Below are 55542 nucleotides of genomic sequence, written 5' to 3' on the forward strand. Positions count from 1 at the left end.
GTTGCCGCGAGGAGTCGTCTCGCCACAGCACGGTGAGGACGCGCCGTACGAGTCGGCGCAGCACATAGCCGCGGCCGGTGTTGGCGGGGCGTACCCCGTCGCCGATCACCACCATGGCCGAGCGGAGGTGGTCGCAGACGAGCCGCAGTGTCGGCTCGTCCAGTGGCCACAGGCCCGGTACGAGGCGACGCCAGGGGTCGAAGATGTCGCACTCGAACACCGACGTCCGCCCCTGCAGCAGCGAGGCCAGCCGCTCAAGACCGAGCCCGGTGTCGATGTTGCGCTGGGGCAGCGGTACGAGCGTCCCGTCGGCGAGACGCCGGTGGCGCATCATCACGTGGTTCCAGATCTCCACCCAGCGGTCGTCACCTGTCGGGGTGGACTCGGGCGGGGTGTCGCCGGTCCACAGAAAGATCTCCGAGTCGGGTCCGCAGGGCCCGGTGGGCCCGTTGGACCACCAGTTGTCCTCGACGGTCAGCTCCACCGGAACCCCGCGGTCCTGCCACAGTTCGAGGGAGGCGGTGTCGGGCCCGACCTGGTCGTCGCCGCCGAAAACGGTGGCGTGCAGCAGCCGCGGGTCGATGCCGAACCCGCCGGTGAGCAGGTCGTAACCCCAGGTGAGGCTCTGCTGCCCCTCATAGTCGCCGAGTGACCAGGTGCCGAGCATCTCGAAGACGGTCAGATGCGTGGAGTCCCCGACCTCGTCCAGGTCCGTGGTGCGCAGACAGCGCTGCACATTGACGAGACGTCTGCCGAGCGGGTGGGGCCGCCCCTCCAAGTAGGGAGTGAGCGGATGCATGCCGGAGGTGGTGAACAGCACGGGGTCGCCGGGCGGGGGCAGCAGCGTCGACCCGGTGATCCGGTGGTGGCCGCGCTCCTCGTAGTACTCGACGAATGTGCGGACGACGTCTTCAGTACTCAACTCGGTGTGCGTGGTGTGGGTGGTGTTCATGGGGTGGCTCCTTCGCGATCACAGCGGGGAGGCACCGGACGACAGGTCCGCACAGGGGAGCCGGGCGGGAAGGCCACAGAGACCACGAAACACCGGCGGACCGTGTCCGGTCGCCGGTGGAAAAAGGGGAGGTGCGTCAGGCGGCGGCAACCGGCGAGCTGGGCGCTCGCGCGGTCGCGGTGCTGTACAGGCCGGTGACGTTCATAGAGCCGACGATAACGCGCGCAGATCTTGACCGCACGCGATTTACCGCTCTAGCTCTGCAAGGCGGAGCGCATGTAGCGGCAGTGGGCGAGGGAGCGGCGACGCATCCAGACGATCCAGCCGCAGAACCCGATCACGCCGCCCGCGAACACCAGCGGAAAGACGAATGAACCGGTGGCCGCTCCGACGACGAACATGCTGACCGCGATCAAGGCCATGACGCCCAGCAAATAGGGCAGCCACGTGCGTCCGCGTTCCATCTGCCCCAGGTTCTCGGCCACGAGCCGCCGCATCGTCGCCCGCTCCTCGGGCTCCCTCGGCACCTCGCGATGCCGGAGCTTGCGGTTGAGCTCGGCGAGCCTGCGCGCATCGGTGCCCACGGCGCGGCTGGCCCTGCGACGTTGCACCGCCACGAACACCGTGGCGATCGCCGCGTACAGCGTGCCCTGCACCAGCCACACGGCCGGATGCTCGTCCCGGCGGAACCCCGCGGTGACTCCCACGCCCAGCAGGAAGATCAGGATCGTCTGTGCGGCCAGACTGCGGTCGAGCCAGAGCTTGAAGGCGCGCATCGGGACGTACCTCCTTCGGATCAGACGTATTCGACTGATTCATGCAATCGACTGATTCATCGAAATCGACGGAAATCGCTGTCGCTTCGGATTTCGAGTACCCGGCCAAGACCGTTTCATGGACGCCTTGTTGCTGCCGCGCGGGGGACCAGCCTCAGATGCAGGAGCGTACGTTCGTACCTTCCGGAGTGTACGATCGTACGCATGCCGACGGACCACTTTGCTGACGACCCGCGCACCAATCTGGAGCGCATGCTCGCGGGCGACCTCTACATCGCCGACGACCCGGAGATCGCACGCAGGCAACAGCGCGCCATGCGGCTCGCCGCCCGCTACCAGTCGGTGTTCCTGGAGGAATCGGGCGAAGCCCAGGAGGTGCTCGCCGGACTGCTCGGCTCGGTGGGCGAGGGCGTAGAGGTGCGCCCGCCGCTGTACGTCGACTACGGCAGCAACATCACCATCGGGGCCCGCACGTTCGTCAACTACCACCTGACCGCGCTGGACGTCGCCCGCATCACCATCGGCGAGGACTGCCAGTTCGGCCCCAACGTCCAACTCCTCACCCCCACCCACCCGGTGGAGCCGCAGCTCCGCCGCGACAAGCTGGAGGCCGCGCTCCCGATCACCATCGGGGACAACGTCTGGCTCGGCGGCGGTGTCATCGTCTGTCCCGGCGTGACGATCGGGAACAACAGCGTCGTCGGTGCCGGTGCGGTGGTCACGAAGGACGTACCCGCCGACGTGGTCGCCGTGGGAAACCCCGCCCGGCCGGTCCGCAGCCTTTAGGGCCCCGTCACCATGGCCACCGGACACGCGGACCCTCAGCGGCGCGAGCGCATCCTCGCCGCCACCCTCGACCACATCGCCGACGAAGGTGTCGCCGGCGTCTCCCACCGCAAGGTCGCCGCACGTGCCACCGTGCCGCTCGGCTCCATGACGTACCACTTCACCGGCATCGATCACCTGCTCCGTGAGGCCTTCACGCTCTTCGCCGACCACATCGTGGCGGTCTTCGAGGAGCACTTGGAGCACGCCGACGACCCGGACCAGGCCCGGGAGGCGGTCACCGACCTCATCCACGCCCTGTCGGAAGGGCCCCGGCGCGACCTGATCCTCTCGCAGGAGCTCTACACCCTCGCCGCTCGTCGCCCGGAGTACCGGGAGCTGACCCACGCGTGGATGGGCCGCAGTCGGCGCCTCCTGGAGCGGCACTTCGATCCGGACACTGCCCGTCAGCTCGACGCGCTCATCGAGGGGCTCACCCTGCACCGGGCGCTGGACGGCGCACCGCAGGGGCGCGAGCTGACGCGCCAGGCGGTCGGGCGCATCACCGCCGCCACCGCCACGGCTTGACGGCGGCCATCGAGCGGCTGAGCGCCGGGAAATGCTTGCCGAAACAGCAAGTGTGCTTGCCGTTCTGCTCACGTCGGCGCACGGTGTCGGCATGACTGAGATGAGCGAGCGAGACGTAGCAGCGGTACAAGCAGCAGAAGCTGAAGCAGGCGTAGAGGTGGACGTGCTGGTGGTCGGGGGAGGGGCGGCCGGTCTGTCGGCGGCGCTGACTCTGGCCCGCGCCAGGCGTTCCGTGCTGGTGGTGGACTCCGGCGAGCCGCGCAACGCTCCCGCCGACGGCGTGCACGGATTCCTCTCCCGCGAGGGCCTCGCACCGGGCGAACTCCTGCGGTTCGGCCGGGACGAGGTCGTCGGCTACGGCGGGCGAATCGCTTCGGACCTGGTGACGGGTGCCCGGCGGGTCGGCGAGCGCTTCGTCGTGGAGACCGCGGGCGGGCGGAGCCACGTGGCACGGCGTCTGCTGGTGACCACGGGGCTCGTCGATGAACTCCCCGATGTCCCCGGCGTACGCGAGCGGTGGGGCCGCGACGTCCTGCACTGTCCCTACTGCCATGGCTGGGAGGTGCGCGACGAACCGATCGGCGTCCTGGCGACCGGCCCGAAGGCGACGCACCAGGCGCTGTTGTTCCGCCAGTGGTCGGCGGACGTGACCCTGTTTCTGCACGACGCGGGCGAGTTGACCGACGAGCAGTGGGAACAGCTGGCCGCCCGGGGTATCGCCGTGGTCGACGGCGAGGTGGTCGGACTAGACGTCGAGGACGACCGGCTCTCCGGCGTACGGCTGGCCTCGGGCCGGCGTGTCCCGGTGCGGGCTCTCGCCGTGGCACCCCGGTTCGAGGCGCGCGGTGCGGCGCTCGCGGGACTTGGCCTCAAGAGCGTCAACCACCCCATGGGTGTCGGGAGTTACGTCGAGTCGGACGCGACCGGTTTCACCGGCGTGGCGGGAGTATGGGTCGCGGGCAATGTCACCGACCTCACGGCCGGAGTCATGGTGTCCGCAGCCTCCGGCATGACGGCCGCGACAGCGATCAACTCCGACCTCGTGACCGCCGACACCGCGGCGGCGGTGGCCGATCGGCGTGCTCTGGAGGTCTTCGGACCGGCGTCCGAGGCCGCCAACTGCCGACGGGTCATGGGGGAGCGGCGGCACGGGCTCGAGTCCCTTCCGACCCTCGGCGGGGCGCGCGGTGGTGAGATCCGGGAGGGCTGAGAGGCCGCGAGAGGAGGGGCCGAGACCACCCTTGCGATGTCCCTGATCAGCGAACCGCAGCGACGCCGTTTCCACGCGATCGTGGTGGCGGGCGTGGGAGTGGCCTGCCTCAGCGGCGGCGGGGCTCGTCCGACGCGATGATGAGAGCAGGACCACCGAGGAGGAGAACGTCATGCCGAAGGTGCGCGTACACAACATCACCGTTTCGCTGGACGGCTTCGCTGCCGGACCCCACCAGCGCCTCGACGAACCCTTCGGGGACAACATCGAGGGGCTGCACGACTGGATGATCGCCGCGATGCGCGACCGCGCCGAGGGCAGGACGGGGATCGACGTCGACTGCATCGAGCGCAGCGAGGAGAACATCGGCGCCACCATCATGGGCCGCAACATGTTCGGGCCGCACCGCGGACCGTGGCAGGACGAGTCCTGGAAGGGCTGGTGGGGCGAGAATCCGCCCTACCACCACGACGTGTTCGTGCACACCCACCACGTACGGCCCTCGATCCCCATGGAGGGCGGAACCACCTTCCACTTCACCGACGAACCCGTCGAGACGGTCCTCGCGCGCGCCTTCGAGGCGGCCGGAGGCCGGGATGTACGTATCGGAGGAGGTTCGGCCACCGTGCAGCAGTATCTGCGCGCGCGGCTGATCGACGAACTGCACCTGGTCGTCGTCCCGCTCCTCGTCGGCAGGGGCGAGCGGCTGCTCGACAACGTGGCCGAGGGGATCGACGGCTATCAGGTGACCGAGCTGGTGAGTTCCGAGGCGGCGACCCACGCCTATCTCACCCGCCGCTGACCCGCCCGCAACGCAGGGGGAGGCGCGGGCAGTTGTGGCGCTGTGACCGGTTCTGCCGGTTTCTGTTACGCCCCTTCCGGGTGATCGCAATGTCGGGTGCATACGTTTATGTTCGTCATTGCGCGACTCGTCACGCGGCGAGGCACGCGCACCGACCAACACCCAAGGGGATCACTGCCGTCATGCGAAACAACCGTCGTAGCCTGCTGCGCACCACCGCCGTCTCCGCCCTCGTCGGATCGGTCCTGTTGATTCCCGCCACCACCGCGCTCGCCGCCGGGTCGGGCCCCGAGCCTCGGCCCGCGCAGGCCGCGGCCGAGCCCGTGGCGGCCACGCTCACGGCGAAGGCGTCCGTCTCCCAGGTCCGGGCGTGGCAGGAGCTCCGCCTCACGGGCAAGGCCACCGGGCTGAAGGCCGGCAGCAAGGTGACCCTGCAGCAGAAGCAGGGCGACACCTGGAAGGCCCTGCCCGCCACCACGGTCACCAGCACGTCCGGGAGCTACGGCCTGCGCGTCAAGCTCGGCATCAAGGGCAAGAACGAACTGCGCGTGGCCAGCGGCACCACCGTCTCGCCGATCGTCATGGTGACCGTGAGCTGACGTCCACGGATCCACCGGCTTGCCTGGCCTGCCTGACCGGTTTGCCCGGCCTGACCCCGCTGTGGGTCAGGCCTCAGGGGCGCGCGGGACGCCCTCGGCCTCGGCGTGCGCGTCGACCTGCCGCTCCACCTCGCGCGCCTCGTCGGTCAGCATCCGCAGTCTGGCCTCGGCCTGATCCGCGCGGGCCTGGAGCCGTGCGGTGTCGTCCTCGATGACCCGGCAGGCCAGGTCCATCGCGGCGTCGACGTCCTCGGGAGAACCGCGCTCGGCCAGCTCCTCCAGTGCGTTCTTGACCGCGGGGATGCCGCCGCGGGTGTGGATGTCGTTCCAGAACTCATAGTCCATCCGGGCAGTTTGCCGGATCGCGGGCCACGGAGCGAACGGCGCGGGTGACCGGGGCTCCGGGCCCGGCGAGCTGGGCCCGCAGGCTCCGCATGACCTCTCGGCAGGCGGACGCCGCCCTGTTCGTGGCCTCGGAGCAGATGCGGCAGTGCTCGTGCTGCGGCGCGTGCCGGACGCACAGCTCGTGGCTCTGCTCACAGGCGATCGCACACGCCTCCAACTGGGCCGTCAGCAGCGCGGGATCGGCGTCTGTGCCGCGCGTCAGGACCCGCCGCGTCGCGGAGGCCACGTCGGCGCAGTTCAGATCGCGGTTGATCGCTGTCCGCAGCTCATCGGCCTCCTTCTCGGCGAGCATGCCGACCGCGCAGGCGGTCACGGCCAGTTCGCACGAGGAGAGGGCGTCGGCAGTGGTGGCGAGGGTCTGGTTGTCGAGGTGGTCGGCCCGTGAGGCAAGGCTGTCGAACAACTCGCGTGTCTGGAGCATCGCATCTCCAACGGAGTCCTGTGGGGCCCCGGTCCGGGGGTTCCCGGACCTGAGCGCACCCGGTCTCTCGACGCTAGCCCCACCCACTACACCCGGTGAAGGGCGCGGGTCTCAGCAACCGCGGCGCAGGGCGGATCGCATCGTGAACCGCCGGATCGGCGCGCTCCACGTAACTCGCGTGCGTTCGTCGGGAACTTTTCCGCCTCTCCGGCCGACTCCTGCACCGGCCCGATACGGCCGATCCGCACCACCCTTGATCCAGGAGAGCAGCCGATGTCCGCCGAACCCACACTCCTCGCCACGGACGACGGGCAGGCGACCCAGGGAGCGCCGCCCTCCGCAGGACGGTCCGGATGGGCGTCGCTGCGTCCGCTGGTGCTGCGACTGCACTTCTATGCCGGGGTGCTCATCGCACCCTTCCTGCTCGTCGCAGCCACCACGGGGCTTCTGTACGCCTGCTCGTACCAGGCGGAGAAGATCGTGTACTCCCACGAACTGCGCGTTCCGGTCGGTGAGAACAAGACCGAGCTGCCGATCTCGCAGCAGGTGGCCGCCGCACGCGAGGCGCACCCCAAGGGCACCGTCAGCGCGGTGCGGCCCTCGCCGGAGGACGGCGCGACGACCCGCGTGCTGCTGTCCGGAGCGCCGGGTGTGGACGCCGACCACACCCTCGCCGTGTTCGTGAACCCCTACAACGGCGAAGTGCGGGGCGCCCTGGAGCAGTACGGTTCCACCGGCGCGCTGCCGCTGCGCACCTGGATCGACGAACTCCACCGCGATCTGCACCTGGGCGAGACCGGCCGGCTCTACAGCGAGCTCGCCGCCAGTTGGCTGTGGGTGATCGCGGGCGGCGGCCTCGTGCTGTGGTTCGGACGCCGCCGCTCCCAGCGCAAGCTGCGCGGGGCGACGGGCCGTCGGCGCACGCTCTCACTGCACGGCACGGTGGGTGTGTGGGCCGCTCTGGGGCTGATCTTCCTGTCGGCCACGGGTCTGACCTGGTCGGCGTACGCGGGCCAGAGCGTCAGCGACCTGCGCGAGGCCATCGGGCAGACGACACCGGCGCTGACGGCGTCCGCGGCGGGCGGCGGGGAGCACGCGGGCCACGGCGGATCGGGATCGGGCGGTGCCGCCGGCGGCGACGGCGTCGGCCTCGACGCCGTCCTGAAGGCGGCCCGTGCCGAGGGCCTCTCCGACCCGGTGGAGGTCGTGCCGCCCGCCGACGCGTCGTCCGCGTACGTCGTCCGGCAGATCCAGCGCAGCTGGCCCGAGAAGCAGGACTCCGTCGCCGTCGATCCGGCGAGCGGCGAGGTCACCGAAGTGCTGCGGTTCGCCGACTACCCCGTGCTCGCGAAGCTGACCCGCTGGGGCATCGACGCGCACACCGGCACCCTGTTCGGGCTGGTCAACCAGATAGCGCTCGTCGCTCTCGCTCTCTGCCTGATCCTGATGATCGTGTGGGGGTACCGCATGTGGTGGCAGCGCGGACGCGGCGGTTCCTTCGGGCGTCCGCTGTCGCGCGGCGCCTGGCAGCACGTTCCGGCGTACGTCCTGGTCCCGTTGATGGCGGCCGTCGCCGTGCTCGGCTACTTCGTGCCGCTGCTCGGCATCCCGCTGGCGGCCTTCCTCGCCGTTGACATCGTGCTGGGGGAGATCGCTCACCGGCGAGGCGAACGCAACTACGCCTGAGACCCGATCAGTTGTGCGTCTCCGCGCCGCTGAGGTGATGGTCGGCGAGGTTCAGGACCTCGTCGACCACGCGGCGCAGATGCCCGTCGGGTGGGCCGTAGATCATCCGTCGGCCTTCCTTGCGTACGGAGACGAGACCGGCGAGGCGGAGTTTGGCCAGGTGCTGGCTGACCGCGGGCCGAGCCGCGCCGCACGCCGCGGTCAGCGTCATGACGTCGGCCTCGCCCTGGCCGAGGGTGTGCAGCAGGGCGAGGCGGGTGCGGTCGGCGAGGAGGCCGAGGACTTCGGCGGCGTGGGCGAAGTGCTCGGCGCCGGGGCCTCGCGGGTGCGCTGCCTGCGGGTCTTGCGCGTCTTGCGCATCGTGCGCAGGTGATAGGTGCATGCGTGCGCTCATACGCACATAATGGGCGCGGGCGCCCGGTGGTGTCCACTCTCCGTCCCGAGTCGGAAGGCGGTACCGGTGACTGAACCCCACGGACACTCACACCCTTCGCAGCGCTTTGCCCGGTGGCGGCACAAGCTGGGGCACGTGGTGAAGCCGCACTCGCACGAGGCCGCGGACAAGGTCGACCCGGCGCTGGAGTCGTCGGCGCGCGGCATGCGGGCGCTGTGGATCTCGCTGGCCGTCCTGGGCCTGACGGCCGCGGCGCAGGCGGTGGTTGTGCTGCTCACCGGCTCGGTCGCGCTGTTGGGCGACACGGTGCACAACGCGGCGGACGCGCTGACCGCGATCCCTCTCGGTATCGCCTTCGTCCTGGGCCGGCGGGCCGCCACCCGCCGCTTCACCTACGGCTACGGCCGCGCCGAGGAACTCGCGGGCATCGTCATCCTCCTGACGATCGCCGCGTCGGCGGCATTCGCGGCCTGGGCCGCGGTCGACCGCCTGCTCAATCCCCGTACGCTGGACCACCTTTGGGTGGTGGCCGCCGCTGCCGTCCTCGGCTTCATCGGCAACGAGTGGGTGGCCCGCTACCGCATCCGCGTGGGCCGCGAGATCGGTTCGGCCGCTCTGGTCGCCGACGGTCTGCACGCCCGGACGGACGGATTCACTTCACTGGCCGTCCTGTTGAGCGCGGGCGGCGCCGCACTGGGCTGGCGGCTCGCCGACCCGATCGTGGGCCTGCTCATCACCGCGGCGATCCTGCTGGTCCTGCGGGACGCGGCGCGCGAGGTCTTCCGCCGGGTGATGGACGCTGTCGACCCGACCCTGGTCGACACGGCGGAGGAGACGCTCCTGACGGTTCCCGGCGTACGAGGCGTCGGCGAGCTTCGCCTTCGCTGGATCGGTCACCGGCTGCGGGCGGAGGTGGCGGTGGTGGTGGACGGGGAGTTGCCGGTGCGGGAGGCGCACGAGGTCGCGGTGGCCGCGGAGCACGCCTTGCTGCACGCGATCCCCAACCTGACCGCAGCCCTGGTCCACGCGGACCCGACGCCCACCCCTGAAACCCCGGACCCGCACAAGGCGCTTGCGCACCACGGGATGTGAGGGCGGGGGGGCGTGCGAGAGTCCCGGCAGTCCCGGCACTGACCCCAGTGCCCGTGGTGGTTGTCGTGAACGGCGGCTGGGGGGCTGCGGTGGATCGGCCTCGGCGCGCGGGGTATTCGGGGTTCGGGATGGAGCCTCATTGCGCCTCAACGGGACGCCTACGCGATGAGATTTGCCGAGCAGGCCCGGCGGCCGCGCGCGCTGGCCGTCTTCGTCGTAGGCGCGCGGTGGTTGGCGCGGGGGAGGGGCCTGCGGTGGGACGGCCCTCGTCGGAGCCCGGACTGCGCGGGGTGTTCGGGGTTCGCGGTTGAGCCCCAGTCGTGAGCGCGGCATTGATCAAGCAGTGCGGTCCGTTCACCGAGGGCATGCGGTGGCGGTGGCGGGCCCTCCCAGCCGACCGCCCCTCCACCCCGCTGCCCGGCCGGCCGCACAACCGCGCCGTGCACGGGGGCCGTTTCCTCGGAAGCGAGCGGCGGGCTGCGTAGAGCCCCGCAGTCGGTCGCCCCTCGCCGATGCGTGGGGTGGCCCGGTGTCCGTGGCTGCGGCGCAAGGGTTCCGCGTTGCCGCCCTCAACCCCGGTACTGATCCCGCAGCGGCTACTATCTGCGGCCATGGCGTCAGGGCTGCGGGGCACGGTGCGTGGGGAGCGGCGGGTCGTCGTGCGGTGCGCCGGGTTCGGGGTCGGTCTGGCCACCCTGCTGGCCGTCCTCTGCGTGTGCTTCGGCTCCGCGGCACATCATGACGAGACGGGTGAGGCGGGCGGGTTGGGTGCCCGCGGCATGGTGTCCGTCTCCGCCGCGCTCACGGCTGGAGCCGGTGACCTTGCCCCCGTCGATCAGGACTCCCTCGGCCACAGCTGCCCGCCCGGCGACCGGTGCGACTCCGCCACGCACGCCGCCGCGATCACGCTCCCGGCTCCCGAGCCGGCGGTTCCGACGACGCTGGGGAAGGCGGGTCTGCCCGCGGTCCCAGTGACCGCACATCCCGTCCCGCGGTCGCCTGTTCCGCGTCGCGCCCCCGATCTCCACGTCCTTCAGGTGCAGAGGACCTAGGCCCGCCCCGCGCGCTCGCCCCGGCGCCGCGCGCTCGTGCCGATCACCTCACACACCATCACCACCGCCGCGCCCCGGGCACGGTGGGGACAAGGACACCCCCGGACATGGGCACCTCCAAGACAGGCAAGAAGACCGCGACCGCCACCGCACGAAAGGCCCGCATACAGGAGCTCCGCCGCGCCGAGCAGGCGCGCGAACGCCGCAACCGCATCATCGCCATCACCGCGGGCGTGGCCGTACTGGCAGGGCTCGCCGGGTTCGGTTCGTACGTCCTGCTCGACGCGTCGGAGAAGAAGGGCAAGGAAGAAGCGGTCGCGCAGGCCCCCGTCAAGGGGGAGAAGACGTGGGACGCGAAGAAGCTCGGGCGCAATCACGTCACGAAGAAGGTCGACTACCCGATGACCCCGGCGGCCGGCGGCGACCACAGCCAGGCGTGGGCCAACTGCCAGGGCGATGTGTACGACAAGCCGCTGGGCGAGGAGAACGCCGTCCACTCGCTGGAGCACGGCGCCGTCTGGATCACGTACAACGACAAGGCGGCGAGCGGCGATATCAAGACGCTGAGCCAGAAGGTCAGCACGACGCCGTACACGCTGATGAGCCCGGTCAAGGAGCAGAAGGGGGCCCTCACGCTCACCGCCTGGGGCCGCCAGCTCACCGTGGACGAGGCATCGGACCCGCGGGTCGAGCAGTTCCTGGGCAAGTACGTACAGGGGGAGCAGACGCCCGAGCCGGGCGCGGCCTGCACGGGTGGGGTCGGACCGGCCTGAGAGAGAGCGGAACTCGAACGGGAGCGGCGGGCGAGTGGGGAATCCATATCCTCCCCGCCGCTCCCGGCGGGTGCTATCGAGGAGCTGTACGCCTAGTCTCTGTGGTGTGCTGAGCATCGTCGATGATCTGTCCGGGTTCGGACCGCTGCGGATGTGCGCCCACGCGCCCTCGGCCGATGCCCTCGGCGTCCCCGACACCGCCGACACCTCCGACACCTCCGACACCCCGGACGACCCGGACGCCCTGACCGGTCTGCGCGTGCTCCTCGTCGCGGACGTTCTGTGCCGCATCGTCGAACTGCGCGGCCGGACCGTCCTCATCGGGTGGACCTGCCCGCCGGTGGCGTCGGCCGACGCCACCGGTATCCGTCCGGCCGACGCCCACGGCACCGTCGAGGAGATCACCGAAGCCCTGGGCGGCCCGCCGGCCGTTCACTTCACGAGCCGCACGTACGAAGCCGCGGGCGGTCTGTCGCTCCACGTCGGCGAAGCCACCACCGCAGGTGGCGCGGACCTGGACGGTCTCGCCCTGCGGCTGCTCCTCCTCGGCCACCCGCACCACGAACCCGTCCATGTCTCCGCGGAAGCCCTCGACGCCGCCGGTGAGAAGCTCGCCAACTGGCGGAAGGCCGTGGCGACGTGGGCCGACGAGCCGTCCAAGGCGATGCCCACCGCCTTCGTGGAACGGGCCCGCACCGCACTGGAGGACGGTCTCGACACCCCGGCCGTCTTGCGGCTGCTCGGCGATCTGGAGGCGGCCGTGGACGTACCGGGCGGTGCCAAGTTCGAGACGTTCGCCCACCTGGACCGCGTACTCGGTCTGGAGCTCGTCCGCGACGTGGGCCGCTCGCACTCCACCGAGGTGTATCGGTGAGCCGCCCCGAACGCGATCGCGGGCTCGGTCACGGGCGGGTGTGCCCGGTCCCTGACGCGGCGCCCTGACGCAGCATCTGCCCCAACGCGGCCACCACGGACGGCTCGACGCGGTAGTACACCCACGTCCCGCGCCGCTCGGAGGCCAACAAGCCCGCCTCCTTGAGCTTCTTGAGGTGGTGGCTGACGGTGGGCTGGGAGACGCCGACATCGGAGATGTCGCACACGCAGGCCTCGCCACCCTCGTGTGAAGCGATCAGTGAGAACAGCCGCAGCCGGACCGGGTCGCCCAGTGCCTTGAACATCGCGGCCGTACGAACCGCTTCCTCCGCGGAGAGCGGGCGCTCGGCGAGCGGCGGGCAGCACGGGGCCACGTCGGCGGCCACGTCGGTGGTCACGATCGGGAGCGTCCCTGAATTCGACATACGTCTATGTTGACACATGTCGAATCAAGTGGGAAGCTTGGCGGCAAGACATTGATGGTTGTCGAAACAGCAACGGAAGAAGTCAGGGATTCGCCATGACTGTGCCTGCTGATGCCGCTGAGCCGCCCGCTGCCGCCATGCCCGCCGTGGTGATCGGGGCCGGTCCGATCGGTCTTGCCGCCGCCGCGCATCTCGTCGAGCGCGGTATCGAGCCCCTGGTCCTCGAGGCCGGACCGCGAGCGGGCAGCGCCGTCCGGCAGTGGAGTCACGTACGCCTCTTCTCCGCCTGGGCCGAAGTCGTCGACCCCGTGGCCGAGAAGCTCCTGGCCCCCACCGGCTGGGCGAAGCCTGCCGGTGGGACCTACCCCACCGGCGGCGACTGGGTGTCCCGCTATCTGGAGCCGCTCGCCGGCGTGCTGGGGGAGCGGGTCCGCTTCGGCACGCGGGTCACCGGCGTCTCCCGCCTCGGGCGGGACCGCGTCGTGGACGCCGACCGCGAGCGGCAGCCCTTCACCGTGCACGTCGCCCGCGCTGACGGAACCGAGGAGCGGCTCACCGCCCGCGCCGTCATCGACGCGTCCGGCACCTGGTCCACGCCCGGCCCCATCGGCGGCGACGGACTCCCCGCCCCCGGTGAGCGGGCGGCGGCCGAGCGGATCTCCTACCGGGTGCCCGACCTCAAGGACCCGTCCGTACGCGCCCGTTACGCGGGCAGGCGCACCGCCGTCATCGGCTCCGGCGCCTCCGCGTTCACGGCGCTCGTCCACCTGGCGGACCTCGCGAAGGAGGCCCACGGCACGCACGCGGCGTGGATCCTGCGGCGCGGGATCGGTGGCTCCACCTTCGGCGGTGGTGAGGCCGATCAGCTGCCCGCCCGCGGGGCGCTCGGTCTCGCGGCCAAGGCGGCCGTCGACGGGGGGTACGCCGACGCCGTCACCGGTTTCCGTACCGCCGCGATCGAGAAGACCGGTGACCGACTGGTCCTGGTGGCCGAGGACGGTCGCCGCCTGGACCCGGTCGACGAGGTCATCGTCCTGACCGGCTTCCGCCCGGACCTCTCCTTCCTCGCCGAACTGCGCCTCGGACTCGACGAGCGCCTCCAGGCCCCGGTCGGCCTCGCGCCACTGATCGACCCGAACGTCCACTCCTGCGGCACCGTCTATCCGCACGGGGTGGGCGAGCTCTCCCACCCCGAGCAGGGTGTCTACCTCGTCGGCATGAAGTCCTACGGCCGCGCACCGACGTTCCTCGCCATGACCGGCTACGAGCAGGTGCGTTCCATCGCCGCCTCCCTGGCCGGAGACCAAGCAGCCGCGGAGCGCGTGGAGTTGACGCTCCCGGAGACCGGTGTCTGCGGCGGTGCGGGCCTCTTCGACGAGCCCGACGCCTCGAAGTCCGATGAGGGCGGCGGCTGTTGTGGAACCGGCGGCCACGTCCTCAAGGCATGAAGGCTTGCGGGATCATGGCTGGGTGATCCCCCAAGCCCTACGCACCGTCGAGCGCCTCGTGGCCCTCGACGCCACGTCCGGCGCCACCGCCGCGCTGCCCGCCGTGCGCGAGGCCCTGCGGCACACCCCCGAACTGTCCGCCGGTCCCGGGCGCATCGGCATCCGGACCAACGACGAACTCGCGGCCCTCGCCGAACTGTGCGAGGTCATCGGGTGGATCCTCTTCGACGCGGGCTTCAACGGCGCGGCCCACCGGATGAACGCACGGGCGCTGGCCCTGGCGGAGCTCTGTGGCGACCGCTGGACGGCCCGCTTCGTCCTGCTGAACGACAGCATGCTCCAGGCGCACACGGGAGCGCCGCGCACCGCCCTGGAGACCGCGGCTCGCGTCAACGGGGCGCGCGCGCTTCCCGCCAGGGTCAGCAGCCTCGTCCTGATCCGCCAGGCGCACGCGATCGCCATGCTCGGTGGTCGGCGTGAGGCCGTGGACCTGATGGACCGCGCCCGGAGCCGGTTCCTGGACGGCGTCTCGCGTCACGATCCGCCGTGGGCCTGGTGGATCGACGGGACCGAGCTGCTCGGCCACCGGGGCTGGGTCCTGGCCCGGCTGCGCCGATGGGACCAGGCCATTCCCCTCCTGCACGAGGCGGCCACCGCGCCCGGCCCCTCCTACCGGAACCTCTTCACCGCGCAGCTCCTCTCGGCCCTCGCACGAGCCGGGGCCTGGAGGGACGCGGAGGACCTCATCGCCCGGCTCGCGCCCGCAGCCGCCCGCATCGGGTCCGTACGCACGACCCGGACACTCAGCCGGACGGCATCCCGACTTCTCGGGAGGCCCGCCACCCCCTCGCCCCTACGGGAGGCGGCGGCATTCCTGCTGGAGTCCCTGCCGGCGCTCCGACCCACCTCCCCCGTCCGCCACGTAGGGTTCCGCGCGTGAGACGACACATAGATTTCGAGCGCCTGCACAACTTCCGTGACCTGGGCGGCTATCGGACCTCTGATGGACGTACGGTGCGCTGGGGCCGCCTCTACCGCTCCGACTCGCTCGCCAAGCTGCGGGACGCCGACTGGGACCGCTTCCTGTCCCTGGGGATCCGCACGGTGATCGATCTGCGCTATCCGTGGGAGATCGAAGCCAAGGGGCGGGTGCCCGAAGCGGAAGGGCTGGCATACGCCAACCTCAGCGTGGAGCACCGCCCCTACGACCAGGCCGAGATCGACCCCGGCCTCGACCCCTGGCGCTTCCTCGCCGACCGGTACGCGGAAGTCGCCCTCGACGGCGCGGCGGAGCTCCACCAGGCCCTTGAGGTCATCGCTTCCGGCAGCGCCCCGCAGGTCTTCCACTGCGCATCGGGCAAGGACCGCACCGGCCTGCTCGCGGCGCTCGTCCTCTCGCTGCTCGGCGTGGACGAGGACGACATCGCCGCGGACTTCGCCCTCACCGAACTCGCCACGGACCGGCTGATAGCCGACTGGAGGACGGCCCACCCGGACCGCGCCCTGAACTGGCCCGGCTACGGGCGAGCACCCGAAGAGATCATGCGCCTGTTCCTGGCCGACCTGACCGCCACCTACGGCTCGGTACGTGACTACGCGGTCAAGCAACTGGGCGTCGACGACGCTCTGATCGACCGACTGCGCACGCAGCTGCTCGACTGAGCCCGGATCGACGGGCGCCGACCGAGCGGGCCACTCAGGCCCGCGGCGCCTTGCCCGACGAGCGGCCGCCGTCCGCGACCGGCACGTCCAGAGGCCGCGCGAGTCCGACCACTCCCTCGTCCAGGCGTTGCAGATGGCGCAGGACGCGATAGGTGACGGTGCCCGAGCGCGGGGCGCCGGACCCCTCGGCCTCCAGCATCGAGGCGATGCTGGCGCCCGACTCGACCTCGCCCGAAGCCTTGTCGTCGTCGACGTACCCGGCGATGACCTCGATGTTGTGGGCGATGCGCAGGCCGGCCCGCTCAAGGCGCGGGTCGGCCGCGACGTTCTTGCTGAACGGCACGAGCTCGGCCGTCGCCGCCAGGGAACGGGCGTGGTAGGCGCAGGTCTCCAGGAGCGCCACCAGATAGCGGGCGGTCCTGCGGCGGCCACGCAGCGGGGTGATCGGATGGGTCAACGGCTGGATGGAGGCGCGCAGATCGTCGAGCGCGGTGTCCAAGTCCCTCGCCTTGTCCAGGAGATCGGCCGCCGGGCCGCCGCTGAGCTGCTCGACCGAGGCGGAGATGACATCGGCGAGCCGGGTCAGGACCGTGTTCAGGAGCTCGTCGGTGCGGTGGTCGGTGCGCACCGGAAGGACGAGCACCGCCGCGATGATGCCGCAGGCGGCCCCGAGCGCCGTCTCCTCGATGCGCAGCCAGAGCACGGCGAGGCTGTAGGTGTTCAGGAGCGTGTAGAGCAGGCCCAGCATCGCCGTGACGAAGAAGGACATGAGCGCGTACGACAGGGGAGCGGTGAAGAACATCGCGAAGATGAAGAGCAGGACCAGCGCGAACGCGACCCACGTGTGGTTGCCGACCAGACCCGCGAGCGCCACCCCGGCGACCACCCCGAGCACCGTGCCCAGGAGCCGTCGATAGCCCTTGACCAGGATCTCGCCCGTGGACGCGGTGTTGAGGAAGACGACCCAGCAGGTGAGCACCGCCCAGTACCAGCGCTGCGTGGAGAGGAACTCGCCGCCGATGATGGCCAGGGTCGAGCCCACCGAGACCTGGAACGCGGCCCTGGTGGTGGGACGCCGGAGGCCGGTGCGGTCGTCCTCATCGGGTGAGGCGGTCTCCTCGGCACCGGCGATCGCGATGTCCTCGGCGTCGAACTCCTCGCGGGAGCGGGTGGTCGCCGGCGAGTCGTCGGACTCGTCCTGGGGACCGTCGAGGGCGATCCGCAGACCGAGGACGGCTCGGGCGGCCTCACCGATGCCGCGGAACACGTCCTGCACGGCCATCGAGGCCCGCGGCAGGTTGTCCTCGTCGCGGTAGCCGAGCAGCCGGTTGCGTACGTGGGCGAGGCCCGTGCCCCGGTCGTCGGCGACCGGGCGGCCGACCAGCAGGTGCAGGGCCTTCAGGTCCCGGCGCAGGGTGACCGTCGCATCGTCCTCGGCACGGATGCGCGTCCCGGTCGCCGGTACGGGCGCGTACGGCAGATGCAGGGTGAGGGTGTCCGCGCGCTCGGCGCTGCGCGCGTTCAGGAGGAGTACGCCGAGACGTTCGGCCGCGATCTCCGCGTCCGCCACGCGGCGTTGGACCAGCGTCGCCGTGGCCGCGTCGGGGGTGCCCTCCTCGAGGCGGCCCTGGATCATCAGGGCCGTCTCGTGCAGCCGGGAGGTGCCCCGCCGCAGCTCGCCGAGGACCTTCTCCAACTGCTCGGGCGTGGCGTCGAGAAGCTCGATCTGCGTGGCCACCAGCTGCGCGAACCGCGCTCTGAAGGCGACGCGCAACCGCCCCAGATCGCGCCCCGGAGTCTCCGGCACGACGGCGAACCGTACGACGGCGCTGCACGCGAAGGCGACGGCCAGGGCCACATACAGGCGGGGCAGGGCGGAGGTGGTGGCGCCCACGAACAGGGAGACGAAGTAGACCTGAAAGCCGATCAGGCCGAGGGCCGTGCCCCGGTCGCCGAACCGGCGGCTGTAGACGGCGCCGAAGATCAGCGCGATGAAGAAGATGTCGCCCGCGACGACCTGGTCGTGCAGCAGCGCGCCCAGGGAGATCGCCGTGAGGGCGACGGGCAGGCCGAGCGCGAGCGTGACCGCCTGGCCGCGCACCTCCTTCTCCTTGATGGCGAAGGTGGAGACCATCGCGGCCATGGCACCCGCGACCATGTGCGTGACATCGGTGCCGAGCAGCGCGAGCACGACGAGCGTCAGCGCGATCGCACCGACCGTCCGCAGCCCCGCCATCAGTCGCAGGAGCCCGGGGTCCGATGCCACGAAGCGGTCCCATGTGCCGGTCCTGGTCCGCCGTCTCACTGCCCTCACACCCTCATCGCCGCTGTTCAGGGCGGATTCTGTCACGGACAGATACGACCGGGCTCAAGGGTTCACAGCGTGATACGCCCTGCGTCAGCTCGGCGCTCCCGCGCGCAGTCCGTCCATGACCAGGTCCAGGAGCCGTCCGGAGCGCGTCTGCCAGTCGCCGTGCGGGTCGATCTGCCACAGGCCGGCGATGGCGAGCAGGAAGTCGTCGGGGGTGACGCCGGGGCGGATGGTGCCCGCTTCCTCGTTCGCCTTCAGGAGGAGCGTGACGGCCGAGGTCACGGGCCCATGGCCCACTCCGGCCAGCGTGCCCAGCGCGCTGGTGGCCTTGCGCATCGCGTCGGCAAGCCCGGCCTTGGCCATGGCGTACTGCGCGAGGCGGTCCATCCACTCCCGCAGGGCCTGGTCGGGCGGGCGTGTCTCCAGGAGCTGGCAGGCGGTGTCGGCGACCTGCTGGACCTCGTAGCGGTAGACCTCCAGGACGAGGGCCTCGCGGCTGGGGAAGTTGCGGTAGAACGTTCCCTGCCCGACGCACGCCTTCTTGGCGATCGTGCTGAGCGGGGCGTCCGCCGAGTGCGTCAACTCGGCCAGGGCCACTTCCAGGATGCGCTCGCGATTCCGTTGCGCGTCCGAGCGCAGCTGTGGGTCCTTCTTCTGGTGCACTCGTCCTCCTCCCCAGAATCACGGCTGGGCCACTCTTGCTAAGCGGACAACTGTCCGTTAAGTTTTGAAGCTAACGGACAACTGTCCGCTTAGGGTCACCATACCGGCAGACCCCCCTTACGCACAGCGCCACCACCTCCCGGAGCCTCCGTCGGGACCGCCCCGCGCGACGCTCCCGCTTTTACGTGACACGAGCGACACACGCTGCCAGAAGCTGAGAGAAGCGAAAGAAGGCTGATCGTGGCCCCATCGACGTCCAGCGCCATCACGCTGAACATCAACGGCGAAAAGCACTCGCTGCCCGTCGACCACCGCACCACCCTGCTCGACGCCCTGCGCGAGCGCCTCGATCTGACCGGCACCAAGAAGGGCTGTGACCAAGGGCAGTGCGGCGCCTGCACGGTGCTGATGGACGGACGCCGTGCCGTCTCCTGCCTGCAACTCGCCGTCGCCGCCGAGGGGCGGGAGATCACCACCATCGAGGGCGTCGCGGACGGGGACCGGCTGCACCCGGTGCAGCAGGCATTCCTCGACCTCGACGGATACCAGTGCGGCTACTGCACGCCCGGACAGGTCTGTTCGGCCATCGCGGTCATCGAGGAACACGCGGCGGGCTGGCCGAGCGCCGCGACCACCGACGTACGGCCCGAGGCGGGAGTTCCCGAGCTGAGCGCCGACGAGATCCGGGAGCGCATGAGCGGCAACCTGTGCCGCTGCGGCGCCTATGTGTCGATCGTCCAGGCGGTCGCGCAGGCCGCGGCTGCCGAGACCAAGGGTGCGGAGGCCGTGGCATGAGGGAATTCGGCTATCAGCGGGCGTCCGACGTCACCGGCGCCCTCGCGCTCCTCGGCGCCGACCCCGACGCACGCGTCCTGGGTGGCGGCACCAACCTCGTCGACCTGATGAAGACCGGCGTGGAGCGGCCCGGACTGCTCGTCGACGTACGCGAGTTGCCCCTCGACCGGATCGAGACCACGGACGACGGTGGCCTGCGGATCGGCGCGACCGTCACCAACAGCGACCTCGCCGCCGACCCCGAAGTGCGGCGCCGCTACCCGGCGTTGGCCGAGGCCGTCCTGGCCGGAGCCTCGGGCCAGCTGCGCAACATGGCCACCGTCGGCGGAAACCTGCTCCAGCGCACCCGCTGCGGCTACTTCGCCGACCTGTCCAAACCCTGCAACAAACGCGCCCCCGGCACCGGTTGCCCCGCCATCGAGGGCGAGCACCACAACCACGCCATCCTCGGCGCCACCGAGCACTGCGTGGCCGTCCACCCCTCCGACATGGGCGTGGCGCTCGCCGCCTTCGACGCCGTCATCTCGTACGAGACGGCTGAGGGCACCGGTGAACTGCCGCTCGGCGACTTCTACTTGTCCGTGGGCAGCACCCCGCATCTGGAGACCGCGCTGCCGTCCGGCGCGCTCATCACCGGCATCACCCTGCCCCCGGCGCCGGTCGCCGCCCACTCCCGCTACCGCAAGGTGCGCGAGCGCGCGTCGTACGCCTTCGCCATCGGCTCGATCGCCGCGGCGCTCGACGTCCACGACGGTGTCGTACGCGAAGTGCGCCTGGCCTTCGGCGCCGTGGCGTCCCGTCCGTGGCGTGCCCGGGAGGCCGAGCGGGTCCTGACCGGCGGCCCCGCGACCGCCGAGGCGTTCGCCGCCGCCGCGGACGCCGAACTGGCCGCCGCGAAGACACTGCCCGACAACGGCTACAAGGTGACGCTCATGCGCAACCTCGTCGTCGCCCTGCTGACCGAGCTCACCGAGGAGGCCGCGCGATGACCGCGACAACCACGTCCACTGCGGCGGCGAGCGCCGTCGGCGCCACGTTCACCCGTGTGGAGGGCCGCGACAAGGTCACCGGCACGGCCCGGTACGCGGGTGACATCCCCTTCGCCGAACTCGCCCACGGCTGGCTCGTGTTGTCCACGATCGCGCGCGGCCGCGTCCTCTCGGTCGAGGCGGACCCCGTGCGCCAGATGCCCGGCGTCCTGGCCGTCCTGCACCACGGGAACGCGCCGCGCGTCGACGGCGACTACGTCAGCATGCTCGGCGTGCCCGACCCGATCGTCGAGGTCTTCCAGCACGACAAGGTGCCGTTCGTCGGCTGGCCGGTGGCGATGGTCGTCGCCGAGACCTCCGAGCAGGCACGCGAGGCCGCCGAGGCCCTGGTGGTGCGGTACGAGGAAGAGCCGCACGACGTCGCGTTCTCCGCCGCGCACCCCGGCATCTACACCCCCGAGGGCGATGGCCATCTGGTGGAGAAGGGTGACCTGGAGGCCGAACTCGCCGCGTCCGCACACGTCGTGGACGCGGAGTACACCACGCCCGAAGAGCACCACGGGTCGATGGAACCGCACGCGGCGATGGCGCGCTGGGACAACGGCCGCCTTGAGGTCGTCGACTCCAACCAGGGCAGCACCTGGGTCGCGGACGAGCTGTCGAAGCTGTTCTCGCTCGACCCGTCCTCGGTCCGGGTCCGGTCCGAACACGTCGGCGGCGCCTTCGGATCCAAGGGCGTACGCGTGCACCAGGTCCTCGCCGTGATGGCGGCGACGCTGCTCGACCGCCCGGTCCGGGTCGTCCTCAGCCGTCGCCAGCTGTTCACGCTCACCGGCTACCGCAGCCCCACCGCCCAGCGCGTGCGGCTCGGCGCCGACGCAGACGGGCGGCTGCGCGCCGTCGACCACCAGGGGCACAGCCTCACGTCGACGGTCCATGAATTCGTCGAGGCAAGCGCCGGGTTCGGGCGCCCCATGTACGCCGCCGACGCCCACCGCAGCGTCAACCGCGTGGTGCGTCTCGACGTCCCGACGCCGACCTATGTGCGTGCGCCGGGCGAGGCTCCGGGCTCTTTCGCCCTGGAGTCCGCGCTCGACGAACTCGCCGAGCGGTGCGTCATGGACCCGATCGCACTGCGCGCCCGCAACGAACCGGACGTCGGCCCCGTCTCCGGGCTGCCGTTCGCTAGCCGCAATCTGCTCTCCGCCTTCGAGGAAGGGGCCCGCAGGTTCGGCTGGGCGGACCGTGATCCGCGCCCCGGCCTGCGCCGCGAGGGCCGCTGGCTGCTTGGCACCGGCACGGCGGCGGCCACGTTCCCGGTGATCGTCATGCCGTCCACGGCGGCCGTGACCGCGGAGGCCGACGGCACCTTCACGGTGCGGGTCACCGCGGCGGACGTCGGGACGGGTGCGCGGACCGCACTGACGCTGATCGCCGCTGAAGCCCTCGAAGTGCCCCAGGACCGCGTCCGGGTGCGCATCGGTGACAGCGACTTCGGCCCGGCGGCGATCTCCGGCGGTTCGATGGGCACCCGCTCCTGGGGCTGGGCCGTCCGGATGGCCGTGGCCGACCTGCGGGAGCAACTGGCCCTGGGCGGTGACATTCCGCCGCAGGGGATCACCGTGCGGTCCGACACCAGCTCGGCGGTCGGAGCCCTCTCGCAGAAGGAACGGCACTCCTACGGCGCGCAGTTCGCCGAGGTCGCCGTCGACGTGACCACCGGTGAGGTACGGGTGCGGCGCATGCTCGGCGTCTTCGCGGCGGGCCGCATCATCAACCCGCTGACCGCGCGCAGTCAGTTCGTCGGCGGCATGACCTGGGGCCTGTCCATGGCGCTGCACGAGGAGGCCCACCGCGACCAGGCGACGGGCGGACACGTCGGCGCTGACTTCGCGGGTTACCACTTCGCCGCCAACGCCGACGTACCGGTCATCGAGGCGGACTGGGTCGAGGACACGGACGCGGACGACCCGGTCGGCATCAAGGGCATCGGCGAGATCGGCATCGTGGGGGCCGCAGCGGCCGTCGCCAACGCCGTCTGGCACGCGACCGGCGTACGCCACCGCCATCTGCCCATCCGCCCCGACCGTGTCCTGGACGGGGGAGGAGCCCCGGGTGCTTGACATCGCCGAAGCACTGGACCGGTGGGTCGAGGAGGGCCGCGACTTCGCCGTCGCCACCGTCGTGACGGTGGGCGGCAGCGCGCCGCGCCCGCCCGGAGCGGCCCTCGCCGTCGACAGCGGGGGCACGGTCATCGGTTCGGTCTCCGGTGGCTGTGTGGAGGGCGCGGTGTACGAGCTGTGCGTCCAGGCCCTCCAGGACGGCAGAGTCGTGCGCGAGCGGTTCGGCTACAGCGACGAGGACGCCTTCGCGGTCGGCCTGACCTGCGGGGGAGTCATCGAGGTCCTGGTGACGCCGGTCAGCGCCGACGCGCCGGGCAGGCACGTCTTCGCGGCGGCCCTCTCGGCCGCCGCCCGCGGGGAGTCCGCGGCGATCGCCCGCGTGGCCCGGGGGCCCGCCGAACTCCTCGGCAGGGTCGTGCTCGTCCACTCCGACGGCTCGTACGAAGGAAGCATCGAGGGGCACCCCGACCTGGACCGTACGGTGGTGGGGGAGACCCGCGCGATGCTGGACGCGGGCCGCACCGGAGAGTTCGACGTCTCCGAGAGCGGCTCGCGCTGCGGGGAGCCCCTGACCCTGTTCGTAGAGTCGAGCGTGCCCCCGCCCCGCATGATCGTCTTCGGCGCGATCGACTTCGCCGCGGCCCTGGTGCGCACGGGCAAGTTTCTCGGCTACCACGTGACCGTGTGCGACGCCCGTCCGGTGTTCGCCACGCGGGTCCGCTTCCCCGAGGCCGACGACATCGTGATCGACTGGCCGCACCGCTACCTCCGGGACACCGCGACCGACAGCCGCACGGTCCTGGCCGTCCTCACCCATGACGCCAAGTTCGACATCCCCCTCCTCGAGGTGGCCCTGCGGCTGCCGGTCGCGTTCGTCGGCGCGATGGGTTCACGCCGCACCCACGAGGACCGCAACCGGCGCCTGCGCGAAGTCGGCGTCACCGACGAGGAGTTGGCCCGCCTGCACTCCCCGATAGGGCTCGACCTCGGGGCCCGCACACCGGAGGAGACCGCCCTGTCCATCGCGGCGGAGATCGTCGCGGCGCGCAGGGGCGGTACGGGCGCCCCGCTGACCGACTCCGGCACGCCGATCCACCACGAGGCGGGCGGTGCGGGGGCGAGCGGCTCCCACGCGGCGGCGTGATCCGACGCGGCGGCGTCCCTCAGGGAGTCGGGATGCCGCCCGGCCGGGCGGGGCGCCCGAAGCGGACCGGGACACCCGGCGAATACAGCACACTCACCGGGTCCCCGACCGGCCGCGGCAGCCCCGCGGCCGCGATCAGGTCCTCGTCGCACTCGATCAGATCGGCCCGGTGCAGCGGCCAGCGCGGATGCACGTTCGGCAGGAACATCTGCCGCCCGAAGAACGTGTTGTGCATGCCCCACCGAGCGGTGAGGAAGTGCTCGAGATCAGTGGGCTCCTCGACCGGCTCGCCCACCCGGACGGCGATACGGCTGTGGGCGCCCCGCGGCCCCGGCCAGCGCCTGGCGCTCGTGTACGTCACGGTGTCACCGCTGCGCCGGATGCTCATCCGCGACCACTGGTACGGCAGCCGGAAGGCACCGCGCGCGACCGCCACCGGAATCAGGCGCGAGGCGTCGAGGGAGCGGAAGACGACGCCGCGGCGGCCATGGGCGTCCACCGAGTAGAGGCGGACGTTGGTCTCGGGAAACGTACCCAGATAGGGGATGCCGGGGAGCCTGAACCAGCCGACCCGGTGCATGCGGAACGCGACCAGACCCACGTAGGTCGCCCCGTCGTGGAGATCGGGGACCGTACCGGCAGGAAGGAGCGGCGCGACATCCGCGGGGTCCACGGCCCAGTGCACGAAGGCAAGGTCCAGCCACGACTGCGTGAGCAGCGGGTTCTCGGCGGAGGCGGGCGGATCGGCGGTAATCGGTTCCGGCACTGCGGGGGTGAGGACCACGCGATCAGCATCGCAGGGCCCCGGCCGTGCTTGCCACGGGGTCGGGTGTGGGGGCGGGCGCGCACGACTGGGCCCCCGGCTGATGTGTCAGCCGGGGGCCCAGTCATGCGCGGTTCTGGGTCGGGTCAGGAACGCGACCGGCGCTCCTGCTCCGCGGCGTTCTTCTCCTTGATGCGTACCGACTCCTTGCGGACCTCGGCCTGGGTGGCGCGCTCCTTCTGCAGCCACTCCGGGTTGTCGGTCTTGATCGCCTCGATCTGCTCCGTGGTGAGGGCCTCGGTGAGCCCGCCGCGCGCGAGACCGGCGATGGACACGCCGAGCTTCGACGCGACGACCGGCCGGGGGTGCGGGCCGGTGCGCCGCAGCTCCTGGAGCCACTCGGGCGGCTCGGTCTGCAGGGCGTTCAGCTCGGTGCGCGAGACGACACCCTCCTGGAACTCGGCGGGGGTGGCCTCGAGGTACACACCCAGCTTCTTCGCCGCGGTCGCGGGCTTCATGGTCTGGGCGGTCTGGTGCGACGTCATGGTCCCCAGGGTATCGAGCGTGTGAGCTACCGCCGACCACGACCGGTAACCTGGCGGGGTGACGGACTCGCAGGTAACCCCTTCTTTCAGGCTCGCGTACGTACCGGGGGTGACACCCACCAAGTGGGTGCGGATCTGGAACGAGCGGCTCCCTGACGTGCCCCTGACTCTCGTGGGGGTGGCCCCCGGCGAGGTTTTCGAGCTCCTGCGGAGCGGCGGCGCCGACGCCGGCTTCGTACGGCTGCCGGTCGACCGTACGGACCTCAGCGCGATCCCCCTCTACACCGAGACGACAGTCGTGGTGATCCCCAAGGACCACGTCATCGCGGCGGTCGACGAAGTGACCGCGGAGGACCTGGCCGACGAGATCGTCCTGCACCCCCTCGACGACACCCTCCCGTGGGAGAAGCTGCCGGGAAAGCCGGCGAACGAGCGCCCCGAGACGACGGCCGACGCCATCGAACTGGTGGCCGCGGGCATCGGCGTCCTCGCCGTCCCCCAGTCGCTCGCCCGCCTGCACCACCGCAAGGACCTCACCTACCGGCCGCTCACCGAAGCCCCCGAATCGCGGGTCGCGCTGTCCTGGCCGGAGGACGCGACCACGGACCTGGTGGAGGACTTCATCGGGATCGTGCGGGGACGCACCGTCAACAGCTCACGCGGCCGCTCCCAGACCCCGGCCGCCGGTGCGGCGCCGGACCAGTCGAAGCGCAAGACACTCGACAAGAACACCGCCCGACGCAAGCCGACGGCGGGCAAGCCCGCCGGTAAGTCGGGCAAGAGCACCCGCGGCGGTGCGGGCGGCGCAGCAAAGGGCGGCGCATCCAAGGGCGGCGCATCCAAGGGCGGCGCAGCGAAGAGTGCCGGCAAGCGCGGCAAGCCCCGCCGCCGGCCGTAGTCAGGCCTTCGGCGTCCAGGGCTAGGGCGGCATCAAGAGGCGTTCTGCTGGCCCCACCAGGCGGCCACCCCGCCGAGGACGAGCAGCAGGCAGATCGCCGCGTTGGTCCGCTTGTAGGCCACGAGGACCGCGGCGAACTCACGGATCGTCGCGGTGGGCCAGAAGTACGCGGCGGTCGGCGAGCCCACCACCTGGCCCTTGATCCCGGTCCGCCGAGCGGTGAGTGCGGCACGGAAGGCGTGGTAGTTGTTCGTGACGATGACGCACCGGTAGTCCGGCTTCGACTTCTCCATGATCGCCTTGCTGAACCGGAGATTCTCGTCGGTCGTCGTCGAGCGGTCCTCCCGCTCGATCAGGCCCGCGGGAAACCCATGGGCGATCAGATCGTCGGCCATCGCGTGGGACTCCGGCACGTCCTCGTCCGGCCCCTGGCCGCCCGAGGTGATGACCACCGGCGCATCGCCACGCTCGGCGAGGCGCGCGTGCACCGACTGCGCCCGCCTGAGCCGACTGGCCAGCAGAGGCGGCACGGTGGACCCGTTGACGAGCCCCGAGCCGAGGACGACCACGAAGTCGGCCTTGCGGTGCACGCGCAGCCGCCCGTAGAGGAACGCGTAACAGACGAAACACAGGAACAGGAACGCGAGATAGGCGGCGAGCCCGCCGGCCGCCGTTCCCACCCCGACCCACACCGGCGTCCGTACGACCACCGCCATGACCACCAGCGCCACGACGGCCAAAATGGCCAAAGCTGCCACCAGTGAAAGCAAGTTGGTCGGGCTTCGGCCTTCCTTGCGCACCATCTGCAGGCCGTTGGAGAACAGGAAGCCTGTCAGTACGAGGATGCTCAGAGCGCCGAGCACCAGCAGCGCCCACGCCACGGCCTGACCCGATGCCGAGCCGGACCTGACCAGTTGGAACAGCCAGGCCGCGAGACCGAGGAGCGCGGCGAGCCCCAGGATCACGGCATTGCTGAACTTCCTGCGCTCGCGCGCCACGCGCACGCAGAAGACGAGGAAGAGGAGTACCGCCGGGGCGTAGACCAACATCCGCACAGCGTAGGCGCCGCCGCTCCCTGCTTCGCACCGGATCCGAAGACGTCCGCTGCGGTGATCTCCGGGGCCAGGCCGTGCCCTTCTGCGCGACAGGGAGTTGACCCCGGTATGAAGAAGCGAAGCGTACTGGCCGTTGCCTCTCTCGCCGCCGGGGCTGTCATCGCCGCCATCAGCCCGCCCCAGGGGGCGGACACCGCGGACGCGAGGGAGCCCGCCCACGCCGTGGGCGCGCTGGACGAGATCGGCGACGCCGCTCCGTCGATCGAGGGCGCCCCGCAGACACCCGGCGCCGGTCTCGGCGTGGTCGCCCCCGACATCTCCAGCACCCAGCACCTCTGAGGACGACTTCTGAGGCACGACCTCTGAGATACGACCTCTGAGGCACAACCTGATAGCGGGGCCGGGACGTACGCGTCCCGGCCCCGCCGCACGTCCACCTGCCCGGCCACCGAGCGGCCCGTCTCTGCTATGTCGGAGAGCGCTCTCCGGCCTGCCCTGCCCGCACCTTGCCGCGAGTTCTGCGTAGGCCACCAACACCCGCGAACGCGCATCGAGTTGCCAGCCAGGTGCACCACACTCCCTCGCGTCCAAGAATGCGCTACCTCTTGACACGTTCGCGTCACGGTGGGAACACTCCGGGAGAGCGCTCTCCCACAGTCATTACGGTCGGGTGCTCGCCCCGGCCTCCGGGAGTGCACGGCCACGGCTCCCGGTCAGGCCGGCCCCCCATCCCTCTCCACGTGGCAGGAGGTCTCCATGGCACGGAGATCGAGAACGATCTCGGGAGCGCTGATCGCGGGCGCCCTGTTACTGAGCTCCCTCGGTATCGGTGGCATAGCGGTGAGCGCCGATCACGCGTCCGAGTCCCGGACGTCGAAGGCCGCGACATCGCACTCGGGCCACACCATGGCCGCATCCACTCGCGCGGCGGCGGAGGACGCCGACGCGGACGGGTACATCCCCGCGAAGTCGCCCGTCACCGGCGTCGAACCGTCGGCCGAGCAGCCCCCGCACCGCTACTTCCACGAGTTCCAGGCGCACTGCTCGGTGTCGCACACCGCCCCCGACGACCCCATCGTCTATCCCGGGCAGCCCGGCAAGTCGCACGACCACACGTTCATGGGCAACACCACGACGAACGCGAGCAGCACCACGGGATCCCTGGACTCCGGGTCCACCAAGTGCCTTGCCCCCGGCGACAGGTCGGCGTACTGGATGCCCACGCTGTACAACGGCGACCAGGAGATACGGCCCGTAGGGGATCAGACGATCTACTACAAGGCCGGGGTCACCGACTACACGAGCGTGCGGCCGTTCCCCAAGGGCCTCAGGTTCGTCGTCGGCAGCCCGATGCAGAGCGCGCAGGAGTTCCGCGACCACCCCGGCTTCGTCGAAGGGTGGGAGTGCGGGGAAAGCTACTTCAACGTCGACTTCCCCAAGGACTGCCCCACGACGCGTGACACACAGCTCAACATCCGTTTCCAGGCGCCCAGTTGCTGGGACGGCAAGACGCTGGACTCCCCGGACCACCAGAGCCATATGTCCTACCCGGTGGTCAAGGACGGCACCAACGACAATGTGTGCCCCACCAGTCACCCCGTCGCCCTGCCGATGGTCGAGTTCAAGATGGCGTTCCCCGTCAACGGGGACATGTCGAAGGTCCGTCTTGCGAGCGGGACCGGCCACTCCTTCCACTACGACTTCTTCAACGCGTGGGACGACGCGACGCTGAAGGCGCTGGTGGATCACTGCATCGTCGGCGGCCTGCAGTGCGACCCGCGCGGCTATGACCAGACGCACCCCGAAGCGGGCGCGGCGCTCGACGAGAACTACGAACTGCCATGACCCCGGCCTGCGAAGGGCGGGACCCCCTTCCGCCCTTCGCAGGCAATCCCCCTTCCCCCGCACTTCCCCCCTCGCCCAGGAGACCCCCATGCGCAGACCGCGCACAGCCCCCTCCCTTCGCAGCATCGTTGCCCCAGCGACCGCGGGCCTGCTCGTGACCGCCGCCCTGGTGCTCCCCGCCCAGCAGGCGCACGCGGCAGGCAGCGTCGTGAAGGTGACCGGTTCACAGGGCAACTGGCAGCTCACCGTCGACGGCTCGCCCTACCAGGTCAAGGGCCTGACCTGGGGACCTTCCGTCGCGGACGCCGACAAGTACCTGCCCGACCTGCGGTCCATGGGCGTCAACACCATCCGGACCTGGGGCACTGACGCCTCCAGCAAGCCCCTGTTCGACTCCGCGGCCGCCCACGGCATCAAGGTCGTCGCGGGCTTCTGGCTCCAGCCCGGCGGCGGCCCGGGGAGCGGGGGCTGTGTCAACTACCTGACGGACACGGCGTACAAGGACAAGATGCTCGAGGAGTTCCCGAAGTGGGTGGACACCTACAAGGACAACCCCGGTGTCCTGATGTGGAACGTGGGCAACGAGTCGGTGCTCGGCCTGCAGAACTGTTACGCCGGGGACGAGTTGGAGAAGCAGCGCAACGCATACACCACCTTCGTCAACGACGTCGCCAAGAAGATCCATGCGGTGGACCCCAACCACCCCGTCACCTCCACCGACGCCTGGACCGGAGCCTGGCCGTACTACAAGAAGAACGCGCCTGACCTCGACCTGTACGCCGTCAACGCCTACGACGCCACGTGCGACGTCAAGTCCGACTGGGAGCAAGGCGGTTACGACAAGCCCTACATCGTCACCGAGACCGGGCCAGCCGGCGAGTGGGAGGTCCCCGACGACGCCAACGGGGTCCCCGAGGAGCCCACCGACCAGGCCAAGGCCGCCGGTTACACCAAAGCCTGGGACTGCGTCACCGGTCACCGAGGTGTCGCGCTCGGCGCCACGATGTTCCACTACGGCACCGAGTACGACTTCGGTGGCGTGTGGTTCAACCTGCTTCCCGCCGGCCAGAAGAGGCTGTCGTACTACGCGGTGAAGAAGGCCTACAAGGGCAGCACCGCTGGTGACAACACCCCGCCGGTCATCTCCGAACTGGCCGTCGACGGCGACGCGGGCAAGGTCCCCGCGGGCAGCCCGCTCACGCTCACGACCAAGGTCAGCGACCCCGACGGCGACGCGCTGTCCTACGAGGTGCTCGCCAACAGCATGTACATAGACAAGAACAAGGACCTCACCCCGCTGGCCGTCACGGACCAGGGATCGGGCCGCCTGAAGGTCACGGCCCCGGACAAGCCCGGTGTCTGGAAGATCTACGTCAAGGTCAGCGACGGCAAGGGCAACGTCGGCATCGAGACGCGGTCCGTGCGTGTGGTGGTGCCCCCGGTCGACGGCACGAACGTCGCCCAGGGCAAGCCCGCGACCGCCTCGTCCTTCCAGCCCGGCAGCGGCGACTGCCCGTGCACCGCGGCCAACGCGGTGGACGGCAAGCAGAACACCCGGTGGGCCAGTGACTGGAGCGACCCGCAGTGGCTCCAGGTGGACCTGGGCTCCACCACTTCCTTCAAGCACGTCCAGCTCAACTGGGAGACGTCGTACGCGAAGACGTACACGATCCAGACCTCGGACGACGGACAGAACTGGAGGACCGTGCACGAGGTGCGTGGCGGCAACGGCGGTGTCGACGACTTCGATGTGAACGGTTCGGGCCGCTATGTGCGGGTCAACGGCACGGAGCGAGGCACCGGATACGGCTACTCGCTCTACGAGTTCGGCGTCTACAGCTGATCCACCGGAGCGGGGCCGGGATCATTCGGGAGGAGTAGAGGATGACGCGCGACGAACTGCTCTGTCTTGTGGGCACGCTGGACCTGGAGCGGAAGGTGGAGCTCCTGACCGGAGCCACCGTGTGGCGCACCCGGGCCGAACCGGCCGTGGGGCTACGGGAGATGGTCTTCTCGGACGGCCCTGCCGGTGTGCGGGGGGAGGAGTGGGACGAGCGCCGCCCCTCGCTGCTCCTGCCCTCCGCCTCCGCACTTGGCTCCCTTTGGGACGAGCAACTGGCGGGGGAGCTGGGCGAGCTGCTGGCCTTCGAGGCGCTGCGCAAGGGCGTGCACGCGGTCCTCGCGCCCACCTTGAACCTCCACCGCACCCCGCTGGGAGGGCGCCACTTCGAGTGCCTGACCGAAGACCCCGAACTGGCCGCGCGCACCGGAGCCGCCCTGATCCGCGGCATCCAGGCGCACGGGGTCGCCGCGACCGCCAAGCACTATGTGGCGAACGACTCGGAGACCGAACGGCTCACCCTGGATGTACGGGTGGACGAGCGGACGTTGCGCGAGGTGTATCTGGCCCCGTTCGAAGCCGCCGTCGGCGCGGGCGTATGGCTCGTCATGAGCGCGTACAACCGCGTCAACGGCACGACGATGACGGCCAACGACCTGTTGGCCCAACCGCTGAAAGGAGAGTGGGGATTCGACGGGGCCGTCGTCTCCGACTGGGGCGCCGTGCGCCTGACGGCCCAGAGCGCGGCGGCGGCCCAGGACCTCGCGATGCCGGGCCCGGAGAGCCCGTGGGGCGCGGCTCTGGTGGCGGCGGTCCGCGGCGGCCACGTCCCTGAGGAGGCCATCGACGACAAGGTGGTACGCCTGCTCACCCTGGCCGACCGCGTCGGCGCGCTCGGCAGCGGCCGAAGGCGTCCCCCGCGCGCGTGGCCCAGCGGTACCGCACGCCGACTGCTGCAACGGGCGGTCGCTGCCGGCACCGTGATGCTGCGCAACGAGAACGTCCTGCCCCTGGACGCCTCCGCGCTGCGCAGCGTGGCAGTCATCGGACGGCACGCGTCGGCGCCCCGGCTCCAGGGAGAAGGCAGCGCCGGAGTCTTCCCGGCGGACGTCGTGACACCGCTGGAGGGGATCCGGGCCCGGCTGCGAGGGCGGGCCCGGGTGCTGCACGTTCCCGGGCCCGACCTGGGCGGGCGGCCGAGGCCACTCGACCTCGCACGCTGCGCGAACCCCCGCACCGGGGAGCCCGGCGTGCTGCTGCGGGTGCTGACGGCGGACGGGCGTGAGCTGTCCGTCGAACACCGCCTTACCGGACGGCAGTTGGAGCCCCCTCTCGCGCCGGAGGCCCACACCATCGAGATCAGCGCGCTGGTACGCACGGCAGGCGAAGGGAAGTGGACGTTCGGCGTAGGTGGCTACGGCCGGATGAATCTCACGGTGGACGAACAGACCTTGGTGGAAGGAGAGTTCGCGCGCGACACCGAGGACCCCGCGGTCATTCATCTCGACCCACCACGACAGCACGCCTCGGTATGGCTGCCCGCCGACCACGCCGCACACGTCGTGGCCCGCCGCGAACTGGCGCCCGATACCGGCCGCGCCGTCGTCGTGACGGCCGCCGCGCCCGAACCGGACCCCGACCGGGCCCTGGCCGAAGCCGTCCGGGCCGCGCGGGACGCGGACGTGGCCGTGGTCGTCGTCGGCACCACCGAGGGCAGCGAATCCGAGGGGCACGACCGCACCTCGCTCACCCTTCCGGGCCGCCAGGACGAACTGGTCGCGGCGGTCGCCGCCGCGAATCCGCGCACCGTGGTCGTCGTCAACTCGGGCGGACCCGTGGAGCTGCCCTGGCGCGAACAGGCAGGCGCCCTGCTCCTGTCATGGTTCCCCGGTCAGGAGGCGGGGACCGGACTCGCCGATGTCCTCTTCGGGCAGGCGGAGCCGGGTGGCCGCCTGCCCACCACGTGGGGAGCCGCGCTCACGGACGCCCCGGTCAGCGAGACCCGCCCGCGGGACGGCACGCTCGCCTACGCGGAAGGGATGCACATCGGCTACCGGGCCTGGCTGCGGGCGGGCCGCGAACCCGCCTACTGGTTCGGGCACGGCCTGGGCTACACGACGTGGGGTTACGAACGCCTCCGGGTCGCGAGCACGGTCGGCGAGGGAGAGGCCCTGCTCGTGCAGGTGCGGCTGCGCAACACGGGCCCGCGTCCCGGGCGAGAGGTGGTGCAGGTCTACCTCGCGCGGCCCGACTCCGCCGTGGAGCGGCCGGTCCGGTGGCTCGCGGGTTTCGCCGCGGTCCGGGCGGAGCCGGGTGAGACGGTGACCGCGTCGGTGGAGGTGCCGGCCAGGGCGCTGCGCCACTGGGATGTGGGGGAGCGCCGATGGCGGACCGAAGCGGGCGCCTGGCAGATCCTCGCCGGGCGCAGCGCCGGAGACCTGCCCCTGACGGCGACGACGACCGTACGCAGGCCGAATCACCGCCCCTGACCTCCGGGCCGGCACGGGAGAGCGCTCTATGACGCCTGGTCGCGGGGCGTTAGGGTTCCCGAATGGACAGACAGATGCCGACGCTCGAGGACGTGGCGCGCGAAGCGGGGGTCTCCCGTGCCACCGTCTCCCGGGTGGTCAACGGCGTGCGCAACGTCGCCCCCGCCATCCAGGACGTGGTGCGAGCGGCCATCGAGCGCACGGGCTACGCGCCCAACCGCGCCGCGCGCTCCTTGGTGACCCAGCGCGCGGGCACCATCGCCCTGGTCGTGTCGGGCGCAGGGGACCAGACCGACACGGCCCAGAACGCGTTCGCCGCGCGGGTGTTCGCGGACCCCTTCTTCGGCCGTGCCGTCAGCGGAGTGGTGGGGTTCCTGCGCCCGCGTGCCATGCATCCGGTGCTGATGTTCGCGGAGACGGAGGACTCCCGGCAGCAGGTTCTGACCTATCTGCGCCAGGGCAACGCGGACGGGGCCCTGGTCGTGTCGACCCACGCCCAGGACCCGCTGCCGGAGCTGCTCGCCGAAGCCGGGTCGCCCGCCGTGTTCTTCGCACGCCCCTCTCTCCGCGCCCGCGTCACGTACGTGGACTTCGCGCACCGGGACGGCGCGAGGCTGGCCGCCGAGCATCTCCTGTCCCGCGGCTGCCGACGGGTGGCGACCATTTCGGGGCCGCTGGACATCCCTGCGGGGCGCGAACGGCTCGCAGGTTTCCAGGACGGCATGGAGCGTGGCGGACAGCCCTACATCCCCGTGGCCGAGGGCGGGTTCACCCTGGAGAGCGGAGCGAGGGCGATGCGCGGGCTGCTGGCCGAGCACCCGGACATCGACGGGGTGTTCGCGGCCAACGACCTGATGGCGCAAGGCGCGTGCCAGGTCCTGAGGGAAGCGGGCAAGCAGGCTCCGCAGGACGTGGCGGTCGTCGGCTTCGACGACTCGAGCGTGGCGGTCACCTGCGTGCCTCCGCTGACGACCGTGCGGCAGCCCGTGGAAGAGATGGGCGCGGAGATGGCGCGGCTGCTGCAGGAACAGATCGAGGGCGTACGGACGGACCCCACATCGGTGATCTTCGAGCCGGAACTCGTGGTGCGGGAGTCGGCCTAGCGCGCGACGGCGACGGACCGCGGACGACCGCGTTGTCGCAGGCCGTGGGGGTGTTCGGGGCCACCGGATGCGGATCACGCCCCGTGGTGTGAGCCTGGGTGTGGGGGCGACACAGAGAGGCGGCTGCCCATGTCAGTCATGGACAAGCTCAAGCAGATGCTCAAGGGGCACGAGGACAAGGCCGGGCAGGGCATCGACAAGGCGGGTGACTTCGTCGACGACAAGACCCAGGGCAAGTACTCGAGTCAGGTCGACACCGGCCAGGACAAGCTCAGGGACCAGTTCGGCAGGGACCAGGACCGTCCCCCGCAGCAGTAACAGGCCGACGTTTGTCAGTGCCCGCCGCTAGCCTGGATTCTTCTATCCGCGCTGTGTGGCTGCGGCGCTGCCGCCCCGCCCCCGTGATGCAGGGGCGGGGGCACTCGGCTGTCAGGACTGAGCTCGCGGATCTGACGAGCGGGCGGAGCGCCGACCGGCGGCCGAACCACCATCGAAGCTCCAGGCGCCGACATCGCCGTAGTGAATGGGCCCTGGTCCGCGGCCGACGTTGCTGGCGACCAGGTGCAGACGTTCGGCCTGCCAGGGCCGACCGGTGAACCCGGCGAGTCCGGCAGCTGCTTCCACCGCGCACGACGGGGTGTCCCTGCGGGCGCGGGCCAGTGTCAGGTGGGGGCGAAACGGCCGACCGGCATGGGGGAATCCGCACGCGTCGGCCACGGCACGCACCTCGGTGGCGAGCAGATGCAGCTCTTCGAGGTCGCCGTCGATCCCGCTCCACAGCACACGCTCGTCGAAGTGCCCGCCACCGCTCAGCGCCAGATTCAAGGGCTCGCGGTCGGCCGCGAGGCGCGCGAGCGGCGTACGCAGCACCGGAATCACCGAGGCCGGGACCTCGCCGAGAAACGCCAGAGTGATGTGCCAGTCCTCGATGCGGTTCCACCGCATGCGTGGATGCGCCTGGTAGGCAGGGTCGAGCGCCCGCTCCAGTTCCTGCTTCGCTTCGTCGGGCGGGGCCAGAGCGATGAAGACACGAACGGTCGCGGGCGGGTTCTGTTCGTTCACAGAAGCCTTCGTACCGCATCCCCGTCGCCCGACAACCGGCGACCCTCAGCGCAGGGCGGTGTCGGCGCGACCACACCCGGCTCACCGAGTTCCGCGTATTTCTCGTCATGGACGGTGCCCCCCTTCCCCGGCTCTGCTACGCAGGAAGAGGCTTCGCGAGGTCTCTGACATCAGGGCGCGCCACGTCATCTGGTGCACCGTTCCGCACGTCACCATCGCGCCGATGGCCCGCGGTGTGTCAGGCAAGACGAAGCCAGGCTCGCGGTACTTCCCGTATTACACCCGCCCGTGGATCACGGACCGCGACTTCGACGCGGGCAGGGACCCCAGCATCACCGCCGAGCAGGCACGACAGGTCGACGAGGCGATCGACGCGTACAACGACGCAATCACCGAGACGGTCCGGGCCGCCCGCGTGAAGGGGAAGGACTGGTATCTGCTGGAGACCTGTGGCCTGATGGACCGCCTCGCGTCGCGCCGGTACGCCGAGGACCCGCTGGCCCGGCCGAAGTGGTGGCAGCCGTACCCGCTGCCGTCGGCGCTGCGGGCGCTGACGCCACCCCCGAACTCCCACTTCCTCGCCGGTGAGGGCGAACGGCGCACGGACGGTGGCCTGTTCTCGCTCGACGGCGTTCATCCGACGACGGTCGGGTACGGCATTCTCGCCCAGGAGGTCATCAACGTGATGCGGCTGGCGGGCGTCCGCTTCTTCCGCCCGGACGGGAGCACTCCCTGCCAGGACCCGGTGCTCGTCGACTTCGACCGGCTGATCCGCCACGACACACTCGTCAACCGTCCGCCGGGGAATCTGGGCTCGGCCCTGGGCGTCATGGGCTGGGCCGACGAGGCCTTGGATCTGTTCCGGCGGGTGTTCTCCGTCTTCTGATGGTGCGTCAGTTCTCGTGAAGACGCCGGCCTTCGGCTATCTCGGCGAGACGACCGCGGCTTTGGGGGCAGGGGGGAGCGGGGTGGGCTCGGGCGGGGCGGTGAGGAGGTAGGCGCGACGCCATCGGAGGAACGGCCGTTCGATGCCGTTGAACGTGACCACGGCCGCCGCCAAGGTGAGGGGCAGAACCGCCGCCACCGCGGTGAGGAAGGCATCCACCACCGGCCGTCCCGTCAGCTCGAACCACCAGCGGCGGGAGATGATCGCGGTGACGACCATGTAGTGGAGCAGATAGACGGAGAAGCTCATCTCGCCGACCTTGGCGATGCCTCTCGACACGATCCCCGTCGAGGAGACCGTGGCCACATAGGTCAGCACCACCAGGGCCCACAGGGCCCCTTCGACGTCGACCCAGAGCAGGCGTGTGGCGTGCCGTTCGTGGAAGGCATGGGTCTGGTTGAAGGCCCAGATGGCGCCCACGGCCAGGGCTGTCGCGACGCCGACCTTCAGCAGTCCCCGGAACCGTTCCCGGTGGTGCACGAAGAACCAGGCGGCCACCATGCCGAGCAGGAACTGATCGATCCTGCCCGCGAGGCTGTAGTAGAGCATCGAGTTCACGCTGATGCTGCCGGCGGCCGACGCCCACACCAGGGCCCGGAGCACGGCGACGGCGGCCAGGAGCTTGCACAGAGCCACCGGGCCGCGCTTGGTGAGGAGCCTGCTGAACAGCGGGAACAGCAGATAGAACTGCAACTCGACCGCGATGGCCCACCACATGCTCGACACGGCTCCCAGGTTCAGGGACCCGGGCAGATTGCCGAGACCGACCAGGGACTGGAGAACCGGCAGCAGGCCCGCGCCCTGCTTGTGTGCACCGATGCCCAGGATGATCAACGCGATGTAGAGCGGGAAGATCCGCAGCACGCGGTTGCCCAGGAACCGGCCGTAGTGGACGTCCTTGCCCAGCGTGCCGATGGTGAAGATGAATCCGGAGAGCACCATGAAGAGGGCCACCCCGGAATGGCCCTCGAAGACCAGGGTGGCCAGGGGGTTCTCCGAGTACAGCCAGCCGTGCGGGTCACTGTTCGGGATCTCCCTGAGGAACGGGGAGATCATGTGCGTCCCGTGGCAGAGGAGCACCAGCACGGCAGCGTAGGCACGCAAGTGGTCCACGGATACGAGGTACTGCCGGTTGCTGCTGCGCATGAAGGGACGACAGCACTGCGCGAGCGGCCGATGTGGTTCATGCGGACGAGCCCCTCCATATTGCCGGATAATTTCACTCATCCGAGGGGGTCCTACGGCTCGCAACCTTCGGTGGGTCCTGTCGTTGGCATGACGAGTGGCCCCATTTCCGCAATTCTCCATTGTGCTGGGGCCTTGGCGACTCCGTACGGAGTGCGGCTACGGGAGCTACGGCACCTTGCACATCTCATTTCTCATCCACAATTCCTTCGGTTTCGGCGGCACGATCCGCACCACCATCAATCTCGCCAACGCGCTTGTCGAGCAGCATGATGTGGAGATCGTCTCGGTCTATCGGCACAGGGATTCGCCCGTGTTCCCGCTGCATCCGCAGATCCGCATTCGGCACCTGGTCGATCTGAGGCAGGGGACCCCGGGTTACGAGGGGGACCTGCCCGAGGCCCGTAGGCCCGCTGCTGCCTTCCCCCGCAGTGAGACGCAGTACCCGCACTACAGCGCGCTGACCGACCAGCGGATCGCTCATCACCTGTCCACGCTGACGAGCGACGTCGTCGTGGGTACTCGACCGGGGCTGAACGCCCATATCTGTCTGCAGGCCAAGCGGGGTCCGCTGCGCGTAGGTCAAGAGCACCTGACGTTCCACAACCACCCGCGACCGCTGCGGCGGGCATTGCGTCGGCTCTACCCACGCCTGGACATGCTGACGACCACCACCGCGGCTGACGCGGATGTCTATCGCCGGCAGATGACACTTCCGGGAGTGCGCATCGAAGCATTCCCCAATCCTGTTCCGGCGCCACTGAGCCCTCCGCCGGATATCAGGGACAAAGCAGTCGTCGCTGCCGGGAGACTCGTACCCACCAAACGGTACGACCTCCTTATCCGAGCATTCGACAGAGTCCGCGCCGACCGCCCTGACTGGGTCCTGCGTATCTTCGGCCCAGGAATCGGCGGAGGCCACGCAACGCAACTCCAGCGACTCATCGAGGAATTGGGCCTGGAAAAGCACGCTTCCCTCATGGGTGCTGTTTCACCCCTGGAAGTCGAGTGGCTCAAGGCGGGCCTCGCCGCGAGCGCTTCGGACCACGAGTCCTTCGGCATGACGATCGTTGAAGCGATGCGGTGCGGAGTGCCCGTTGTCTCCACCGACTGCCCCCTGGGGCCGAGAGAGATCATCTCCGACGGAGTCGACGGGCGTCTCGTGCCCATGGGTGATGAAGAGGTCCTTGCCCAGAACCTCCTGGAGCTCATCAACAGTGATGAGCTCCGTCAGCGGATGGCCGATGCGGCTCGCATCTCCTCGGCGCGGTACGAACCGGCTCTCATCGCGGACCGCTTCGCCGACGCCTGCGCCCAACTCGCGAGCAGGCGTGGCCCGGGCGGGGCCATGAAAGCCGTCGCGCACCAGAGCAGAGGCTCACTGATCGGGGTGGCCTACGGCGTCAAGGACGCGGTGAAGCGGAGGTTCAACTGACGCACGGAGTCGGGGGCTTGCCTCGGCCTGTGATCACCCACAGCGCGAGCCCGAGGCAGCTGAACGTGGCCCCCAATGCGCATACGGCACCCCAGCCGGCCACCGCGTAGAGGGAGGTCGCCGCGATGGCGCCGGTGGCGCTGCCGATGGAGTAGAACACCATGTACCCGCCGGTCAGCCCACCCGCCACGGTCGCGGCAAGGGCGTGGACGATACCGACGACTCCCAGCGCCCTGATCGCGCTGTGGGACAGGGAGTACGGGGCTTCGCTGAGCGGCAGCGCGATGCTGCTCCACAGGGCGCTGAACGCGGCGAAGACCAGCAGACCGAACAGGGCCTGGAGCCGCAGCAGTCGTTCCCGTGCGAAGAGAGTGACGGTGGAGCGCAGGAGCAGGCCGTAGCGCAGGGGGGGGGCGGAGTCGGCAGCCCGCATGGTCGTGGGCCGGACGCCGGTGGCATCATCTGCGGGATGCCCCCTTCCCTTCAGGTAGGCCCGTACACCGTCATCGCGCTCGCCGACGGCGCAGGCCCCTTCTTCTCCCCCAGGGCGGAGGCGTTCCCCGGTGCCACCACCGAGCAGTGGTCGGCTGCCGACCGGTTCGATCCCGGCGCGCTCGACGTCGAAGGGCGCTGGTGGCTCCAGTTCCGCGCGTTCGCGATCCGCAGCGACCGGGGCGTGACCCTGGTCGACGCGGGGATCGGTCCCGCCGAAGGACCGGCGGCCTCGTGGGCGCCCGTGCCCGGCGCGCTGCCGGCCTCGCTGGCATCCGCGGGCATCGAACCATCCGACGTGGACACCGTGGTGCTCACGCACCTCCACACCGACCACGTGGGCTGGGCCGTCGTCGGCGGCGAGCAGGCGCGGCCGTTCTTCCCGAACGCCGAATACCTGTTGCAGCAGGCCGAGTTCGAGGCGATCGAGGACGTCAACCCGCAGCTGCGGTCCACGGTGACCGACCCGCTCCGGAAGACCGATCAGCTGCGGCTGCTCGACGGTGACACCCCGTTGCGCGGCGGCGAGCGCGTGCTCGCCACGCCCGGGCACACGCCAGGACATCAGAGCGTGCTCATCGCGTCCGGGCGCGAACAGGTCGCCGTCACCGGCGACCTGCTCGTGCACGCGATCCAGCTGCTCCACCCCGAACTCGCCTACGCCCACGAGATGGACCCGGAGCAGGCAAGGGCGTCAAGGGAACGGGTGCTCCACGACTGGGCCGCCGGCACCCTCCACCTCGCGACCCCACACCTGACCGAGCCGTTCCTCACCCGCTGACCCGCCCGGCGCCGCCGCCGGCGCATTTCAGCGCATGACCCGTGCATTTCAGAGCATGATGAGCAGACGTGTCTTCGGCTTGAGTTTCCTGTTCACCGAACGACTCTGTACATAGACCTCCAGCTTGGGATTGTTGCCCGCCTTCACCGAGACGGTCCCTTGAATGCCCGACCCGAACAGAAGGCTGCGCGCCGCGTCGCCCGTATAGGCGCGGTCGGTGTCCTTCTCGACCACTATGACTTCCTTGTTCGGCTGCACCTGGGCGCGGGCGCCCAATTGGTAGTAACAGGAACCGCGTTCGTATGCCACACCCGGATGCGAATCGACGAAGGGGCGGATCTCGACCTCCTTGTCGACCTTCAGGAGTCGATACCTGTCGGCCGGAATCGGTTCGAGATTCGCCCGCACTTCGTCGATCGATATGTCCTGACCGACGGCGAACAGATTCTTCGTGCCGCGCACGCCCTTCTCACGGGCCCGGAGGAAGCTGGTGGCGGCGGCGCGCACGGTGCCGATGGCCTCCTCGACACCCTCCTGCGAGTCCGCGTCCCAGATGGCTATGTTCCCTGCCGGGAAGCCGTAGTTCTGCGCGGTGCGCTTGGCCAGGGAGTTCGGCACGAGGATGGCGGAGGTCCAGTGGCCGGGGAGCCCGCCCATCTTCGCCGCGATCTTGTCGAGCCAGGGGCCGAGGATCGTCATGTCGCCGTCGTGCCGCCTGTCGCCGCCGGAGGCGTTCTCCTCGCCGTCCGTCACCACGATCTGCAGGAAGCTGTGCTCGCCGTATTCCTCCCAGATGTGTCCCAGGTCGTCCAGGGATTTCAGCGAAGCTTCGATGAGGGCCGTGGCTCCGTTGTTGACTTGGTAGAGCCCTCGCATGGAGGGGAGATGCTTCACGTCCATGTCCCAGACGAGGTTCTCCACCCTGTGGTCGAAGGAATAGAGGCTGATCCGAGTTTCGTGACCGAGGCTGTCCGACTCGGCCTTCAAACCCGCCACGAACTCGTCCACGACGCGGATGAGTTGATTCTGATGCGGACGCATGGAACCCGAACAGTCCACTACCAGCGCGACGTGATTCACCTTGTGCTGAATCCTGTTGGCGGACATGCTTCTGCTCCTTCTCCAAGGCTGCTGCCCGAGCTGTTCCCCGAGTGATATCCACTCTATGGGGAGGCACTGACAACGGCCTTGACGCACCATCACCGCCCGCCGGACCCTTGCTCTCGACCGCTTGATCGCTGACCGGACCCACCCGACCCTCGCCCCCCTCGAACGGAGCCGACATGGAGTACCCGGATCTCTCAGCACTGCCCCTGGAGCTACAGGAGACCGTGACCGCGTACGGGTCGCTCAACGTCTTCCGGATGCTGATGCACTCACCGTCCTTGGCGCCGGGCGTGCTGACGCTCGGCGACGCCGTCCTGCAGCGGAACTCGTTGCCGGACACGTTGCGCGAACTCGCCATCGTGCGGGTCGGTCATGTCCACGGAGCGGGCTACGAGGTGTACCACCACGAGAGGGCCGCTCGCGCCGTAGGGCTGGGGGAGAAGGCGCTCACTGCCGCCGAGACCGGCTCGGCCGGGGAGCTCTCCGGCCCCGAAGCCGCCGTTCTGACGGCAACGGACCGGCTGCTCGCCCGGCACACCCTCGACGAGGCCACGCGTGAGGAGCTGCTGGCGTTCCTGACCGTGAACCAGCTCGCGGACCTCGTCATCACCGTGGGCTTCTACCAGCTCATCTGCGACTTCCTCAACACCTTCGAGGTGACGGTCGAGAGCGAGTGACGGTCACGGCGTCACAGGTGGCGTGGCGGATTGTTGCGGATGGCCGAGCGGCGGGCCCACAGCGCGCAGCCGAGCAGTACGAGGCCGGCGAGGCAGTACACCCACGCGTTGGTGCTGCCCCTGGCCGTGCCGACGCCCCAGGCCAGCGACCAGATGGCGAGCAGGACGCACAGGGCGGTCCACGCCAGCGTCCACATCTGGTTGCGCGCCGCGAGGCGTTGCGGAGTGCCTCGTTCCATCTTGCCGAGGCCGGGCGAGTCGTGATGCTCGTCATGAGTCGTCATACGTCACCGAATGCCCCCGACCCGTTGAGCGAACCACCCCCCGTGCCGCACGCCGAAAGGCCGCGCGTCAGTCTTTGCGCTTGCGGGCTTTGCTGGAGTCGCCGCGGCCGCCGCCGCGTGGATGCCACAACCGCAGCCACACGTCGCGTGCGTGCCGCCCCGCCTCCGAGCGGCTGCGCGCCACCATCTCGCGGGCCTCGTCGTGCGTCTCGACCATGGGGCCGGAGCCACGCAGTGGCCGGCCTGCCGTCTCGTGCAGGAAGAACGTCGAGACCAGGCCGATCGCTCCGGCCACCATCAAGTAGAAGGCCGGCACCAGGGTGTTGCCGGTCTTCTCGACCAGGAAGGAAGCGAGCAAGGGGGTGGTGCCGCCGAAGAGGGAGACAGAGATGTTGTAGGCGATCGACAGCGCGCCGTACCGCAGACGCGTGGGGAACAGCGCAGGCAGGGTCGCCGCCGCCGTCCCGGCGAAGCAGACCAGCAGCAGGCCGAGGATGGCACAGCCGAACGCGGGCAGGAGGATGCCGCCCTCCCTGATCAACAGAAACGCCGGGATGGCGAGAGCGATCAGCGCGATGCTGCCGCCCATGAACATCGGGCGTCTGCCCCACCGGTCGGAACTGCGGCCCACTGTGGTGATGGCGAGAGCGACGAGCAGCATGGTGCCGAGCACCAGCAACTGGGCCGTCGTGTCGCTCTCGCCCAAGGTCACCGTCATGAACGTGGGGAGATAGGACGTCACCATGTAGTTCGTGACGTTGTAGAGCAGCACCAGACCCATACAGATCAGCACCGCCTGCCAGTGGCGGGTGAAGATCTCCTTGAGCCGTCCCTTGCCGGACTGACGAGCCTGCTCGACGGGATCGTCCTCGCCGCTCTCGAGCCCCGTCTCCCGCTCCGCCGCGGCAGAGGCGGCCTCCTGCTGGAACGCGGGCGTCTCCTCCAGCTTCAGCCGCATGTACAGGCCGATGAGCCCGAGCGGGCCGGCGATGAAGAAGGGGATGCGCCAGCCCCAGCTCTCCAGGCCGTCCGTCCCGAGGGTGAGCGTCAGGACCGTCACCAGTCCCGAGCCCAGCGAGTAGCCCACGAAGGTGCCGAAGTCGAGCCAGCTGCCCAAAAATCCGCGCCGCTGATCGGGGGCGTACTCGGCGATGTACGTGGTGGCACCGGCGTACTCGCCGCCCGTGGAGAAACCCTGCACCAGGCGGCAGACGAGGAGCAGCAGCGGGGCGGCGAACCCGATGGATGCGTACGAGGGCAGGAGGCCGACGGCGAACGTGCTCGCCGCCATCATGATCATGGTGGCGGCGAGCACCTTCTGCCGTCCGATGCGGTCACCGAGCGGCCCGAACACGAGCCCGCCCAGCGGTCGGACGAGAAAGGCGGCGGCGAAGGTGGCAAAGGTGGCGACGACCTGGGCGCCGGGCGAGCTGGAAGGAAAGAAGACCTTTCCGATGGTGCCCGCCAAATAGGCGTAGACGCCGAAGTCGAACCACTCCATGGTGTTCCCGAGTGCGGCGGCCGTCACCGCGCGCCGCACCTTGGGGCGATCCGAGACCATCACGTCCTCGGCGCTGAGCGTCTTCTTGCGGCGGCGCAGCAGGGTGCGCGCCATCCGGTCGGTCTCCGACCGCGACGCGCGCGTCGATTCCGCCTCCTGCCTCCGGGGGCGCCGGGGCGTTCTGTGCGGAAGGCCTTTCACCATGGAGCTTTTCTCCTCTTGCCTGAGAAAAAGCTGTGTCGCCGCAAAATTAGGCTGATCAGGAGAGACCGGCAAACGCAGAGAAGACCGGCGAACGCGGAGAATTAGCAGAATCAGGCACAGGTGGCAGCCCGGGTCCGGCCCCGAAGAGCCTCGCCCATGTTCTCCTCGCGCCAGCGGCGGAGCAGCTCATGGAAGGCCACCGCGCCGTGCGGGTAGGCCGTGGGGCCGTTCGGGCGGCCGCGTCCCTCACCGTTGTAATAGCCGGGGGTGCACTCGGCGTGGAACCACGCGTGGTCGGGGGCGCCCTGCGCGCACACGTCGATCCACGCGTCCTCAGCTGCGGGGGAGGGCTCCACGAGGGCGCCTTCCTCCTCCGCGGCGGCGACAAGGGCCGCGGCGTGCACGGCCTGCTCGTCCAGGATGTGCGTGAAGTTCACGCTGCTGGCGTTCTGCAGTGATCCCATCCGGATCAGGTTCGGGAATCCGTTGCTGGTGAAACCGTGCAAAGTGCGCGGTCCTCGCTGCCTCAGCGTGTCCAGGAGCTGGATTCCGTCGCGGCCGGTCACGGGCAGCTTTCCGGAGGTGACCCCGGAAAGGCCGACGGAGAATCCGGTGGCGAACACCAGGCAGTCGACCTCGTACTCCACTCCGCCCACGACGACACCGCGCTCGGTCATGCGCTCTATCCCATGGGTGTCGGCCGTGTCCACGAGGGTGACGTTGTCCCGGTTGAAGGCGGGCAGGTACTTGTCGGAGAACGTGGGGCGCTTGCACGCGTACCGGTACCAGGGCGTGAGGGTCGCGGCGGTCGCGGCATCGGTGACTTCGGCGGCCACGCGGGCACGGATCTGGTTCATCGTGGCGTGGTCGGCGACCTCGTAGGCGGCCTCGAAGTCCGGCTCGCCATGGCGTCGGAAGCTCGGCAGGAGCTTTTCGAGCAGCCCGGCCGACTCCGTCCAGCGATCGGCGACCAAATCCTGTTCGGCGTCTTCTCCGGAGCAGATGCGCAGGAAATTCTCGCGGCGCTCGGCAGCCCAGCCCGCCCGGTCCGCGCCGACCTGTCGCGGTGTCATGCGCCGCTGACCGCGCACGTCCACGGCCGAGGGGGTGCGCTGGAAGACGTACAGGTGGCCGGCGTCCTCGGCCAGCATCGGGATGGCCTGCACGCCGGTGGCTCCGGTGCCGACGACACCGACGCGCTTGCCCGCCAGGCCCGTCATGCCTCCTTCGGGACTGCCGCCGGTGTACGCGTAGTCCCAGCGCGAGGTGTGGAAGGTGTGGCCCCGGTAGTCCTCGATGCCGGGGATGCCGGGGAGTTTCGGTTCCGAGAGCGTGCCGGTCGCGGTGATGACGTAGGTGGCCCGGAACTCGTCACCCCGATCCGTGGCGACCACCCACTGCTCCGCCATCTCATCCCAGGTCAGTGAGGTGACGGCCGTGGAGAACAGGGCGTGCTCGTACAGCCCGAACTGCTCGGCCACGCGCACCGCGTGCCGGCGGATCTCCTCGCCCGGGGCGTACTTCCACTCGGGTACGTAGCCGGTCTCGTCCAGGAGCGGCAAATAGACGTGCGACTCGACGTCACAGTGGATGCCGGGGTAGCGGTTCCAGTACCACGTACCGCCGAAGTCGCCGCCCTGCTCGACGACACGCACCTTCGCCACACCCTGCCGGCGCAGGCGCGCGCCTGCCAGGATCCCGCCGAACCCGCCGCCCACGACGGCGACGTCCACCGTGTCGCGCAGCGGCTCGCGCTGCGCCACCTCGCCGGTGTACGGGTCGGCGGCGAAGTAGCCGAACTCCGCCTCCGCGGGCCGGTATTGGCTTGCGCCCTCGGGGCGTACGCGACGCTCGCGCTCGAAGCGGTAGCGCTCGCGGAGGGCGACGATCTCCTGCGGGGTGGGGTGAGTGGCGCAATGCGGCAGGGGCATGGTGCGGGTCCTCTCGTGAAGCTCGTGGGGGGCCTTGTGGGGGGAGGTGCGTCGGGCGCCGCGCGGGCGTGATCGGTGCCCTCGCCGGGGCGCCCCGAGCGGTCACAGGTACCGTAACCCAAGAACCGGACAGTGTTGTCCGGTTGGGGTCGGTCCACCCTTGTCCACCCACGGCCCGTCCCAGCGCCACGACTTGACCCCCGCGACGCGACGACGACGCGACGACTCGACGACGGCACGACCAGGCCACGACCACGACCGGACTACGACTCGAAAGGCCCGCGATGTCGAACATCACCCCCGCCTCCCCGCTGCGGGACTGGCTGGCGCAACCCACCGCCGGACGGGTCCTGCGTGGTTTCCTCACCTCCCAGGGCCAGAGCGAGGATGCTCTCGCCCTCGCCCTCGGCCTGCCGCTGGAGCAACTGGTGCAGTTGTCCGGCGGGAAGTTCCCTCCGGAGCTGGTGGACGCGTTGGTCGCCGCAGCCGCGACCGGGCAGATCCCCGACGGCGTGCCGACGGCGGCGACGGCGCCGACGCCCGGGACCGCCACCGCGTCCGGTACCGCCCCTGCCGTCGGCGCCGGGAAGTCCGAACCCGGCGTCGAGATAGCCACCCCCGATCCGTGGACCGAGCAGGTCACGCCCGGCCGCTTCGGCGGGCAGAGCGTCGTCGTCACCGGAGCCGCGTACGGCATCGGCAGGGCCGTCGCCTCCCGCATCGTGCGCGAGGGCGGCCGCGTCGTCGCCGTCGACATCTCCGCCGATGGCCTCGCGGAGCTGGCCTCCGGCCTCGGCGAGGCGCTCGTACCCGTCACCGCGGACATCACCGAACCGGAGTCCGCCGACGCGATCCTGGCCGCGGCGGCCGGCCGCGTGGACGCCCTGGCGAACGTCGCCGGTGTGATGGACGACGACGCCGCAGTGCACGAGGTCGACGACACGACCTGGGAACGCGTCCTGCGCATCAACGTCGAAGGACCGATGCGCCTGATGCGCGCCGTCGTGCCCGGGATGCTCGCCGCGGGCGGCGGCCGGATCGTCAACATCGTCTCCGAGGCGGCCCTGCGCGGCTCGGCGGCCGGTGCCGCCTACACGACGTCGAAACACGCGCTGGTCGGCCTGACGGTGTCGTCGGCCTACCAGTACGCGGGAACAGGCGTACAGGTCAACGCCGTTGCCCCCGGCGCGGTCGCCACCGGGATCACGATGCCTGCAGCCGCGCCGTACGGCTCGTCCCGTACGGCGAAGATGCGCGTGGCGATCCCACGGCTCGCGGTGGCCGAGGAACTGGCGGCCTCGATCACGTTCCTGCTCAGCAGGGACGCGGTGAACATCAACGGCGCCATCCTGCCCTCCGACGGCGGCTGGTCGGCCGCCTGACCCACCCACCGCCGCCCCGGGCCATCCCTCTCCCGCCCGGCCCGACGCATCCCGTCCCATCGCCACACGTCCGGACGGCAGCCCGGACGACAGGAAGGTGACACCCCCACCACATGACCGCCTCCCGAACATCCCACCGCCACCCCCGCGCCGTCCTGGCGGCTCTGGTCGCAAGTGGCCTGCTGGCCCTGGCCGGATGCGGCACGCAAACCTCGGCCACGCAAACCTCCGCCACCCAGACCACAGCCTCCCCGGCCTCGCGCCCCGCACCCTCGAGCGAGGGCAGGACCATCCGCGCCACTGAGGTCGCGCACGTGACCAACCCGCACGAGGCCACCGGAAGGACCCTGCTGGAGGGGCCGGTCCTGGACGAGGACGGCGACCTGTACGTCGTGGACGTCACCGCGCCGCCCGGCGAACCCAAGGTCCTCTCCGTCGACCTGACCACCGGAAAGCACCGAGGCGTCTACACCGACAAGACCGGTGCCTACACCTCGGCGCAGATCAGCCCGTACGACGGACGCCTCTACCTCACCGACTACACCGGATCCGTCGTCAGCATCGAGCCGGACGGCTCGGACCCGCGCACGTTCTTCTCCGGCGAGGTCGACGGCTCCACGATGAACCTCGACGACATCGCCTTCGACGACGAGGGCAACCTCTACGTCAGCGACCTGCACGGCATGAAGCCGGGCAAGGCGGAGGGCCGCATCGTGCGCATCGACCGGGACGGCGGAAGGACCACGGTCCTGGCCGACGGGCTCGCCCACCCCAACGGGGTGATGTTCGACCCCGAGCTGCGTGGCTTGTGGATCAGCGAACTCGCCGAGAACAGCGTCTCCTACCTGCTGCTCGACGCCGCCAAGACCACCGTGACCTCCCAGCACGAGGCCATTCACGTCGACGCGGGCGTGGCCCAGACTGACTCCATAGCCGTGGATGCCGACGGCAACCTCTACCAGGCGCTGCACGGCCGACCGGCCATGGCCGTCTACAGCCGCGACGGCGCACGGCTTGCCACCGTCGAAGTGCCCGCCAAGGCCGCCAAGGCCGCCAAGGCCGCGAAGGGGCTTGAGTCGGCGACCAATGTCGCCATCACGCCGGGCGGCACGAAGGCCTACATGACCGTCAGCGGTCCGGACGGCGGGTACGTCTTCCGGTTCACCGCACTCGGCGAGGGCATTCGCCAGTTCAACGGCGGCTGACGGTCACACGGCCACGGCGGTCTCGACGGACCGCATCGGCCCCACCTCGACGCCGAGCAGGCGCCAGGCCGCCAGAGCGCGGTGCTCCCGCTCGGCCGGGGTGGGGCCGGTGACGGCGCCGGAGACCATCGCGACAGCGAGCATGGCGTCGTCGGCGGTCAGCCGATGGCCCACGGGCAGGCACCGGGAGAGGACGCTGTGGACCCGCGCCGCCAGCGCCCTGGCCTGTTCGCCGTCGCCCCGCGCCCCGCGGATGCGCAACAGGTCGACGAACGCGGTCGATCGGGTCAGATGCCAGGTGACCACGCCCAGGACGCTCGCCAGGCTCGCGTCGGGTTCGTCGGCTGCCTGCTCGATCTGCCGGACGTTCTCGTCGAGGACGGCGGAGGCCAGCGCGACCCGGTCGGCGAAGTGCCGGTAGAGGCTGCCCTGCCCCACCCCGGCCCGGCGCGCGACGGTCGACAGCGGCGCGTCGAGGCCTTGTTCGGCGAAGACTTCACGGGCGGCCGCGATGAGGGCGGCGCGATTGCGCGCCGCGACCCGCCGCCCCTGGTTGGCCGGGCGCGGGCCTCGGGGGGCGGTTGGGTTCGTCACGCTCGAAGGGTAGTACGAGCGCTCTGCGGGTCACGGAGCAGCGTGCTTGCGGGCTCGGTAGGCGGCGGCCTTCACGCGGTTGCCGCAGGCCTGCATGCCGCACCAGGTGCGACGCGTGCCGCGCGAGCGGTCGAGGTACAGCCGGGTGCAGCTCGGTCGGCCGCATTCCTTGAGGCAGGCATCAGGGTCGGCGAGCAGGGTGATCGCACGGCGGGCGACGTGGGCCAGCGCTGAAGTGAGATCTCCCGTCCGGCGGACGCCCGCGTCGCTGAGGTGGAGAACGGGGGGCGGCCCGGCGGCGGCGTCGTTGAGGACGTCCAGGCAGGCCGCCTCGTAGCTACGGCCTTGTATGCGGTCGAGGGCGAGCCGGTGGACGGCCTCGCGAAGTTGATGAGCGCGGACAAGCGCCGCGCTGTCGGCGGTGACGTGATCGGGGAGTTCCTCGCAGGCCGTGACCCACTGTTCGAGGTCGGCGGGGGTGGCCAGGAGCTCGTGGGGCCGATCGCGGCGGGATTCCACGGTGGCGACCAGGTCCAGGGCGGGGTTGCCGCTCACGAAGGCGAAGTGCACGTCACCATCTTGACCGGTGACGAGTCGAGCGGCAACACTCGTCACCGGTTGAACCGGTGATGCGACGGGAGAGCGAATGTCCAGGACGGCCGATGTCGAGGTCGAGGCCGAGCCCACGGTCGAAGTGGTCGTCTTCGACGTGCTGGGGACGATGGTCGACGAGTCCGGCGGACTGCGCGCGGCGCTGGCGGAAGCGGTGTCCGCGCCCGGCGCCCGGCCGCCCGCCGAGATGACAGTGGAGCGTCTGCTGGAGGTCTGGCAGAGCCACGTCGAGCGTGAACAGCGGCGCATAGGGGAGGGGCAACGGGCGTACGCGAACAGCGAGGTCATCGACCGGGAAGCGGCCGAGCGCGTGGCGGTCTGCGCCGGTCTGAGTGATCCGCTGTCCATCGAGCGGCTGGCCGAGGCATCGCAGCGCCTGGGTCCTTGGGGAGATTCCGTTGCCGGGCTGGCTCGCCTTGCGGAGCGCTTCCCCGTACTGGGGTTGTCTCACGCCGGCCGCGGTGCGCTGCTGCGGCTGAACGCGTACGCGGGGTTGCGCTGGCATCTGGTGCTGTCCGGCGAGGAGGTGCGTGCCTACAAGCCCGCGCCGGAGGTCTACCGCCTCGCGGTCGAGGCGGCTGGGTGCCCGCCTGAGCGGGTGTTGATGGTCGCCGCGCACGCGTGGGATCTGCGGGGAGCCCAGGCGGTGGGATTGCGAACGGCTTATGTCCAGCGGCCGGCAGGGGACTCGCCGAGGAGTACGGACAGCTTCGACTGGAGGGTGGAGAGCCTGGATGAGCTGGCGGGAGTGTTGCAGGCGGCGTAGTCGAGGCGCAGAGCCATCTCGGATGGGGCCGGGTGCATGTTGGGTGTCGCGCTCCGGGGTGGTGACGGATGGTCACATCGAGTGATCCACCGTGATCCACCGCGTATGTCTCGACGTCAGCCTCAGCTTCAACCTCAACCTCAGCTTTACGTTCACTCTCATGTTCACTGGTCGACGGAAATCAATTGCTTCCCGGCGATGGTGGTGGATGCAATGGTCCGCATGATCATCCAAGGTCAGGCAGGAGATACCCACGCATGACTACGCCACCATCGATATCTGGAGCGGAGCGGACCGGCGGATCAACCGTTCAGGTCGGTGCTCTCGTTCCGCTCACTCGGCCCGGCTGGGTCGAGGCGGGCCAGCATTTGCTCGCCGGACTGGAGTTGGCCGCTCGTGAGGTCAATGACGCCGGTGGGATCGGCGGAAGGCCACTCGAGCTGGTGGTCCGGGACACCGCGGCTGACCCGCAGAGGGCCGCGGCGGCCGTGGACGAACTCGCCGGTCTGGGCGTGGCCGCCGTGGTGGGGGAGTACCACAGCGTCGTCGCTCGCGCCGCCGCCGGCCGGGCCGACGCCCTCGGCCTGCCGTTCCTCTGCTCGTCGGCCGTTCTCGACGCGCTCACCGAACAGCCGACGCAGTGGGTCGCGCGCCTCCCTCCGCCGCAGTCACGCGGCTGGCAGGTCTACGCGGACTTCCTTCTCGGCGCGGGCCACAGTCGAATCGCCGTGGCAGCCCAGCCGAGCGTCTACTGGGCAGCAGGCACCCGCATCCTGCGGGACCACCTCGCTCCACGCGGCGGCACCCTCGTCGAACTCGACATGAACGCGCTCACTCCCGAGGCCATGTGCGACGAACTCGCCGACAGTGGCGCGACGGCACTCCTCCTGCTGGTCGGCCACCCCGAACCGGCCGTGCCGATCGTCAAGTCCGTACGCCACGACCCGCGCCTCACCGAAATCCTGATCGGGGCTCCGGCCGGACAACCGGAGCTCGCGGAGTGGGCGAAGCTGCTGGGCGACGACGGCGCCGCGGTCCCGTTCCTGCGCTACCTGCCCAAGAGCTTCAGCCCGCTCGGGGCACGCGTCGAGACGACCCTCCGCGAACGGCTCGGCGCACCACCCTCCTTCGTCGCCTACGAGGGTTACGACACGATCGTCGTCCTCGCCGAAGCTCTGCGCTCCCACGGCACGGAACGGGCGCGCATCGCCGAATCCTGGCCGTGCGTCGCAGTCGAAGGCACCCGGGGGCGGATCGAGTTCTCCCGCGTGCCGGGCATCAGCGTGTGGCAGTGGGCCAGGACACCGATCCAGGTCGTCGACCGAGACCCGGCGGAGCCCGACCGCTTCCGAATCCTGCACGCAGACTGAGCAGCAATGCGCTAACCGCCATGCATGCGCGGCCAGTTGGCCGCCGCACTGCTCACCGTCCGGGAATGGGGAGCGGACAGTGGACGAGGTCATGTCTGACGCGTGACCGTGGGGGGACGCGGACGCACAGCGTGCCGTCAGGCGCAGGACAACCACATCGGTGACGGGGCCGGAGGACGGTCGACGGAGCCGGGTAACGCCCGAAAGGCAGCTGCCACATGCTCATTCTCCTGATGTACGGCGCCATGTTCGCCGTACCGCTCTGGGCCGTCGCGGTCGTGGTGAAGCTGATATCGGTCGTCCTTCCCGGACGCCGACCTGACTGGCGCAGGGACCTGCTGCTGCGGGGCGGGGGCATGGGGGCCGCCGCAGCCGTCATCGTGTACCTGTACGGCATCGGCCTGGTCCAGTTGGACGCGAGCGAAGCCGAGTCCGGCGCGGGGTCCTCGCCCGCCGCTCCCTGCCGTGCCCTCCCGCCCGGCACACTCGACCAGCTCGCCGGGCACGAACCGTCGTACTTCCCGCTGGGCTTCGACTGTCTGCTGGAGAGCGGTCGCGTTGTCGAGTCCGACGGGCCCTACGGCTTGCTCAATGGCCTGGCCGTCGGCTTCGCCCTGGCGTCGGTGCTCCTGCTGATCGCGGTGGGGATTCTGGACGAGTACCGGGCGCGAAAGGGTGTCACCGGCGGTGTCACCGGCGCGGTTCCCACCGGAACAGGCGCGAGGCCAGCGCCACCGAGAGGATGACCCACCCCAGCGTGGGCAGCAGCAGGGGCAGGGACTCGGCCACGGGAACGCCGCCGTTCCAGGCGTTCAGGACGAGTTCGGTGGCCGAGCCGCCCGGCAACAGCCGCTTGAGCAGGGTCAGCTCCTCGGTGCCGGTGATGGCCACCCAGTTCGTGACGGCCATGGCGCCGAGGCTGACGGGCAGCGTGGTCACCTGGGCGTGCTCGGGGGAGTTGGTCAGCCCCGCCGTGGCCAGTCCCAGGCCGAGCATCATGATCACTGTGGAGAGGACCGCCGCCGCCAGGAGGAGTACGTTGCCCGGCTCGCCGGCGACCGCTGCCAGCACGGCGAGGATCGCGGTCACCTGGATCAGCGCGAGGACGGTGACCGGGAGCACGAGGCCGGCGAGAATGCCGGCGTCGGCTGCCAGGGTGGACCGCAGCCGCTTGAGGAAGAGGGTCTGGCGGCGCGATGCCAGCGTGGTCACCGTGGTGGCGTAGAGACCGAAGGCGGCCACGGTGCACATCACCACCACCGCGATGTATCCGAGGCTGCGCAGGTCCGCGAAGGTTTCGCCCTGAAACTCGGCGTCCAGGGCTTCGTCAGCAAGTCGGCGGAGCCCGCGCACATCACGGAGGTCATCAACACGCTGCACGAGGGCAGGCGGTGGATCGACCCCGACGTCTCCGCGCTCGCCGTCGTCGACGACTGCCCCCTCACCGACCGCGAGATCGACGTCCTTCGCGTGACGGGCGAGGGGTACTCCGTCGCCGACATCGCCATCCGCCTGAGCCTGGCGCAGGGCACCGTACGCAACTACCTGTCGAACGCCATGCAGAAGACCCAGACACGAACCCGGCACGAAGCGGCGCGCTACGCGCGGGAACACGACTGGCTGTAGACGCTCAGCGCACTGGACCGGACTCGCTCACCGAGGTTCCGCCGATTACGCCGCCTCCTCCCACTTCGAGACGTGGCCAGTGCGCGAGGTCCCGCAGAAGCTGTCGGTCGTGCGTCGCGACGACGACGGCGGCGCTCGTTTCGCGCAGCGCCTCGGTCAACTCGTCGACCAGCGTGGACGACAGGTGGTTGGTCGGCTCGTCGAGCAGGATCAGGCCGGGCCGCCCGGCCAGTGCGAGTGCCAGGTCCAGACGCCGCTGCTGCCCCTGCGACATCCGCTCCACAGGCGTGCGCAGCGCGTCGGAGTCCAGCAGCCCGAGCGCCCCGAGCGGTACGGCTTCGGCGTCACGGATCACCCCGCCGGCCACCAGCCGCCCCACGTGCCGGGCGTGCACCTCGCGGGCGGTGAGGCCGGGGTCCTGCTGAGCGGTCTCCTGCGTGACCTGGACGATACGGGCACCCTTCGCCGTCCGGACTTGCCCGTGCGTGGGCTGGAGGAAGCCGGAAAGCACCGCGAGCAGCGTGGACTTCCCGGCGCCGTTGGGCCCGGTGACCAGGAGCCGGTCGCCGCCGTCGAGAGTGAGGTCGACCAGACCGCCGAGACGCCCGTCGACCGCGACGCCGTGCGCCCGCAGCTGTGGCGCGCCCGGCCGGACACCCAGGTCCGGCCACCGCAGCATGGGCGGCGGCTGAGGCACGTCGATCCGGTGCGCCTCCAGGGCATCCTGCTGACGCTTCAGGGCCTGTACGACGCCGGGGGCGCGGGACTGGCGTTGATGCTTGCCGGTGCCCTTGTCCGGCCGCCAGCCGGTGGAGAGCCGGTCGCGGGCCGCCGACACGGAGTCCTGCAGCCGCCGGTGCTCGGCCTGCTGCTCCTCGTGGTCCTGCTCCCAGCGTTCCCGCTCCCGGCGCCGGGCGCCCTGCCAGGCGTCATAGCCACCCGCGTACAGGCGCGGTTTCCCGTCGCGGGACGGGTCGAGGTCCAGGAAACGGTTCGCGACGTCCCGCAGCAGTGCCCGGTCGTGGCTGACGACGGCGAGGCCGCCGTCGTGCTCGCGCAGCCTGCGGGTGAGGAAATCGAGCCCACCGGCGTCGAGGTGGTTGGTCGGCTCGTCGAGCAGCAGGATGTCGTGCCGCGCGCCGAGCAGACACGCGAGGCGTACGCGATAGCGCTGCCCGACCGACAGTGTCGACAAGGGGCGCTCGCGGTCGGTGCAGGCGCCGAGCGCCTCCAGGGCGACATCGACGCGGCGTTCGGCGTCCCACGCGTCGAGCCGGGTGGCGGCGTCGAGCGCGGCGGCATAGCGGTCGTCGGCGGCGACATCGCCCTCGGCCATGGCGAGGGTCGCCTCGTCCAGTGCGGCGAGGGCAGCGAGCGAAGCGGCCAGCGCCTGGGACGTCAGGGTTCCGACTGTTTCCCCGTCGCCCGCGGACAGCTCCTGCCGGGCCAGGCCGATCGTCCCGGCCCGGTGCACGGCACCCTCATCGGGCGTGAGCAGGCCGGCCAGGACATGCAGCAGCGTCGTCTTGCCCCGGCCGTTCTCGCCCACGACGGCGATACGTGACCGGGCGGAGAGCGTGACCGAGACGTCGTTCAGGACCCGTCGGGACCCGCGGGTGACGATGAGCCCCTGGGCGCGGACGTGCGCACTGCCGCCCGCGTCGACGGGCAGGGACATGGCTTCGGGGGTGGGAGTGGGGTTCAACGGATGCTCCGCAGCTCGCAGTGGAGCCGGGCAGCAAGAAGCGGCCGCCCGGCGGGAACCGGAACGGCGGCGAATTCAACAGGGAGAAGGCGCCGCCGTCAGCGGGCGGAGCGGACCTTCTGCGACCAGATACCTCGTGCCATAACGATCAGGCTAGCAGGAGTGGCCGGAGCGGCAGAAGGCGTTTTCGC

The 55542-nt window shown here is 70.4% G+C and carries 55 protein-coding genes and 2 pseudogenes (1 of these 57 only partly in view); 35 read left to right on the forward strand and 22 right to left on the reverse strand.

Features of this window, described 5'->3' with window-relative positions; translation table 11 throughout:
- Positions 1 to 952 carry the 5' portion of an alanine--tRNA ligase-related protein gene (locus ACIBCK_RS10225; RefSeq protein ID WP_399388599.1) on the reverse strand. Its footprint begins 251 nt before the window's first position, so 952 of the gene's 1203 nt are visible here — the first part of the coding sequence; the start codon lies at positions 950 to 952; its stop codon lies beyond the left edge, outside the window.
- Between the two features lie 254 nt (positions 953 to 1206).
- Positions 1207 to 1728, reverse strand: a complete 522-nt coding sequence (locus tag ACIBCK_RS10230) for a hypothetical protein (protein ID WP_399388602.1) — start codon at positions 1726 to 1728, stop codon at positions 1207 to 1209.
- A gap of 204 nt (positions 1729 to 1932) precedes the next feature.
- Here ACIBCK_RS10230 and ACIBCK_RS10235 point away from each other — a divergent pair, with 204 nt between their 5' ends.
- From ACIBCK_RS10235 to ACIBCK_RS10260, 6 genes are all read left to right on the forward strand, one after another.
- A complete protein-coding gene (locus tag ACIBCK_RS10235) occupies positions 1933 to 2514 on the forward strand; it encodes a sugar O-acetyltransferase (RefSeq protein WP_399388605.1) in 582 nt (193 codons plus the stop codon).
- 12 nt (positions 2515 to 2526) lie between these two features.
- Positions 2527 to 3081 carry a TetR/AcrR family transcriptional regulator gene (locus tag ACIBCK_RS10240; protein WP_399388608.1) on the forward strand — a complete coding sequence of 185 codons (555 nt, stop codon included), beginning with the start codon at positions 2527 to 2529 and terminating at the stop codon, positions 3079 to 3081.
- A 100-nt stretch (positions 3082 to 3181) separates the two neighbouring features.
- A complete protein-coding gene (locus ACIBCK_RS10245) occupies positions 3182 to 4291 on the forward strand; it encodes an NAD(P)/FAD-dependent oxidoreductase (protein WP_399388914.1) in 1110 nt (369 codons plus the stop codon).
- Between the two features lie 36 nt (positions 4292 to 4327).
- Positions 4328 to 4432 carry a DUF6010 family protein gene (locus tag ACIBCK_RS10250; RefSeq protein ID WP_399388610.1) on the forward strand — a complete coding sequence of 35 codons (105 nt, stop codon included), beginning with the start codon at positions 4328 to 4330 and terminating at the stop codon, positions 4430 to 4432.
- Between the two features lie 31 nt (positions 4433 to 4463).
- Positions 4464 to 5093 carry a dihydrofolate reductase family protein gene (locus ACIBCK_RS10255; protein ID WP_399388613.1) on the forward strand — a complete coding sequence of 210 codons (630 nt, stop codon included), beginning with the start codon at positions 4464 to 4466 and terminating at the stop codon, positions 5091 to 5093.
- A gap of 182 nt (positions 5094 to 5275) precedes the next feature.
- On the forward strand, positions 5276 to 5692 hold the full coding sequence (locus tag ACIBCK_RS10260) for a hypothetical protein (protein ID WP_399388616.1): 417 nt from the start codon (positions 5276 to 5278) through the stop codon (positions 5690 to 5692).
- 66 nt (positions 5693 to 5758) lie between these two features.
- Here ACIBCK_RS10260 and ACIBCK_RS10265 read toward each other — a convergent pair whose 3' ends face one another.
- Together ACIBCK_RS10265 and ACIBCK_RS10270 are read right to left on the reverse strand one after the other, a co-directional pair.
- Positions 5759 to 6037 carry a hypothetical protein gene (locus ACIBCK_RS10265; RefSeq protein WP_399388618.1) on the reverse strand — a complete coding sequence of 93 codons (279 nt, stop codon included), beginning with the start codon at positions 6035 to 6037 and terminating at the stop codon, positions 5759 to 5761.
- On the reverse strand, positions 6027 to 6518 hold the full coding sequence (locus ACIBCK_RS10270; RefSeq protein ID WP_399388621.1) for a hypothetical protein: 492 nt from the start codon (positions 6516 to 6518) through the stop codon (positions 6027 to 6029). Before ACIBCK_RS10270 ends, ACIBCK_RS10265 begins: the two co-directional genes overlap by 11 nt.
- 273 nt (positions 6519 to 6791) lie before the next feature.
- On the opposite strand from ACIBCK_RS10270, the gene ACIBCK_RS10275 reads away from it, so the two are divergent.
- Positions 6792 to 8204 (forward strand): PepSY-associated TM helix domain-containing protein, encoded by a 1413-nt coding sequence (locus ACIBCK_RS10275; protein WP_399388623.1) that lies wholly within the window; start codon positions 6792 to 6794, stop codon positions 8202 to 8204.
- 7 nt (positions 8205 to 8211) lie between these two features.
- On the opposite strand, the gene ACIBCK_RS10280 is transcribed toward ACIBCK_RS10275, so the two are convergent.
- Entirely contained in the window at positions 8212 to 8598 is a 387-nt protein-coding gene (locus ACIBCK_RS10280) for an ArsR/SmtB family transcription factor (RefSeq protein WP_399388626.1), read from the reverse strand.
- Positions 8599 to 8607: 9 nt separating this feature from the next.
- On the opposite strand from ACIBCK_RS10280, the gene ACIBCK_RS10285 reads away from it, so the two are divergent.
- The 4 genes from ACIBCK_RS10285 to ACIBCK_RS10300 all read left to right on the forward strand — a co-directional run bounded on the left by ACIBCK_RS10285 (position 8608) and on the right by ACIBCK_RS10300 (position 12389).
- Entirely contained in the window at positions 8608 to 9690 is a 1083-nt protein-coding gene (locus ACIBCK_RS10285; protein ID WP_399388628.1) for a cation diffusion facilitator family transporter, read from the forward strand.
- A gap of 611 nt (positions 9691 to 10301) precedes the next feature.
- Positions 10302 to 10742, forward strand: coding sequence for a hypothetical protein (locus ACIBCK_RS10290; protein WP_399388630.1), 441 nt, complete (start codon positions 10302 to 10304; stop codon positions 10740 to 10742).
- A 107-nt stretch (positions 10743 to 10849) separates the two neighbouring features.
- Positions 10850 to 11515, forward strand: coding sequence for a DUF3105 domain-containing protein (locus ACIBCK_RS10295; RefSeq protein WP_399388633.1), 666 nt, complete (start codon positions 10850 to 10852; stop codon positions 11513 to 11515).
- Positions 11516 to 11621: 106 nt separating this feature from the next.
- Positions 11622 to 12389 (forward strand): hypothetical protein, encoded by a 768-nt coding sequence (locus tag ACIBCK_RS10300; RefSeq protein ID WP_399388635.1) that lies wholly within the window; start codon positions 11622 to 11624, stop codon positions 12387 to 12389.
- A gap of 28 nt (positions 12390 to 12417) precedes the next feature.
- Here the strand turns inward: ACIBCK_RS10300 and ACIBCK_RS10305 are convergent, their stop codons facing one another.
- Entirely contained in the window at positions 12418 to 12813 is a 396-nt protein-coding gene (locus ACIBCK_RS10305; RefSeq protein WP_399388637.1) for an ArsR/SmtB family transcription factor, read from the reverse strand.
- A gap of 95 nt (positions 12814 to 12908) precedes the next feature.
- On the opposite strand from ACIBCK_RS10305, the gene ACIBCK_RS10310 reads away from it, so the two are divergent.
- Genes ACIBCK_RS10310 through ACIBCK_RS10320 form a run of 3 tightly spaced genes read left to right on the forward strand, consistent with a single transcriptional unit; the run spans position 12909 to position 15923 of the window.
- Positions 12909 to 14261 carry an NAD(P)-binding domain-containing protein gene (locus tag ACIBCK_RS10310; protein WP_399388639.1) on the forward strand — a complete coding sequence of 451 codons (1353 nt, stop codon included), beginning with the start codon at positions 12909 to 12911 and terminating at the stop codon, positions 14259 to 14261.
- Between the two features lie 22 nt (positions 14262 to 14283).
- Complete coding sequence (locus ACIBCK_RS10315) at positions 14284 to 15201, forward strand: DNA-binding protein (RefSeq protein WP_399388642.1); 918 nt, start codon at positions 14284 to 14286, stop codon at positions 15199 to 15201.
- Complete coding sequence (locus tag ACIBCK_RS10320) at positions 15198 to 15923, forward strand: tyrosine-protein phosphatase (RefSeq protein WP_399388645.1); 726 nt, start codon at positions 15198 to 15200, stop codon at positions 15921 to 15923. The genes ACIBCK_RS10315 and ACIBCK_RS10320 overlap by 4 nt, the downstream gene beginning before the upstream one ends.
- A gap of 34 nt (positions 15924 to 15957) precedes the next feature.
- Here the strand turns inward: ACIBCK_RS10320 and ACIBCK_RS10325 are convergent, their stop codons facing one another.
- Positions 15958 to 18237, reverse strand: a complete 2280-nt coding sequence (locus tag ACIBCK_RS10325; RefSeq protein WP_399388916.1) for an FUSC family protein — start codon at positions 18235 to 18237, stop codon at positions 15958 to 15960.
- A gap of 84 nt (positions 18238 to 18321) precedes the next feature.
- Complete coding sequence (locus ACIBCK_RS10330; RefSeq protein ID WP_399388647.1) at positions 18322 to 18897, reverse strand: TetR/AcrR family transcriptional regulator; 576 nt, start codon at positions 18895 to 18897, stop codon at positions 18322 to 18324.
- Positions 18898 to 19131: 234 nt separating this feature from the next.
- Between ACIBCK_RS10330 and ACIBCK_RS10335 the strand changes: the two genes are divergently transcribed.
- Genes ACIBCK_RS10335 through ACIBCK_RS10350 form a run of 4 tightly spaced genes read left to right on the forward strand, consistent with a single transcriptional unit; the run spans position 19132 to position 23948 of the window.
- Entirely contained in the window at positions 19132 to 19692 is a 561-nt protein-coding gene (locus ACIBCK_RS10335; protein ID WP_399388918.1) for a (2Fe-2S)-binding protein, read from the forward strand.
- A complete protein-coding gene (locus ACIBCK_RS10340) occupies positions 19689 to 20681 on the forward strand; it encodes an FAD binding domain-containing protein (protein WP_399388649.1) in 993 nt (330 codons plus the stop codon). The genes ACIBCK_RS10335 and ACIBCK_RS10340 overlap by 4 nt, the downstream gene beginning before the upstream one ends.
- A complete protein-coding gene (locus ACIBCK_RS10345; protein ID WP_399388652.1) occupies positions 20678 to 22804 on the forward strand; it encodes a xanthine dehydrogenase family protein molybdopterin-binding subunit in 2127 nt (708 codons plus the stop codon). The genes ACIBCK_RS10340 and ACIBCK_RS10345 overlap by 4 nt, the downstream gene beginning before the upstream one ends.
- On the forward strand, positions 22797 to 23948 hold the full coding sequence (locus ACIBCK_RS10350; RefSeq protein ID WP_399388654.1) for an XdhC family protein: 1152 nt from the start codon (positions 22797 to 22799) through the stop codon (positions 23946 to 23948). Before ACIBCK_RS10345 ends, ACIBCK_RS10350 begins: the two co-directional genes overlap by 8 nt.
- Before the next feature lie 19 nt (positions 23949 to 23967).
- Here ACIBCK_RS10350 and ACIBCK_RS10355 read toward each other — a convergent pair whose 3' ends face one another.
- Positions 23968 to 24732, reverse strand: coding sequence for a YqjF family protein (locus ACIBCK_RS10355; RefSeq protein ID WP_399388657.1), 765 nt, complete (start codon positions 24730 to 24732; stop codon positions 23968 to 23970).
- Positions 24733 to 24857: 125 nt separating this feature from the next.
- Positions 24858 to 25256 carry a DUF5997 family protein gene (locus tag ACIBCK_RS10360; protein WP_399388659.1) on the reverse strand — a complete coding sequence of 133 codons (399 nt, stop codon included), beginning with the start codon at positions 25254 to 25256 and terminating at the stop codon, positions 24858 to 24860.
- A gap of 58 nt (positions 25257 to 25314) precedes the next feature.
- Here ACIBCK_RS10360 and ACIBCK_RS10365 point away from each other — a divergent pair, with 58 nt between their 5' ends.
- Positions 25315 to 26154, forward strand: coding sequence for a LysR family substrate-binding domain-containing protein (locus ACIBCK_RS10365; protein ID WP_399388660.1), 840 nt, complete (start codon positions 25315 to 25317; stop codon positions 26152 to 26154).
- A 32-nt stretch (positions 26155 to 26186) separates the two neighbouring features.
- Here ACIBCK_RS10365 and ACIBCK_RS10370 read toward each other — a convergent pair whose 3' ends face one another.
- Positions 26187 to 27203, reverse strand: a complete 1017-nt coding sequence (locus ACIBCK_RS10370) for a YdcF family protein (protein ID WP_399388662.1) — start codon at positions 27201 to 27203, stop codon at positions 26187 to 26189.
- A 114-nt stretch (positions 27204 to 27317) separates the two neighbouring features.
- On the opposite strand from ACIBCK_RS10370, the gene ACIBCK_RS10375 reads away from it, so the two are divergent.
- The 6 genes from ACIBCK_RS10375 to ACIBCK_RS10400 all read left to right on the forward strand — a co-directional run bounded on the left by ACIBCK_RS10375 (position 27318) and on the right by ACIBCK_RS10400 (position 34804).
- Positions 27318 to 27548, forward strand: a complete 231-nt coding sequence (locus ACIBCK_RS10375) for a hypothetical protein (protein WP_399388664.1) — start codon at positions 27318 to 27320, stop codon at positions 27546 to 27548.
- A gap of 417 nt (positions 27549 to 27965) precedes the next feature.
- Entirely contained in the window at positions 27966 to 29054 is a 1089-nt protein-coding gene (locus ACIBCK_RS10380) for a DUF1996 domain-containing protein (RefSeq protein ID WP_399388666.1), read from the forward strand.
- An 88-nt stretch (positions 29055 to 29142) separates the two neighbouring features.
- Complete coding sequence (locus ACIBCK_RS10385; RefSeq protein ID WP_399388668.1) at positions 29143 to 30897, forward strand: discoidin domain-containing protein; 1755 nt, start codon at positions 29143 to 29145, stop codon at positions 30895 to 30897.
- A 41-nt stretch (positions 30898 to 30938) separates the two neighbouring features.
- Positions 30939 to 33383, forward strand: coding sequence for a glycoside hydrolase family 3 C-terminal domain-containing protein (locus ACIBCK_RS10390; RefSeq protein WP_399388670.1), 2445 nt, complete (start codon positions 30939 to 30941; stop codon positions 33381 to 33383).
- 62 nt (positions 33384 to 33445) lie between these two features.
- Positions 33446 to 34486, forward strand: coding sequence for a LacI family DNA-binding transcriptional regulator (locus tag ACIBCK_RS10395; RefSeq protein ID WP_399388672.1), 1041 nt, complete (start codon positions 33446 to 33448; stop codon positions 34484 to 34486).
- Positions 34487 to 34615: 129 nt separating this feature from the next.
- Positions 34616 to 34804: an antitoxin gene (locus tag ACIBCK_RS10400; protein ID WP_367038709.1), complete on the forward strand. Its 189-nt coding sequence runs from the start codon at positions 34616 to 34618 to the stop codon at positions 34802 to 34804.
- 111 nt (positions 34805 to 34915) lie between these two features.
- On the opposite strand, the gene thpR is transcribed toward ACIBCK_RS10400, so the two are convergent.
- Positions 34916 to 35548 (reverse strand): RNA 2',3'-cyclic phosphodiesterase, encoded by a 633-nt coding sequence (gene thpR, locus ACIBCK_RS10405; protein WP_399388674.1) that lies wholly within the window; start codon positions 35546 to 35548, stop codon positions 34916 to 34918.
- A 223-nt stretch (positions 35549 to 35771) separates the two neighbouring features.
- On the opposite strand from thpR, the gene ACIBCK_RS10410 reads away from it, so the two are divergent.
- Complete coding sequence (locus tag ACIBCK_RS10410; protein WP_399388676.1) at positions 35772 to 36434, forward strand: hypothetical protein; 663 nt, start codon at positions 35772 to 35774, stop codon at positions 36432 to 36434.
- 36 nt (positions 36435 to 36470) lie between these two features.
- Here the strand turns inward: ACIBCK_RS10410 and ACIBCK_RS10415 are convergent, their stop codons facing one another.
- The gene (locus tag ACIBCK_RS10415; RefSeq protein ID WP_399388678.1) at positions 36471 to 37640 is read right to left on the reverse strand and encodes an acyltransferase family protein; all 1170 of its coding nucleotides are present in this window, start codon (positions 37638 to 37640) and stop codon (positions 36471 to 36473) included.
- Positions 37641 to 37857: 217 nt separating this feature from the next.
- Between ACIBCK_RS10415 and ACIBCK_RS10420 the strand changes: the two genes are divergently transcribed.
- Complete coding sequence (locus tag ACIBCK_RS10420; RefSeq protein WP_399388920.1) at positions 37858 to 39114, forward strand: glycosyltransferase; 1257 nt, start codon at positions 37858 to 37860, stop codon at positions 39112 to 39114.
- Here the strand turns inward: ACIBCK_RS10420 and ACIBCK_RS10425 are convergent.
- A pseudogene (locus tag ACIBCK_RS10425) lies at positions 39107 to 39529 on the reverse strand (MFS transporter); the annotation flags it as partial. The gene ACIBCK_RS10420 and the pseudogene ACIBCK_RS10425 overlap by 8 nt on opposite strands.
- Before the next feature lie 54 nt (positions 39530 to 39583).
- Between ACIBCK_RS10425 and ACIBCK_RS10430 the strand changes: the two are divergent.
- Entirely contained in the window at positions 39584 to 40387 is an 804-nt protein-coding gene (locus ACIBCK_RS10430) for an MBL fold metallo-hydrolase (protein ID WP_399388679.1), read from the forward strand.
- Between the two features lie 48 nt (positions 40388 to 40435).
- On the opposite strand, the gene ACIBCK_RS10435 is transcribed toward ACIBCK_RS10430, so the two are convergent.
- On the reverse strand, positions 40436 to 41494 hold the full coding sequence (locus ACIBCK_RS10435; RefSeq protein WP_399388680.1) for a VWA domain-containing protein: 1059 nt from the start codon (positions 41492 to 41494) through the stop codon (positions 40436 to 40438).
- Positions 41495 to 41670: 176 nt separating this feature from the next.
- Between ACIBCK_RS10435 and ACIBCK_RS10440 the strand changes: the two genes are divergently transcribed.
- Positions 41671 to 42171: a carboxymuconolactone decarboxylase family protein gene (locus ACIBCK_RS10440; protein WP_399388682.1), complete on the forward strand. Its 501-nt coding sequence runs from the start codon at positions 41671 to 41673 to the stop codon at positions 42169 to 42171.
- Between the two features lie 11 nt (positions 42172 to 42182).
- Here the strand turns inward: ACIBCK_RS10440 and ACIBCK_RS10445 are convergent, their stop codons facing one another.
- The 3 genes from ACIBCK_RS10445 to ACIBCK_RS10455 all read right to left on the reverse strand — a co-directional run bounded on the left by ACIBCK_RS10445 (position 42183) and on the right by ACIBCK_RS10455 (position 46091).
- Positions 42183 to 42455: a hypothetical protein gene (locus ACIBCK_RS10445; protein ID WP_399388683.1), complete on the reverse strand. Its 273-nt coding sequence runs from the start codon at positions 42453 to 42455 to the stop codon at positions 42183 to 42185.
- A gap of 67 nt (positions 42456 to 42522) precedes the next feature.
- A complete protein-coding gene (proP, locus tag ACIBCK_RS10450; RefSeq protein WP_399388685.1) occupies positions 42523 to 44070 on the reverse strand; it encodes a glycine betaine/L-proline transporter ProP in 1548 nt (515 codons plus the stop codon).
- Positions 44071 to 44270: 200 nt separating this feature from the next.
- On the reverse strand, positions 44271 to 46091 hold the full coding sequence (locus ACIBCK_RS10455) for a flavin-containing monooxygenase (protein ID WP_399388686.1): 1821 nt from the start codon (positions 46089 to 46091) through the stop codon (positions 44271 to 44273).
- Between the two features lie 284 nt (positions 46092 to 46375).
- Between ACIBCK_RS10455 and ACIBCK_RS10460 the strand changes: the two genes are divergently transcribed.
- Positions 46376 to 47473, forward strand: coding sequence for an SDR family NAD(P)-dependent oxidoreductase (locus tag ACIBCK_RS10460; RefSeq protein ID WP_399388688.1), 1098 nt, complete (start codon positions 46376 to 46378; stop codon positions 47471 to 47473).
- Between the two features lie 113 nt (positions 47474 to 47586).
- Positions 47587 to 48678 carry an SMP-30/gluconolactonase/LRE family protein gene (locus tag ACIBCK_RS10465; protein WP_399388690.1) on the forward strand — a complete coding sequence of 364 codons (1092 nt, stop codon included), beginning with the start codon at positions 47587 to 47589 and terminating at the stop codon, positions 48676 to 48678.
- 3 nt (positions 48679 to 48681) lie between these two features.
- Here the strand turns inward: ACIBCK_RS10465 and ACIBCK_RS10470 are convergent, their stop codons facing one another.
- Both ACIBCK_RS10470 and ACIBCK_RS10475 read right to left on the reverse strand, forming a co-directional pair.
- Positions 48682 to 49272 carry a TetR/AcrR family transcriptional regulator gene (locus tag ACIBCK_RS10470; RefSeq protein ID WP_399388691.1) on the reverse strand — a complete coding sequence of 197 codons (591 nt, stop codon included), beginning with the start codon at positions 49270 to 49272 and terminating at the stop codon, positions 48682 to 48684.
- A gap of 30 nt (positions 49273 to 49302) precedes the next feature.
- Complete coding sequence (locus ACIBCK_RS10475; RefSeq protein WP_399388693.1) at positions 49303 to 49842, reverse strand: CGNR zinc finger domain-containing protein; 540 nt, start codon at positions 49840 to 49842, stop codon at positions 49303 to 49305.
- Between the two features lie 76 nt (positions 49843 to 49918).
- On the opposite strand from ACIBCK_RS10475, the gene ACIBCK_RS10480 reads away from it, so the two are divergent.
- The 3 genes from ACIBCK_RS10480 (at position 49919) to ACIBCK_RS10490 (ending at position 52766) form a co-directional block, all read left to right on the forward strand.
- Positions 49919 to 50650, forward strand: coding sequence for a haloacid dehalogenase type II (locus tag ACIBCK_RS10480; RefSeq protein WP_399388695.1), 732 nt, complete (start codon positions 49919 to 49921; stop codon positions 50648 to 50650).
- 257 nt (positions 50651 to 50907) lie between these two features.
- The gene (locus ACIBCK_RS10485; RefSeq protein ID WP_399388697.1) at positions 50908 to 52020 is read left to right on the forward strand and encodes an ABC transporter substrate-binding protein; all 1113 of its coding nucleotides are present in this window, start codon (positions 50908 to 50910) and stop codon (positions 52018 to 52020) included.
- 218 nt (positions 52021 to 52238) lie between these two features.
- Positions 52239 to 52766: a hypothetical protein gene (locus ACIBCK_RS10490; protein ID WP_399388698.1), complete on the forward strand. Its 528-nt coding sequence runs from the start codon at positions 52239 to 52241 to the stop codon at positions 52764 to 52766.
- Here ACIBCK_RS10490 and ACIBCK_RS10495 read toward each other — a convergent pair.
- On the reverse strand, positions 52711 to 53400 hold the full coding sequence (locus tag ACIBCK_RS10495) for an ABC transporter permease (RefSeq protein ID WP_399388700.1): 690 nt from the start codon (positions 53398 to 53400) through the stop codon (positions 52711 to 52713). The two genes, ACIBCK_RS10490 and ACIBCK_RS10495, sit on opposite strands and share 56 nt — an antisense overlap.
- Here ACIBCK_RS10495 and ACIBCK_RS10500 point away from each other — a divergent pair.
- Positions 53320 to 53646: pseudogene (locus ACIBCK_RS10500) on the forward strand (response regulator transcription factor); the annotation flags it as partial. The gene ACIBCK_RS10495 and the pseudogene ACIBCK_RS10500 sit on opposite strands and share 81 nt — an antisense overlap.
- Positions 53647 to 53650: 4 nt before the next feature.
- Here ACIBCK_RS10500 and ACIBCK_RS10505 read toward each other — a convergent pair.
- The gene (locus ACIBCK_RS10505; RefSeq protein WP_399388702.1) at positions 53651 to 55351 is read right to left on the reverse strand and encodes an ABC-F family ATP-binding cassette domain-containing protein; all 1701 of its coding nucleotides are present in this window, start codon (positions 55349 to 55351) and stop codon (positions 53651 to 53653) included.
- Between the last annotated feature and the right edge of the window lie 191 nt (positions 55352 to 55542).

Source organism: Streptomyces sp. NPDC051218 (assembly GCF_044455475.1).
In the GTDB taxonomy this organism is placed as follows: Bacteria; Actinomycetota; Actinomycetes; order Streptomycetales; family Streptomycetaceae; genus Streptomyces.

Bases quoted from the DNA above. Each gene is read 5' to 3' on its own strand.
- ACIBCK_RS10485 (WP_399388697.1), top strand. From the start codon at position 50,908: ATGACTACGCCACCATCGATATCTGGAGCGGAGCGGACCGGCGGATCA.
- ACIBCK_RS10275 (WP_399388623.1), top strand. From the start codon at position 6,792: ATGTCCGCCGAACCCACACTCCTCGCCACGGACGACGGGCAGGCGACC.
- ACIBCK_RS10360 (WP_399388659.1), bottom strand. From the start codon at position 25,256: ATGACGTCGCACCAGACCGCCCAGACCATGAAGCCCGCGACCGCGGCG.
- ACIBCK_RS10235 (WP_399388605.1), top strand. From the start codon at position 1,933: ATGCCGACGGACCACTTTGCTGACGACCCGCGCACCAATCTGGAGCGC.
- ACIBCK_RS10305 (WP_399388637.1), bottom strand. From the start codon at position 12,813: ATGTCGAATTCAGGGACGCTCCCGATCGTGACCACCGACGTGGCCGCC.
- ACIBCK_RS10415 (WP_399388678.1), bottom strand. From the start codon at position 37,640: ATGCGCAGCAGCAACCGGCAGTACCTCGTATCCGTGGACCACTTGCGT.
- ACIBCK_RS10245 (WP_399388914.1), top strand. From the start codon at position 3,182: ATGAGCGAGCGAGACGTAGCAGCGGTACAAGCAGCAGAAGCTGAAGCA.
- ACIBCK_RS10380 (WP_399388666.1), top strand. From the start codon at position 27,966: ATGGCACGGAGATCGAGAACGATCTCGGGAGCGCTGATCGCGGGCGCC.
- ACIBCK_RS10375 (WP_399388664.1), top strand. From the start codon at position 27,318: ATGAAGAAGCGAAGCGTACTGGCCGTTGCCTCTCTCGCCGCCGGGGCT.
- ACIBCK_RS10295 (WP_399388633.1), top strand. From the start codon at position 10,850: ATGGGCACCTCCAAGACAGGCAAGAAGACCGCGACCGCCACCGCACGA.
- ACIBCK_RS10440 (WP_399388682.1), top strand. From the start codon at position 41,671: ATGGAGTACCCGGATCTCTCAGCACTGCCCCTGGAGCTACAGGAGACC.
- proP (WP_399388685.1), bottom strand. From the start codon at position 44,070: ATGGCGCGCACCCTGCTGCGCCGCCGCAAGAAGACGCTCAGCGCCGAG.
- ACIBCK_RS10370 (WP_399388662.1), bottom strand. From the start codon at position 27,203: ATGTTGGTCTACGCCCCGGCGGTACTCCTCTTCCTCGTCTTCTGCGTG.
- ACIBCK_RS10435 (WP_399388680.1), bottom strand. From the start codon at position 41,494: ATGTCCGCCAACAGGATTCAGCACAAGGTGAATCACGTCGCGCTGGTA.
- ACIBCK_RS10345 (WP_399388652.1), top strand. From the start codon at position 20,678: ATGACCGCGACAACCACGTCCACTGCGGCGGCGAGCGCCGTCGGCGCC.
- ACIBCK_RS10490 (WP_399388698.1), top strand. From the start codon at position 52,239: ATGCTCATTCTCCTGATGTACGGCGCCATGTTCGCCGTACCGCTCTGG.
- ACIBCK_RS10260 (WP_399388616.1), top strand. From the start codon at position 5,276: ATGCGAAACAACCGTCGTAGCCTGCTGCGCACCACCGCCGTCTCCGCC.
- ACIBCK_RS10240 (WP_399388608.1), top strand. From the start codon at position 2,527: ATGGCCACCGGACACGCGGACCCTCAGCGGCGCGAGCGCATCCTCGCC.
- ACIBCK_RS10255 (WP_399388613.1), top strand. From the start codon at position 4,464: ATGCCGAAGGTGCGCGTACACAACATCACCGTTTCGCTGGACGGCTTC.
- ACIBCK_RS10390 (WP_399388670.1), top strand. From the start codon at position 30,939: ATGACGCGCGACGAACTGCTCTGTCTTGTGGGCACGCTGGACCTGGAG.
- ACIBCK_RS10465 (WP_399388690.1), top strand. From the start codon at position 47,587: ATGACCGCCTCCCGAACATCCCACCGCCACCCCCGCGCCGTCCTGGCG.
- ACIBCK_RS10265 (WP_399388618.1), bottom strand. From the start codon at position 6,037: ATGGACTATGAGTTCTGGAACGACATCCACACCCGCGGCGGCATCCCC.
- ACIBCK_RS10400 (WP_367038709.1), top strand. From the start codon at position 34,616: ATGTCAGTCATGGACAAGCTCAAGCAGATGCTCAAGGGGCACGAGGAC.
- ACIBCK_RS10270 (WP_399388621.1), bottom strand. From the start codon at position 6,518: ATGCTCCAGACACGCGAGTTGTTCGACAGCCTTGCCTCACGGGCCGAC.
- ACIBCK_RS10445 (WP_399388683.1), bottom strand. From the start codon at position 42,455: ATGACGACTCATGACGAGCATCACGACTCGCCCGGCCTCGGCAAGATG.
- ACIBCK_RS10250 (WP_399388610.1), top strand. From the start codon at position 4,328: ATGTCCCTGATCAGCGAACCGCAGCGACGCCGTTTCCACGCGATCGTG.
- ACIBCK_RS10285 (WP_399388628.1), top strand. From the start codon at position 8,608: ATGGGCGCGGGCGCCCGGTGGTGTCCACTCTCCGTCCCGAGTCGGAAG.
- ACIBCK_RS10410 (WP_399388676.1), top strand. From the start codon at position 35,772: ATGGCCCGCGGTGTGTCAGGCAAGACGAAGCCAGGCTCGCGGTACTTC.
- ACIBCK_RS10455 (WP_399388686.1), bottom strand. From the start codon at position 46,091: ATGCCCCTGCCGCATTGCGCCACTCACCCCACCCCGCAGGAGATCGTC.
- ACIBCK_RS10230 (WP_399388602.1), bottom strand. From the start codon at position 1,728: ATGCGCGCCTTCAAGCTCTGGCTCGACCGCAGTCTGGCCGCACAGACG.
- ACIBCK_RS10310 (WP_399388639.1), top strand. From the start codon at position 12,909: ATGACTGTGCCTGCTGATGCCGCTGAGCCGCCCGCTGCCGCCATGCCC.
- ACIBCK_RS10385 (WP_399388668.1), top strand. From the start codon at position 29,143: ATGCGCAGACCGCGCACAGCCCCCTCCCTTCGCAGCATCGTTGCCCCA.
- ACIBCK_RS10460 (WP_399388688.1), top strand. From the start codon at position 46,376: ATGTCGAACATCACCCCCGCCTCCCCGCTGCGGGACTGGCTGGCGCAA.
- ACIBCK_RS10430 (WP_399388679.1), top strand. From the start codon at position 39,584: ATGCCCCCTTCCCTTCAGGTAGGCCCGTACACCGTCATCGCGCTCGCC.
- ACIBCK_RS10340 (WP_399388649.1), top strand. From the start codon at position 19,689: ATGAGGGAATTCGGCTATCAGCGGGCGTCCGACGTCACCGGCGCCCTC.
- ACIBCK_RS10290 (WP_399388630.1), top strand. From the start codon at position 10,302: ATGGCGTCAGGGCTGCGGGGCACGGTGCGTGGGGAGCGGCGGGTCGTC.
- ACIBCK_RS10480 (WP_399388695.1), top strand. From the start codon at position 49,919: ATGTCCAGGACGGCCGATGTCGAGGTCGAGGCCGAGCCCACGGTCGAA.
- ACIBCK_RS10280 (WP_399388626.1), bottom strand. From the start codon at position 8,598: ATGAGCGCACGCATGCACCTATCACCTGCGCACGATGCGCAAGACGCG.
- ACIBCK_RS10395 (WP_399388672.1), top strand. From the start codon at position 33,446: ATGGACAGACAGATGCCGACGCTCGAGGACGTGGCGCGCGAAGCGGGG.